The organism is Pseudomonas sp. GD04058 (assembly GCF_029836855.1).
In the GTDB taxonomy this organism is placed as follows: Bacteria; Pseudomonadota; Gammaproteobacteria; order Pseudomonadales; family Pseudomonadaceae; genus Aquipseudomonas; species Aquipseudomonas bharatica.
Genome location: NZ_JAOECN010000039.1, coordinates 1 through 42,757, shown reverse-complemented (window position 1 = coordinate 42,757; position 42,757 = coordinate 1). Strand labels below are relative to the sequence as shown.

Below are 42,757 nucleotides of genomic sequence, written 5' to 3'. Positions count from 1 at the left end.
GTTGTGTTCAACGACAGATGCAGAGTAGGTTGGGATTTCCAAGAGCGCAACGGCTTTACAGGGCAGAAAAGCATGCTTGGGAAATTGCCTACAATGGTGTCGGAAATGTACGAGGTTTCAGCGCCGAATGCGACATTTTGGGTAGGAAGGATAGGAGAGTTTCGGTCCAGCTCGGATTAGTTCAAAATCCCGCAAATACAAACGCTGAGGCCCTTTTCATATTGCTACCGTCCAAGGCGAAGCCGCCACCTAAAGCGCCAACGCCTTGGAACTCATCATACTCATCAACGAATCACTGAGCGTTTCCCTATGTCTCGTATTAGGTGGGTCGGGCAAGTAGACGCTCCTGAGTATCGCTCCATTGGGATGTTCCGCCGCACTCTTATTGGCTTCTTCGTGAGACAGCCCAGGACCGACGCAGAGCGTAGTCGGTGGAACGGGAGCGAGCTTTTAAATGGTGAATTTCCATGTTGGTGGATGGATACGCCACTGATCGCTGCTAAACGAAGGGTGGCGACTGTGCGTGGGTTAGCAGACCGGAACATGGAAACCGGCGCACCTGAAGGTGCCCACACGCACAGCCGCCATGGCAGGAGTGCTGCTGCGCCCACATTACGGACTGCTATCCGTGTCGTCGATGAGCGAAGACCGACGCAGACTGACCGAAATGAGGACGGCGTAAAGTGATTGTTTTGTTGTGCAAGAAGGCCGCGAAGCTTGGCTCCGGGGCCTTTTTCATACCGCTACCGTCAGTGGCGACGCGGCCACTGCAAGCGCCAGCAACGCCTTGGAAATCCTCATGTTCAGCAACGCATCACTGAGCATTTCCCGATGCCGTACATCGGGCGGGTCGGGCAGATAGGCAGCCCTGAGTATCGCTCTGTTGAGATGTTCTGTAGCCCGCTTGATGGCTTCTTCATGAGAGAGCCCAGGACCTACGCAAAGAGTGGGTGGTGGATCGGGAACAAGCTTTTTCATCGTATTTCCTCAAGTAGTGAAGCGATTGAAAACCTGCTGTCAAACAGGAGGGTGGCAACTGTGCGCGGGTTGACAGACCAGGACTTGAGGACAACCTGGCGCGCACGAAGGCGCCCACACGCACAGCCGCCATAACGACTAGCGATCCTCAAGAAACCCGGCCTGTCACAACCGGTCGTTGTGTTCAACGACCGAAGCAGACTAGGTGCGGATTTCCAGGAGCGCAACGACTGATAGGGCGGAAAAGTATGCTTGGGAAATTGCCTACAAGAAAGTCGGAAATCGAGGAAGTTTTGCCGCTAAATGCGACATTTTTTACCGATGCAAATCAGCCCGGGATGTGAGCGATTCAAAAAGCCCTCCGCCAGTTTCCCGAAGAACAACATTTCCACCGGGCCAGTCAGCACCACGGCGCCAGCCCCATCCCACTGAACCGTGACACTCCCGCCATCACATTCGACTTGGACCACGTCATCCAGCAACCCACGGCGAATGCCATTCACCGCAGCGCCACATGAGCAGGAACCTGAACCCTGGGGCACACCTCCGCCTCGCTCCCAGATACGCAGGCGGATGTGCTGTCGGTTGATGACCTGGACGAAGTGCACATTCGTCCTGGCGGGAAACAGCAGGTTCTTTTCCAGCGCTGGCCCAACGGCGGCAACGTCCACCGCCGCCAGGTCATCCACGAAGTAGGTGCAGTGCGGGTTGCCCATGCTTACGGCGGCGGGATTGCCGGCAATGGGCAGAGAGGCGGTGTCCAGTTCTCGCGCCAAAGGGATTTCGGCCCAGTCGAGCATCGGTTGCCCCATGCTGACCGAGATTTCGCCGGTGGCGGTTCGCACGCAGGTGAGGCGGCCCCGGTTGGTTCGCAAGATTACGGATGAGGTGTCGCTTTCGCGCATGAGGATATCGGCGGCACCGCGGGTTGCGCTTCCGCAGGTGTCCAGGGGGGAGCCGTCGGCATTCCAGAACAGCACCTGCGCATCGGCATCATCACAGGCACGCAGTAGCGCCAGCTGATTGAAGCCGACACCCCGGTTGCGGTCCCCCATTTTGCGGGCGAGGTGTTCGGTGATCGGGACTTGGGCGGTTCTGGCGTCGACGATTACAAAGTCGTCGCCGTTGGCGTGCATCTTGTAAAAACTCAGCGGCATGCGCTGAACCTGCATCAAGAGGGAGGAAAACTCGGAAAAAGCATCGTTGATGTCAGTTAGTCGGTGCAAGTCGCTTTGCTTGGCGGGCAACGTACCGCTGCCGTCCTCGCTTGAAATAACAAAGGGGTAGATCCATTTGCCGGCAGGACTGCGCAGCGGTAATGGATCTGCCCCTTTTCGTGCTTGTAAAGATGAAGCGCCCTCAAGATCAGATTTGCGCCTGGCCACCATCGACGAACAGTTCTGCCCCATTCACAAAGCTGGCATCGCTGGACGCCAGGAACAGTGCGGCCTTGGCGATTTCTTCCGGTTCGCCGACGCGACCCAGCGGGATCTGCGAAGCCAGGTAGTCCAGCAGGCCTTGCTGTTGCGCAGCATCGGGGCCGGCGAGTTCCACCAGGCCCGGGGTACGGGTGGCACCCGGGCTGATGGTATTGACCCGAACATTCCGGTCTTTCAGATCCAGAATCCAGTTGCGGGCAAAGGCTCGTACGGCGGCCTTGGACGCCGCGTACACGCTGAACGCCGGGGTGCCGGAACTGCCTGCGGTGGAACCGGTGAGGATCACCGAGGCATTTTGTGCCAATAGCGGCAGCGCCTGCTGCACGGTGAACAGCGTGCCCTTGACGTTGCGGTCGAAGGTGTCGTGGTAGTGCGCCTCGGTGATCTCGCCCAGCGGCAGCATCGAGCCGCCACCGGCATTGGCGAACAGCACGTCGATGCGGCCGTGTTGCGCTTTTATCCTCTGGTAGAACGCGTCCAGTTGCTCCACCTTCGAGGAGTCGACCTGCACGCCGGTCGCGTTGCCGATCAGCGCCACGGCGGCGTCCAGTTCCGCCTGGCGACGGCCCGTGATGTAGACGGTTGCGCCTTCGCTGGCGAAGAGCCTTGCGGTGGCCAGGCCGATGCCGCTGGTGCCACCGGTGACGATTGCGATTTTGCCTTCAAGCTTGCCGTTCATGATGCTTCTCCAAGAGGGTGTTTGTTTCGGTGGGAGAAGCGTATCGACGATCAGATAAAACCAAAATAGAATCGTTTGAAACTCATCGTTGCAGAATTGAAATGAGCAAACTTCCGGATTTTGAAGGCCTGGCCATGTTCGCCAAGGTGGCGGAAGAAGGGTCGTTCGCGGCGGCGGCGCGGGTCATGGGCGTCTCGGTGCCGACGGTGTCACGTGCGGTTGCCCGCCTCGAAGAGCGCTTGGGCGGGCGGCTGTTCAACCGCACGTCACGGCAACTGTCGTTGACCGAGTTCGGGCATGGCATGGTCGGCAAGGCGAGCGAGATCTATCGACAGGCCGAGGAGGTCGAAGGGCAGGCCATGGAGCTGTCGGTGCAACCCCGTGGGCAGGTGCGGCTGGCGGTGCCGATGTCGTTCGGGTTGCGTTGGGTGGCGCCATTGCTGCCGAAATTGATCCGCCAGTACCCCGGGCTGTCCATCGACCTGCATCTCTCCGATGCCTCGGTGGACCTGGTTGCAGAAGGTTTCGACGCGGCACTGCGGATTGCCGCGTTGTCCGATTCCTCCTTGGTAGCCAGGCGCCTCTGCGCCGTCACGCAGGTGCTGGTGGCGGCGCCGGCCTATCTGCAGCGGCACGGTCGTCCGCAACATCCAACGGATCTGGCTGATGCCCCCTGTCTTAGCTATGCCTACCGCGCCCGGAGCCAGGTGTGGCGCTTTACTGACGCCTCGGGGACGGAAGAAGACGTGTTGCCCACAGGGCCGCTGCGGGTCACCAACTCCGATGCGCTGTTGCCGGTCTTGCTCGAAGGGCTCGCCATCGCGGAACTGCCCGAGTTCATCGCCAGCGAGTACCTGGCCGATGGGCGTCTGGAGCGAATCCTTCCGCAGTGGAGCATGACGCGGGGAGGGTTGTACTTCGTCACGCCGTCTGCACGGACGCGGCCAGCGAAGATCAGGGCGCTGTCCGACTTTTTCCATGAGCATCTTTCCGCGCCTGCCTGGCGTTGCGCGGAGTAAAACGAGGGGGCCGGTTTTCAGTTGAGCAGCACGGCAAGCCGGACCGTTTCCCTTTTCAGAGCGGAGAGGCAGGTAGAAGCTTGCCGAATTGCAGAATTCGCTCCGCAGTAAGCACGCCCATCATGATCAGGGTGAGAAACGTCAGGCTGCACAGCACCAGTGGCAACTTGGTAAGCGCAAACCGAATGCCTCCGAGAACACCGGGATACTGCTTCAGGTACGCCTTGGCGATTCGGCGATAAGCGCCGCCCGAGAGAAACGCCCAAAGGAAGAACAAGGCCGTGATGATCATGGCGAAAGGTCGTGGGTCCTGGAATTGCAGGCAGGTCAGGCCGGCACTGATCGCGAACAGCGAGCCGATGTCCTGGGAGGAGCGGAAATAGCGTTCGGCGATGGCTTCGTCATCGGACTTGAAGATCATGCGGGGTCCTTTTCAAGCGTCTTTGGTGGACGGTGTTCAATGGCTGACGAAGCGTATTTAGCCTTTGCACCAGGTGCAACCGGCTGCCGGCGGCGAAGCTTCGCTCAGCGCCTGAGCAACGACACCTTCATCAACCGCCGAAACGTCGGACACGCCAGGTGATCCTTCTCCGGACACTGCGCCGCATGCCGCAGCCCCTTGCTCATCGCCTGCAAGCGCTTGACCTGCGCATCGATCTCGTCGGCCCTGGCCACCAGCATGTGCCGGTCCACCTGCAGGTCCACCAGCATCGCGCCCACCTCATCCAGGGAAAAACCCGCCGCCTGGCCCAGGGCGATCAGGGCCAGGCGGTCTTCCACGTCCGCCGCGAACTGGCGCCGCTGGCCGTGGCCGGCGAGGGACTGGAGCAGGCCGATCTTCTGGTAGTAACGCAGCGTCGAGGCCGGTACTCCGGTGCGTTTGGCGACGTCGGCAATGTCCATTGGCGAACCCTTGACTTGAAGTTGACTTCAACTTCTATCCTGCGCGGCATGTTTCGATTTCGTCAACGTGCCGAGGGGATTTGCCATGTTTTCCATTGTGTTGATCGGGGTGGGTGCCACGCTGGTCATGGACCTGTGGACGCTGTTGCTCAAGCGGCTTGGGGTCGCCACCCTGAATTACGCCATGCTCGGGCGCTGGGCCGGGCATCTGTTGAAGGGGTGCGTGCATCATCAGGGGATTGCCAGGAGTGAACCTGTGGCCCACGAGCTGGCCTGGGGCTGGGTGCTGCATTATGCGATAGGGTTGCTGTTCGCGGCCGGGTTGGTGGGGCTGGTGGGAGAAGGCTGGTTGCGCCAGCCGACACTGGCTCCGGCCTTGCTCTTCGGGATTGCGACGGTGCTGGCGCCGTGGTGCGTGATGCAGCCGGCGATGGGGGCGGGGTTCTTTGCCAGTAAAACGCCGACGCCGTGGCGGAACCGGGGGCGGAGTTTGATGACGCATGTGGTGTTTGGCTGTGGGCTGTTCCTGGCAGCATGCCTTCTCTAAAGCACACCGCGAACCCTGTGGGAGCTGGCTTGCCAGCGATTGCAGTAGTGAATTCACCATCGCAATCGCTGGCAAGCCAGCTCCCACAGGGTACGCGTCGTGCTTTGGAAACTGTTCTCTGCGCGACAGCCCAGCCTGAAAGGCCGGGCGGACTCCCACAGGGTTCGTGGCGCGAATGAATGGCAGGATGCAATTTTGCCCCCGCTCCGCTAGCATTAGCGGTCTCTCCCCGCTCGTTCAGGTTGCGACGTTTTTCATGAGTTATCAGGTCCTTGCACGTAAATGGCGTCCGCGCTCGTTCCGCGAAATGGTCGGCCAGACCCACGTGCTCAAGGCCTTGATCAACGCACTCGATAACCAGCGCCTGCACCATGCCTATCTGTTCACCGGCACCCGCGGGGTCGGCAAGACCACCATCGCGCGGATCATCGCCAAGTGCGTGAACTGCGAAACCGGCATCACCTCGACCCCCTGCGGTACCTGCTCGGTGTGCCGGGAGATCGACGAGGGCCGTTTCGTCGACCTGATCGAGATCGACGCCGCGAGCCGGACCAAGGTCGAGGACACCCGCGAACTGCTGGATAACGTGCAGTACGCGCCGAGCCGCGGGCGCTTCAAGGTCTACCTGATCGACGAAGTGCACATGCTTTCCAGCCATTCCTTCAACGCCCTGCTGAAGACCCTGGAAGAGCCGCCGCCCTACGTCAAGTTCATCCTGGCCACCACCGACCCGCAGAAACTGCCGGCGACCATCCTGTCCCGCTGCCTGCAGTTCTCCCTGAAGAACATGACCCCCGAACGGGTGGTCGAGCACCTGAGCCATGTGCTCGGTGTGGAGAACGTGCCGTTCGAGGACGATGCCCTGTGGTTGCTCGGCCGCGCTGCCGACGGGTCGATGCGCGACGCCATGAGCCTGACCGACCAGGCCATCGCCTTTGGCGAGGGCAAGGTCCTGGCCGCCGATGTGCGGGCGATGCTCGGGACCCTCGATCATGGCCAGGTCTATGGCGTGCTCCAGGCCTTGTTGGAAGGCGATGCCCGGGCGCTGCTGGAGGCCGTGCGCCATCTGGCCGAGCAGGGGCCGGACTGGAACGGCGTGTTGTCGGAAATGCTCAACGTGCTGCACCGCGTGGCCATCGCCCAGGCGCTGCCGGAGGCGGTGGACAACGGCCAGGGCGACCGCGACAAGGTACTGGCGCTGGCCCAGGCCCTGCCGGCCGAGGATGTGCAGTTCTACTACCAGATGGGCCTGATCGGCCGGCGTGACCTGCCCCTGGCGCCGGATCCGCGTGGCGGCTTCGAGATGGTGTTGCTGCGCATGCTGGCGTTCCGTCCGGCCGACAGCGGCGATGCCCCGGGCACGACGCTAAAGCCAGTGGGGATCAGCCAGGCCACGACTGATTCCCCGGCACCGGTGGCCCCGGTTGCGATCGCCGCACCCGCCCCGGAGCCTGTCAGTGCTCCCGCTCCAGTCGTCGAGGCGGTGCCCGAGCCTGAGCCCGAGCCAGCGCCGCAACCCGAGCCGGAAGCCGAGCCCGTGGTCGCAGCCGAGCCCGAGCCGGAAATCGAGGAAGTTACCGACCTGCCCTGGGAAGACCCGATTCCCGAGTCTGTCGCTGCACCTGAACCCGAGCCAGCCCCGGCCCCTGTCGCCGCCGCGACGCCTGCCGCCCCGCGCGAAGAACCGCCCCACGACGACCAGGCCTACGCCCCCGCCGGCATGGATCGCGACGACGAGCCGCCGCCGGACGACGATTACTACATGGGCGAAGTGGACCCGGCCGGCTACAGCTACCTGGACGAACTGGCCACCGAGCACGCCGCCGAACTCAGCGCCGAGCCGGCCCCGGAGCCGGAACCCGAGCCCGCCGCGCAACCGGCCACGGGCCTGGCCTTGCAATGGCTGGAGCTGTTCCCGCACTTGCCGATTTCCGGCATGACCGGGAGCATCGCTGCCAACTGCACCCTGGTCAGCGCCGAAGGCGACAACTGGCTGCTGCACCTGGACCCGAACCACAGTGCCCTGTTCAACGCCACCCAGCAGCGCCGCCTGAACGAGGCGCTGAACCAGCACCTGGGCCGCACCCTGAACCTGAGCATCGAGCTGATCCGCCCCGAGCAGGAAACCCCGGCCCAGGCCGCGGCACGCAAGCGCGCCAACCGCCAGCGCGAGGCCGAGCAGTCGATCGAGAACGACCCGTTCATCCAGCAGATGATCCAGAAGTTCGGTGCCAGCGTGCGCCACGATACTATTGAACCTGTCGACGCCGTGGTGACCCAAGGCGAATAACCCCTATCCAGCGCCGCGCCCGGTGCGCGGTGAGTCATACAACTACCGAGGTGATTTCTCATGATGAAAGGTGGCATGGCCGGCCTGATGAAGCAGGCGCAGCAGATGCAGGAAAAGATGGCCAAGATGCAGGAAGAACTGGCCAACGCCGAAGTGACCGGTCAATCCGGCGCCGGCCTGGTCAGCGTGGTCATGACCGGTCGTCATGACGTCAAGCGCATCAGCCTGGACGACAGCCTGATGCAGGAAGACAAGGAAGTGCTGGAAGACCTGATCGCCGCCGCCGTGAACGACGCTGTGCGCAAGGTCGAGCAGAACAGCCAGGACAAGATGAGCGGCATGACCGCAGGCATGCAGTTGCCGCCTGGTTTCAAGATGCCGTTCTAAGACGGCATCCGCTTTACCCACGGTGGGAGCACGGCCCTAAGGTCGTCGCTCCCACTGTCGTTTCTCCCATTCGATGATTTGCCGGGCCTTTTACCATGAGCTTCAGTCCCCTGATTCGCCAGTTGATCGACGCCTTGCGCACCCTGCCGGGCGTGGGCCAGAAAACCGCCCAGCGCATGGCCTTGCAACTGCTGGAGCGCGACCGCAGCGGCGGTACGCGCCTGGCCGAGGCGTTGACCAAGGCCATGGAAGGGGTCGGCCATTGCCGCCAGTGCCGCACCCTGACCGAGCAGGAGTTGTGCCCGCAATGCGCTGATCCGCGCCGTGACGACACGCTGCTGTGCGTGGTGGAAGGGCCGATGGACGTCTACGCGGTGGAGCAGACCGGCTATCGCGGGCGTTATTTCGTGCTCAAGGGGCATCTGTCGCCGCTGGACGGCCTGGGGCCGGAGGCGATCGGGATTCCGCAGTTGATGGCGCGGATCGAGGAGCAGGGCACCTTTACCGAGGTGATCCTGGCGACCAACCCGACGGTGGAAGGCGAGGCGACGGCGCATTACATCGCCCAGTTGCTGGCGGACAAGGGCCTGGTGGCTTCGCGGATCGCCCATGGGGTACCGCTGGGCGGGGAACTGGAGCTGGTGGATGGCGGGACGCTGGCTCACTCGTTTGCCGGGCGTAAACCAATTTCCCTCTGAATCTTGTGTTGTTTTTCAGGGCCTCATCGCTGGCAAGCCAGCTCCCACAGGGGCCGCGTTGCCGCAGAACCTGTGGGAGCTGGCTTGCCAGCGATGAGGCCCTGAAGCCGATCAGTATTCGCTGAGCGAAAACTCGGTCAGGCAGAACGTCTCCACCTGCGCTTCGCGCAGCTTCTGCGAGCCGCCCAGCTCCGGCAGGTCGATGATCGCCGCCGCTTCATACACCGCAGCGCCCATTCGCCGCACCAGGCTTGCCGCCGCCAGCAAGGTCCCGCCAGTGGCGATCAGGTCGTCGAAGATCAGTACCTTGTCGCCTTCGCACAGGCTGTCGGCATGCACTTCCAGGAAGGCTTCGCCGTATTCGGTCTGGTAGCCCTGGCTGATCACATCGGCCGGCAGCTTGCCCTGCTTGCGGAACAGGATCAGCGGCTTGTTCAGTTCATGGGCGATGATCGAGCCGATCAGGAAACCACGAGCATCCATGGCGCCGATATGGCTGAAGTCGGCCTCGACATAACGCTCGATGAATTGGTCCATGACATGGCGCAGCCCGCGGGGCGACTGGAACAGCGGGGTGATGTCACGGAAGATCACGCCGGGCTTGGGGAAGTCCACGACCGGGCGGATGAGGGATTTGAGGTCAAAGCTGTCGCTGGGCATGGAACGGGTATCCTGGTGGGCAAAACGCTCGCCAGTATACCCGTTCGCGCGAGGAATCAGGCTTCCAGTGCGCCACCGGCCAGCGCGCAGAGCTGGATCGGGTCGAGGATGCGCACTTCCTTGCCTTCGGCCTCGATCAGGCCGTTCTGCTGGAAGCGGGTGAACACGCGGGATACGGTTTCCACCGCCAGGCCCAGGTAATTGCCGATTTCGTTGCGCGACATGCTCAGGCGGAACTGGTTGGCCGAATAACCCCGGGCGCGGAAGCGTGCGGAGAGGTTGACCAGGAAGGTGGCGATGCGTTCATCGGCGGTTTTCTTCGAGAGCAGCAGCATCATCTGCTGGTCGTCGCGAATCTCCCGGCTCATCACCCGCATCAACTGGCGACGCAATTGCGGCAGTTGCACCGAAAGCTCGTCCAGGCGCTCGAACGGAATCTCGCACACCGAGGTGGTTTCCTGGGCCTGGGCCGAGACCGGATAGGCCTCGGTGTCCATGCCGGACAGCCCGACCAGTTCGCTGGGCAGATGGAAGCCGGTGATCTGCTCTTCGCCGCCATCGCTGAGGCTGAAGGTTTTCAGGGCGCCGGAGCGCACCGCGTAGACAGAGCCGAAGTTGTCACCCTGCCGGAACAGAAACTCGCCTTTCTTCAGGGGTCGCCCGCGTTTGACGATTTCATCCAGTGCGTCCATGTCTTCCAGGTTCAGCGACAACGGCAGGCACAGGGGCGCCAGGCTGCAATCCTTGCAATGAGCCTGGTTGTGAGGGCGCAGTTTAACTGGCTCAGACATTTCATCGATCCTTGTGGGAAAGCACACATAGAATGCAAGGGTAACCCAGCCGGGCTACTGTAGGCCAGCTTGCTCTGTTTTGGTGCGCCTTCCGCTCAAGTTCGCGGCTTTGCCGCCGATAAAACGTCATGGATCTTTACCTCAGGCAGGCCACGCCATGCTGACCGTCGATATCAAGAGTTCTCGCCAGGCGATCCCCGCCAATCAGGCGCAAACCTCCGCCAAACAGGCTGAAGAGGCGCGCCAGAGCGGTTCCGCGCCGTCCGAGGGGATCAAGGTCGACCTGTCCCTCAAGGGCCTGGAAGTCGCCAGCAAACAGCAGGGCGACGCCGATATCGACGAAAGCGGGCTGCCCGAGTCCGTTCGTCAGTTGCTCAAGATGATCCGCAAACTGCAAAGGGAACTGGCCGAGGCCAACCGCCAGCTCCAGGCGTTGATGCGCGATCGTTCCCTCGATCCGGTTGAAATGCAGAAAAAGACTGCCGCCTTGCAGGCCCGGGTCAGCGCCTTGTCCGCATCCTTGAACACCGTCAATTTCGGGCTGGTCCGGGCCATGAGCCAGGCCGATCTGACACCGGACCAGGTCGGCAAGGCCATGAAGCTGCTGGTCTAGATCACCCGCGAGAAGCGCTGGCGGTTGGTCAGGTCCAGATACGCGTCGAACACCATGCACACCGAGCGCACCAGCAGGCGGCCGGCCGGCAGCACGCTGATGCCGTCGCTGCGCAGTTCGATCAGACCGTCCTTGGCCATCACTTTCAATGCCGGCCATAGCTCCTTGAAGTAGCCGTGGAAGTCGATGGTGAACGCCTGTTCGATACGCTCGAAATCCAGCTCGAAATGGCAGATCAGGTCCTGGATCACGGCCCGGCGCACGCGGTCGTCCTGGTTGCAGATCAGCCCGCGACGGGTCGCCAGTTGCGCGGCGTCGAGGGCGTTCTGGTAGTCGGCCAGGTCGCTGCTGTTCTGGCAGTACAGGTCGCCGATCTGGCTGATGGACGACACGCCCAGGCCGATCAGGTCGCAGTGGCCGTGGGTGGTGTAGCCCTGGAAATTGCGTTGCAGGGTGCCTTCTTCCTGGGCGATGGCCAGTTCGTCGTCGGGCAGGGCGAAATGGTCCATGCCGATGTAGCGGTAGCCGGCGCCGGTCAGTTGCTCGATGGTGCGATGGAGCATTTCCAGCTTGGCCGCCGGTGCCGGCAGGTCGCTGCTGTCGATGCGCCGCTGGGGCATGAAGCGCTCCGGCAGGTGGGCATAGTTGAACACCGAGAGGCGGTCGGGCTGCAGCTTGATCACTTCCTCGACGGTGCGGGCGAAGCCTTCCGGGGTCTGCTTGGGCAGGCCGTAGATCAGGTCGAGGTTGATCGAGCGGAATTGCAGGGTGCGCGCCGCTTCGATGATGGTGCGGGTCTGCTCCAGGCTCTGCAGGCGGTTGATCGCCCGCTGCACCGCCGGGTCGAGGTCCTGTACGCCGAGGCTGACGCGGTTGAAGCCCAGTTCGCGGAGCAGGCCCATGGTCGACCAGTCGGCCTCGCGCGGGTCGATCTCGATGCCGTAGTCGCCGGAATCATCGTCCAGCAGGTTGAAGTGCTGGCGCAGGTGGGCCATCAGTTCGCGCAGTTCAACATGGCTGAGGAAGGTCGGGGTGCCGCCGCCGAAGTGCAGCTGCTCCACGGTCTGTCCCGGGTCGAGGTGGCAGGCGATCAGCTGGATTTCCTGCTCCAGGCGTTGCAGGTAGGGCTGGGCGCGGGCGCGGTCCTTGGTGATGACCTTGTTGCAGGCGCAGTAGTAGCAGATGTTGGCGCAGAACGGCACATGAACGTACAGGGACAGCGGACGCGCCGCGCGACGGCTGTCGCGCAGGGCATGGAGCAGGTCGAAGGAGCCGATCTCGCTGTGCAGTTGCACTGCGGTCGGGTAGGAGGTGTAGCGCGGGCCGGCCAGATCGTAGCGGCGGATCAGGTCAGAGTCCCATTGGAGGGCGTCGTACATGGTGGCAGTCCCAGGAATTACGGCAGTGTCCGGAGTCTAGGGAGCGCCACGTACATCGGTGTTGATTTGCATCAAGCCCGCTTCAGTGGCCCATGAGCCAGTGCTGGTGCGGGCCGGGCAGGGTCCACAGGCCGAACAGGATCACCAGCAGGCCACCGGCGATGCGCACCCCGCGCTGGCGCAACAGGGCGTTGCTACGCTCGGCGACCAGGCCGGTGGCGAGCAGGACCGGCCAGGTGCCGACGCCGAACGCCAGCATCAGCAGGGCGCTGTTGATGGCGCTGCCCTGGCTGGCGGCCCAGAGCAGGGTGCTGTAGACCAGGCCGCAGGGCAGCCAGCCCCACAGGGCGCCCAGCAGCAGGGCGCGGGGCAGGCTGGAAACCGGCAGCAGGCGCGTCGCCACTGGCTGGATATGCCGCCACAGGCCACGCCCCAGGGCTTCCACCCGGGTCAGGCCGCTCCACCAGCCGGCCAGGTACAGGCCCATGGCGATCAACAACAGCGCGGCAAGCACGCGCATCGCCGTGGCCAGCGGGCTGCCGGCCAGGGCCCAGCCGGCCAGGCCCAGCAGCAGGCCGGCGCTGGCGTAGCTGAGCACGCGGCCCAGGTTGTAGGCGATCAGCAGGCGCAGGCGGCGGCCGCGCTGTTCGGGCGGGATGGCCAGGGTCAGTGCGCCCATCAGGCCGCCGCACATGCCCAGGCAATGGCCGCCGCCGAGCAGGCCGAGGATCAAGGCGGAGCCGAGCAGGGGCAGCAGTTCAACCACGGGCAGGCGGCTCCGGCTTGTCGTCCGTGGCGGTTTCCTCGCCTTTTACCGCAGCCTGGTGCTTGGGGTCCTGGTCATCGAACAGGATGCTGTGGGCCGGGCCGTCGAGGTCTTCGTACTGGCCGCTGTCCACCGCCCAGAAGAAGATGTACACGGCGATGCCGACCAGGACCAGGGCGGCGGGAATCATCACGTAGAGTGCGGGCATGGCAGTTCCTCAGGCGGGCGCGGCATGGGGCGCGGCGGGTGCGGGCTGCGCCGCCACGCTGCCGCGCAGCCGGGTCAGGCGCAGGGCATTGAGCACCACGATCAGCGAACTGACCGACATGCCGACCGCCGCCCACACCGGGGTAATCCAGCCGAGGGCGGCAAACGGCAGCATAAGGCCATTGTAGAGCGCGGCCCAGCACAGATTCTCGATGATGATCCGCCGGGTGCGGCGGGCCAGGACGAAGGCCTGCACCAGGCTGTCGAGGCGGTTGGACAGCAGCACCGCGTCGGCGCTGGTCTTGGCCAGGTCGGTGGCCGAGCCCATGGCGATGCTGATATCCGCCGCCGCCAGCACCGGCACGTCGTTGACCCCGTCGCCCAGCATCAGCACCTTGCGCCCTTCGGCCTGCAGGGCCTTGAGGCGCTGCAGCTTGTCGTCCGGGCGCAGGCCGCCGATGGCCTGGTCGATGTTCAGCTCGGCAGCGACGCTGGCGACCATCGGCGAACTGTCGCCGGACAGCAGCAGGGTTCGCCAGCCACGGGCGCGACAGGCGTCGAGCAGGTCGGCGGCGTCGTGGCGCAGGCGGTCGTCGAGGACGAACCAGGCCAGCGGGCCTTGCTGGTCACCGAGCAGCAGCCATTGGCCGGGTTCGTCGGGCATCGGCGGCACTGGCGCGCCGCTTGGCTCGCAACTGAAGGCAGCCTGGCCGATACGCAGCAGGCGGCCTTCGACCTGGCCTTCCAGGCCCAGGCCCGGGGTGCTTTGCACCGCTTCGGCCACTGCGGCGGTGCGGCCGAAAGCGCGGGCGATCGGGTGCTCGGAGCGGTTTTCCAGGGCAGCGGCCAGGCGCAGGCAGTGATCGGCATCGAACCCGGCCAGCGGGCGGATGGCGCGCAGGGTCAGGCGACCTTCGGTGAGGGTGCCGGTCTTGTCGAAGATGACTGTGTCGATCTGGTTCAGGCCTTCCAGCACATGGCCGCGGGTCAGCAGCAGGCCAAGGCGGTGCAGGGTGCCGGTGGCGGCGGTGAGGGCGGTCGGGGTGGCGAGGGACAGGGCGCAAGGGCAGGTCGCCACCAGCATCGCCAGGACGATCCAGAAGGCCCGCTCGGCGTCGATCTGCCACCACAGCAGGCCGATGCCGAGAGCGGCGACCAGGCTGAACAGCAGGAACCATTGCGAGGCGCGGTCGGCGATTTCCGCCAGGCGCGGTTTTTCCGACTGCGCCCGCTCCAGCAAGCGAACGATGGCGGAAAGCCGGGTGTCGTGGCCCAGGGCCTGGACCTCCACGGTCAGTACGCTTTCCACATTGAGGGTACCGGCGGTGACGCTGTCGCCGGTCTGCCGCGGGCGGGGCAGGTATTCGCCGGTAAGCAGGGATTCGTCGATGCTCGACTGGCCGTCGACGATGCGCCCGTCGGCCGGTATCACCGCGCCGGGCCGGACCTGCACGCGGTCGCCGATCTGCAGCTCGCGCAGCAGGATGCGCTCGCTGTTGCCGGCGGCATCCAGGCGCAGGCACGAGGCCGGCAGCAGGTTGACCAGTTGCGCGGTGGCCGCGGCGGTACGCTCGCGGGCGCGGCGCTCCAGGTAGCGACCAGCGAGCAGGAACAGGGCGAACATGCCCACCGCATCGAAATACAGCTCGCCGCTGCCGGTGATGGCGGTCCAGATCCCGGCGGCATAGGCCAGGCCGATGGCCAGCGACACCGAGACGTCCATGGTCAGGTGGCGGGTGCGCAGGTCGCGGGCGGCGCCACGGAAGAACGGCGCGCAACTGTAGAAAACGATGGGCGTGGTCAGGAACATCGCTACCCAGCGCAGGATGGTGTGCATTTCGGGGCTGAGGTCGATGTTGAATTCGGGCCAGGTGGCCATGGTGGCCATCATCGCCTGGAACCACAGCAGGCCGGCCACGCCGAGCTGGCGCAGGGCGGTACGATTTTCCCCGGCCAGTTGCTCGGCGGCGCGGTCGGGCTGGTAGGGGTGGGCGGCGTAGCCGATCCGGCGCAGTTCGGCGAGCAGGCTGGACAGTGGTAACTGACTGTCGGCCCAGCTCACCAGCAAGCGGTGATTGGACAGGTTCAGGCGTGCTTCGGCGACCCCGGGCAGGCTGCGCAGGCGTTTCTCGATCAGCCAGCCACAGGCGGCGCAGCTGATGCCTTCGACCAGCAGGGTGGCTTCGGCCAGCTCGCCTTCATGGCGGACGAAGGGTTGCTGGACATCGGCGCGGTCGTACAGGGCCAGTTCATCGGCCAACTGGCGGGGCAGGGCATCTGGATTGGCGCTGGCTTCGCTGCGGTGCTGGTAATAGCTCTCCAGCTTGCCGGCAACGATGGCCTCGGCCACCGCCTGGCAGCCGGGGCAGCAGAATGGCCGGGGTTCGCCGAGCACGATGGCGGTGAAGTGGCTGTCGGCGGGGACGGGCAGGGCGCAGTGATAGCAAGGCGTGGGGGTGGTCATGACTGTCTTATCGCAGGTCTTTCGGTGGTGAGCCCAATCGCTGGCAAGCCAGCTCCCACAGGGTTCTGTGGGAGCTGGCTTGCCAGCGATGAGGCCATTAGCAACAGCACAACTTCACTTGTCCAGGTGCTCGGCTCCCTTCAGCTCTTCATCGCCCAGCACCAGGGTCGCTCCATGGGCCACATCCTCTTCCTCGAACAACCGCCAGGTCTGCCCCTTTTCCGTCCCCAGCAGTTCAACGAAGCGCCGGCCTTCCACCTTGTCTTCCAGTTGCCCCAGGTACCGTCCCGGTTCGCTGCTCAGGGCCAGGGCGATCTTGCGGTCCTTCTCCGGCTGGGTGGGTGAGATCAGGTTCAGTTCCAGGGCCTGTGGCTGGCTGTCGCCGGTCAGGCGCAGTTCCACTTCACCGGTAACTTCGTCCAGGTGCACATTGGCCTTGAGCTTCAGGGTCTGCCCCAGCAACTCGCGGTCCAGCGAGCGGTTGATGCCCTTGCCGGCCTCGTAGTAGTTGTCGTTGACCAGGTTGTCCGGGTTGTTCACCGCGATGCTGACCATGGTCAGGCTCAGGGTCACCGAGGTGGCGAGGATGCCGATGATGATCCAAGGCCAGAGGTTCTTGTACCAGACGCTGTGAACGGTGTTCGTTGCAGGCATTGGCGTGCTCTCTTAACGGATTTGCGGGCCGATGAACCGGCTCTTGGCTTCGACTTCCGAAGCGCTGTCGTCGGCGTCCCGGAGAATGAAGGTGACTTCGTTGGTGGTCGACGGCAACTGCTCGGGCGAGACCGACAGCTGCACCGGCAGGCTGACGATGTCGCCGGCCGCGACGCGGATTTCCCTGGCCCCTTCGAGCCGCAGGTTCGGCAGGCCCTGGGCTTCGAGGACGTAGACGTGGTCGCGCTGGTCCTTGTTCATGACCTTCAGGCTGTACACGTTCTCGATCCAGCCCTGGGCGTTCTCGCGGTACAGCACGCGGTCCTTGCTGACGTCGAAGCCGACCAGCGGGCGCATGAGGAAGGCCGTGGCCAGCAGGCCGATCATCGCCAGCAGGACCACGAAGTAACCGATCAGCCGCGGGCGCAGCAGGTGGGTCTTCTGCCCGGACAGGTTGTGCTCGGTGGTGTAGCTGATCAGCCCGCGCGGGTAGTTCATCTTGTCCATGATGCTGTCGCAGGCGTCGATGCAGGCGGCACAACCGATGCACTCGATCTGCAGGCCGTCGCGGATGTCGATGCCGGTGGGGCAGACCTGGACGCACATGGTGCAGTCGATGCAGTCGCCGAGGCCCTTGGCCTTGTAGTCCACGTCCTTTTTACGCGGGCCACGGTTCTCGCCGCGACGCGGGTCGTAGGAAACGATCAGGGTGTCCTTGTCGAACATCACGCTCTGGAAGCGCGCGTAGGGGCACATGTACACGCACACCTGTTCGCGCAGCCAGCCGGCGTTGCCGTAGGTGGCCAGGGTGAAGAAACCGACCCAGAAATAGGACCAGCCGTCGGCCTGGCCGGTGAAGAAGTCCACCAGCAGCTCGCGGATCGGTGCGAAGTAGCCGACGAAGGTGATGCCGGTGACGAAGCCGATCAGCAGCCAGAGGCTGTGCTTGGCGAACTTGCGCAGGAACTTGTTGCCGCTCATCGGCGCCTTGTCCAGTTTCATGCGCTGGTTGCGGTCGCCTTCGGTGATCTTCTCGCACCACATGAAGATCCAGGTCCACACGCTTTGCGGGCAGGTGTAGCCGCACCAGACACGGCCGGCGAACACGGTGATGAAGAACAGGCCGAAGGCGGCGACGATGAGGATGCCGGAAAGGAGGATGAAGTCCTGGGGCCAGATGGTCGCGCCGAAGATGTAGAACTTGCGCTCCGGCAGGTCCCACCAGACGGCCTGGCGTCCGCCCCAGTCGAGCCATACGGTGCCGAAGTAGAGCAGGAACAGCAGGGCCCCGCCCGCCATGCGCAGGTTGCGGAAGATACCGGTGAAGGCCCGGGTGTAGATCTTCTCCCGGGCAGCGTAGAGGTCGACGCCAGTGTCTTTCTTGTTCTTGGCGGGCGGGGTGATGTCTTGTACAGGAATCTGCTTGCTCATCGTCTACAGTCCCACGGCAGTGGAAAAATGCCGCGGCCAGTGCATGCCGACCGCAGTCAGAAGTGTTGCTGCTCTGGCCCGCATCATACGCCTGTGCAGGGGCCCCGGGGCGCGGGTGCGACCTTAGGTCGCGTTGGTTTGCAGCTGGCAATGGTGTAATGGCGATGTCAATTGATGCAGGTCAACTGAGGGTGGTCTTTCGGGCCCTATCGCTGGCAAGCCAGCTCCCACAGGGGTCTGTGGTGCGACGCGGTCACTGTGGGAGCTGGCTTGCCAGCGATGAGGCCCGGAAGAACACCACTGCATCCATCTGCCAAGAAAAAAGGCCCCACCAGCCTGCACTGACGGGGCCTTGTCTACCGCCGGGCCTTACTGCGCCTCGGCCGGCTTTTCATCCTTGTGCGACAGGCTGTAGACATAGGCCGCCAGCAGGTGGACCTTGTCGTTGCCCTGGATTTCCTGCTGCGCCGGCATCTGGCCCTGGCGGCCATAACGGATGGTCTGCTGCAGCTGGGCGAAGCTCGAACCGTAGATGAACGCCTGCGGGTGGGTCAGGTTGGGTGCGCCCATCGCCGGGGTGCCTTTACCTTCCGGACCATGGCAGGCCACGCAGTTGGCGGCGAAGATCTTCTGCCCGTTGGCCGGGTCGGCCTTGGTGCCTTCCGGCAGGGTGCGGCCATCGAGCTTGGTCAGCACGTACGCGGCGACGTCCGCCACGCCCTGCTCGCCGATGACTTCGGCCCAGGCCGGCATCACGCCATGGCGACCGGCCATGATGGTCTGCTTGATGGTTTCCGGTTCGCCGCCCCAGCGCCAGTCGTTGTCGGTGAGGTTGGGGAAGCCGTAGGAACCCTTGGCGTCGGAGCCGTGGCAGACCGAGCAGTTCGAGGCGAACAGACGGCCGCCCATCTTCAGCGCTTGCGGATCCTTGGCCACTTCTTCGATTGGCATGGCGGCGAATTTGGCGAAGATCGGCCCGAACTTCGCATCGGCCCGGGCCATTTCCTTCTCCCACTCGTGCACGCCGGTCCAGCCGGCCTGGCCGTTGGCGAACTGCACTTGCTTCTCGGTATCCAGGTACTGGTAGCCCGGCAGGATGCCCTTCCAGTTGCCCAGGCCCGGGTACAGCGCCAGGTAGCCGAGGGCGAAGATGATGGTGCCGACGAACAGCATGAACCACCATTTCGGCAGCGGGTTGTCGTATTCCTCGATGCCGTCGAAGGAATGGCCGACGGTTTCTTCGGTGGTTTCGCTGCGCTGGCCCTTGCGGGTGGAGAGCAGCAGCCAGGTCAGGGCGAAGATGGTGCCCAGACTCAGAACGGTGACGTACAGACTCCAGAAGGTAGTCATTCGTTGTTACTCCTAGACGCTTTCTCTTGCGCTTGCTCGACGTGCTTGCTGGCCTCGGGATCATCCGCGAAGGGCAGCATGGTCGCTTCGTCGAACTCGGATTTGCGCCGAGAACTGAACACCCATAACGCCAGGCCCACGAAGGCCACCATCACCACGACGGTGCCCAGGCCACGAATCATCCCGATATCCATCGCAGTCACCGTTTGCTTTTGATGATGGTGCCGAGGCCCTGGAGGTACGCGACCAGCGCGTCCATTTCGGTCTTGCCCTTGACCGCGTCGCGGGCACCGGCGATATCCGCGTCGGTGTACGGCACGCCCAGGGTGCGCAGGACTTCCATCTTCTTCGCGGTGTCCTTGCCATCGAGCTTGTTTTCCACCAGCCACGGGTAGGCCGGCATTTTCGACTCGGGCACGACGTTGCGCGGGTTGTACAGGTGCGCGCGGTGCCAGTCATCGGAGTAACGACCGCCAACCCGTGCCAGGTCAGGACCGGTGCGCTTGGAACCCCAGAGGAACGGGTGGTCCCAGACGCTTTCGCCGGCCACCGAGTAGTGGCCGTAGCGCTCGGTCTCGGCGCGGAACGGACGGATCATCTGCGAGTGGCAGCCGACGCAGCCTTCGCGGATGTACACGTCGCGGCCTTCCAGTTCCAGCGCGGTGCGCGGCTTCATGCCTTCGACCGGCTTGTTGGTGACGTCCTGGAAGAACAGCGGAACGATCTGGGTCAGGCCGCCGATGCTCACGGCGATGACCATGAAGAAGGCCAGCAGGCCGATATTCTTCTCGACTACTTCGTGCTTCATCAGTGCGCTCCCACGACGACGATCTGTTCGGCGGCCGCAGCCTCGGCCGGTTTCGACGCGCGTACGGTGCGCAGGACGTTCCAGGCCATCAGCAGCATGCCCGAGGCGAAGAACGCACCGCCCAGGGCGCGGACGATGTAGCCCGGATGGCTGGCTTGCAGGGCTTCGACGAAGGAGTAGGTGAGGGTGCCGTCATCGTTGATCGCACGCCACATCAGGCCCTGGGTGATGCCGTTGACCCACATCGAGGCGATGTAGAGCACGGTGCCGATGGTGGCGAGCCAGAAGTGCGCGTTGATCAGGCCGATGCTGTGCATCTGCGCGCGACCGTAGAGTTTCGGGATCATGTGGTACACGGCGCCGATGGAGATCATCGCCACCCAGCCGAGGGCACCGGCGTGTACGTGGCCGATGGTCCAGTCGGTGTAGTGGGAGAGCGAGTTGACGGTCTTGATCGCCATCATCGGGCCTTCGAAGGTCGACATGCCGTAGAAGGCCAGGGACACCACCAGGAAGCGCAGGATCGGGTCGGTGCGCAGCTTATGCCAGGCGCCCGAGAGGGTCATCATGCCGTTGATCATGCCGCCCCAGCTGGGTGCCAGGAGGATGATCGACATCACCATGCCCAGGGATTGGGCCCAGTCGGGCAGGGCGGTGTAGTGCAGGTGGTGGGGACCTGCCCAGATGTACAGGGTGATCAGCGCCCAGAAGTGCACGATGGACAGGCGGTACGAGTAGATCGGACGCTCGGCCTGCTTGGGCACGAAGTAGTACATCATGCCGAGGAAGCCGGTGGTCAGGAAGAAGCCCACGGCGTTGTGCCCGTACCACCACTGGATCATCGCGTCGGTGGCGCCGGCGTAGGCCGAGTACGACTTGAAGAAGCTCACCGGCAGCGAGATGTGGTTGACGATGTGCAGCATCGCGGTGACCAGGATGAAGGCACCGTAGAACCAGTTGCCGACATAGATGTGCTTGGTCTTGCGCTTGACGATGGTGCCGAAGAACACCACCGCGTAGGTTACCCAGACGATGGCCAGCAAAATGGCGATCGGCCATTCCAGCTCGGCGTATTCCTTGGTGGTGGTGTAGCCCATGGGCAGGGTGATCAGTGCACTGACGATCACCGCTTGCCAACCCCAGAAGGTGAAGGCCGCGAGGCTGTCGGAGATCAGTCGGGTCTGGCAGGTTCGCTGCACGACATAGTAGGAAGTGGCGAACAGCGCACACCCGCCGAAGGCGAAGATCACCAGGTTGGTGTGCAAGGGGCGCAGGCGTCCAAAGCTCGTCCATGGCAGGTCAAGGTTCAGCTGCGGCCAGACCAGTTGCGAGGCGATGAAGACACCGAGGCCCATGCCAAGGATCCCCCAGACCACCGTCATGATGGCGAACTGGCGGACGACCTTATAGTTATAAGCAGTCGGACTGATTGCTGTGCTCATTCTAAGGTTCCACGGTTTTTAGGTGTTTTTGTAGGTAGAGAAATCGGCGCAAGTATCTACAGGGAGTGTGGGTATTGCAACGCAAGGGGTACCGTCCCACGGCTCTCCAGGGCCTTTGCTGCGGCCCTTCCGACCCAACTACCGCGCAAATTGTACACAATAATCAATTATTTATGTGCACCATTTTTATTGTGGATTGCACGCCCAACAAGGCACCGATTCCCGTCGAGACGCCACGCTTTCTCCCTGCGAAAACTAGGGGAAAGCAAAGGGCCATCGGCGTTTGCGCGGCTGTGGCGAAGTGAGGTCACCCGACAGGGGTGTAGGGTCGACATCACCTGAAGCCCCATGTGGCAACAAGCTTAGTCCCGTTCGGAGGGGGTGCAAGGAGGTACGCGGAAGGGGTGCGACACTCTGCCGCAGGCGCGAAAAAAACCGCCGCACCCGGTTCGGGTGCGGCGGTTTCAGTCAATCCTCAGATGGATCGAAGGCTTACTGTGCAGAAGTCTTGTCGCCTTCCTGCGAAAGGCTGTAGACGTACGCGGCCAGCAAGTGGACCTTGTCGTTGCCCTGGATGTCCTGCTGGGCAGGCATCTGGCCCTGGCGGCCATAACGGATGGTCTGCTGCAACTGGGCGAAGCTCGAACCGTAGATGAACGCCTGCGGGTGAGTCAGGTTGGGCGCACCCATCGCTGGCGTACCCTTGCCTTCCGCACCGTGGCAGGCCACGCAGTTGGCCGCGAAGATCTTCTCGCCGTTGGCCGGGTCGGCCTTGGTGCCTTCCGGCACGCTGCGGCCATCCAGCTTGGTCAGCACGAAGGCGGCCACGTCGGCCACGCCCTGCTCGCCGATCACCTCCGACCAGGCCGGCATCACACCGTGGCGACCCAGCATGATGGTGGTCTTGATGGTTTCCGGCTCGCCGCCCCAGCGCCAGTCCTTGTCGGTCAGGTTGGGGAAGCCGTAGGAACCCTTGGCGTCGGAACCGTGGCACACGGCGCAGTTGGAGGCGAACAGGCGGCCGCCCATCTTCAGCGCTTGCGGGTCCTTGGCCACTTCTTCCACCGGCATGGCGGCGAACTTGGCGAAGATCGGCCCGTACTTGGCATCGGCGCGCTCCATCTCCTTCTGCCACTCGTTGGCGCCGGTCCAGCCATTTTCATAGCCGGGCAGGATGCCTTTCCAGTTGCCCAGGCCAGGGTAGAGCACCAGGTAGCCGGCGGCGAACACCAGGGTGCCGACGAACAGCCAGAACCACCAGCGTGGCAGCGGGTTGTCGTACTCCTCGATGCCATCGAAGGCGTGGCCCATGGTCTGGTCGGTGCTGCCGGGTGTCTCGCCCTTGCGGGTGGACAGCAGCAACCAGGTCAGGCCGATCAGGCTACCGATGGTCAGTACGCTGATATACGTACTCCAGAAGGTGGTCATTGCCGATTACTCCTCGTGGCGTTTTCTTGTTCGGCGTTGGGCAGGCGGTCGTCGGCGAAGGGCAGCAGGCTCGCTTCGGCGAACTCGCGGTCACGCCGGCGGTTGAAGACCCAGAGCGACAGGCCGATGAAGGCGATCGCCACCACCAGGGTGCCGAGGCCGCGCAACTGGCCGATATCCAGACTGAAATCCATGGCGCTTACCTCTTGTTCTTGATCGCGGTGCCGAGCACCTGCAGGTAGGCGACCAGGGCGTCCATTTCGGTCTTGCCCTTGACCGAGGCGACGGCACCGCTGATGTCGTCGTCGCTGTACGGCACGCCGAGGGTGCGCATGGCCTTGATCTTGGCTTCGGTATGGCTGGTATCCACTTGCTGGGCGACCAGCCAGGGGTACGCCGGCATCTTCGACTCCGGTACCACGTTGCGCGGGTTGTACAGGTGCGCGCGGTGCCAATCGTCGGAGTAGCGGCCACCCACGCGGGCCAGGTCAGGGCCGGTACGCTTGGAGCCCCAGAGGAACGGGTGGTCCCAGACGCTTTCACCGGCCACCGAGTAGTGGCCATAGCGCTCGGTTTCGGCGCGGAACGGACGGATCATCTGCGAGTGACAGCCGACGCAGCCTTCGCGGATGTAGATATCGCGGCCTTCCAGTTGCAGCGCGGTGTAGGGCTTCATGCCTTCGACCGGCTTGTTGGTGACGTCCTGGAAGAACAGCGGAACGATCTGGGTCAGGCCGCCGATGCTCACGGCGAACACCATCAGCAAAACCAGCAGGAAGACGTTCTTTTCAATGGCTTCGTGTTTCATCTCGTACTCCTCAGGCCAGCTGCGCGGAAGCGTCTGCGGTGGCCGCAACCGGGGCACGCACGGTGCGCCAGGTGTTCCAGGCCATCAGCAGCATGCCGGTCAGGAAGATCGCACCGCCGACGAAGCGCACGATGAAGCCCGGGTGGCTGGCCACCAGGGTTTCCACGAACGAGTAGGTCAGCGTGCCGTCGGCGTTGACCGCACGCCACATCAGGCCCTGGGCGATACCGTTGACCCACATCGAGGCGATGTAGAGCACGGTGCCGATGGTGGCGAGCCAGAAGTGCGCGTTGATCAGGCCGATGCTGTGCATCTGGGTACGGCCGAAGACTTTCGGGATCATGTGGTACAGGGCGCCGATGGAGATCATCGCGACCCAGCCGAGGGCACCGGCGTGTACGTGGCCGATGGTCCAGTCGGTGTAGTGGGACAGGGCGTTGACGGTCTTGATGGCCATCATCGGGCCTTCGAAGGTCGACATGCCGTAGAACGCCAGGGACACCACCAGGAAGCGCAGGATCGGGTCGGAGCGCAGCTTATGCCAGGCGCCCGAGAGGGTCATCATGCCGTTGATCATGCCGCCCCAGCTTGGCGCCAGCAGCACCAGGGACATGATCATGCCGAGGGACTGGGCCCAGTCGGGCAGGGCGGTGTAGTGCAGGTGGTGCGGACCTGCCCAGATGTACAGGGTGATCAGCGCCCAGAAGTGCACGATGGACAGGCGATAGGAATACACCGGACGCTCGGCCTGTTTCGGCACGAAGTAGTACATCATCCCCAGGAAGCCGGCGGTCAGGAAGAAGCCCACGGCGTTGTGGCCGTACCACCACTGGACCATGGCGTCGGTGGCGCCGCTGTACAGCGAGTAGGACTTGGTCAGGCTGACCGGCAGTTCCAGGTTGTTGACGATGTGCAGCATCGCCACGGTGAGGATGAAGGCGCCGAAGAACCAGTTGCCGACGTAGATGTGCTTGGTGTTGCGCTTGATCAGCGTACCGAAGAACACCACGGCATAGGCCACCCAGACGATGGTGATGAGGATGTCGATCGGCCATTCCAGCTCGGCGTATTCCTTGGAGCTGGTGTAGCCCAGCGGCAAGGTGATGGCGGCGAGCAGGATCACCAGTTGCCAGCCCCAGAACGTGAACGCGGCGAGCGCGGGCGCGAACAGGGTGGTCTGGCAGGTTCGCTGGACCGAGTAGTACGAGCTGGCGAACAGCGCGCACCCACCGAAGGCGAAGATCACCGCGTTGGTATGCAGCGGGCGCAGGCGCCCGAAGCTGGTCCAGGGAAGGTCGAAGTTGAGGGCGGGCCAGACGAGTTGCGCGGCGATGAAAACGCCGAGCCCCATCCCGACGATTCCCCATATCACCGTCATAATGGCGAATTGGCGGACCACCTTGTAGTTGTAGGCGGTACTGCTGGTTGTGTTCATGTATGGGTTCCCATCCACGGTTATAGGCAGGCTAGAAAGCGAGGCAAGCATGATTAATGGGCAGGTCGCCGGTATTGACGGGGATCAATTGGCGAACAGGGCGAACGTGCGCGGGTGGTTGTGGAATGCCCCGCAAAATCAGGCAGATGGCGGGGTTCGCGGCTGCCTGGTGCTTGCCCACGGGGCGGGTGCGCCGATGGACAGCGGGTTCATGGACGACATCGCGCAAAGGCTCGCCGGGCAAGGGGTTGGCGTGCTGCGCTTCGAGTTCCCGTACATGGCGCAGCGCCGCGCCACTGGTGGCAAAAGGCCGCCGAATCCCCAGGCGGTTTTGCTGGAGAGCTGGCGCGAGGTGTGGCGCGAGGTGCGACCATTGGTCGCTGGGCCGCTGGCGGTTGGCGGCAAGTCCATGGGCGGGCGCATGGCCAGTCTGCTGGTGGACGAGCTGGGAGCGGACGCTCTGGTGTGCCTGGGCTATCCCTTCTATGCACCGGGCAAGCCGGAGAAGCCGCGGGTGGCGCATCTGGCCGGGCTGAAGACGCCGACGCTGATCGTGCAGGGCACGCGGGATGCGCTGGGGAACAGGGAGGCGGTGGAAGACTATGAACTGTCGCCGGCGATCGAGCTGTGCTGGCTGGAGGCGGGGGATCATGACCTCAAGCCGTTGAAGGCTTCAGGCTTCACTCATGCCGATCACATGCAGACGGCGGCGGAGCGGGTTGCACAATTCCTGAAGTGAGCCGAGAACCCTGTGGGAGCTGGCTTGCCAGCGATGAGGCCAGATCAGGCTACGTCATTGCCCTTGCCGGCCCTATCGCTGGCAAGCCAGCTCCCACAGGGGTTTGTGCAAGCCGCTGATCAGTCGCGGTACTCGCACAGGTAGGCGGTATCCACCGCTACCTTCAGTTGGAACTTGGCATTGGCCGGCACATTGAACTGGCTGCCGGCGGAGAAGGTTTCCCAGTTGTCGCTGTCTGGCAGCTTGACGGTCAGGGCGCCGGAGACCACGTGCATGATTTCACGCTGGGCAGTGCCAAACTCGTATTCGCCCGGGGCCATGACGCCGATAGTGGCCGGACCTTCAGCGCCGGTGAAGGCGATGGATTTGACCGTGCCATCGAAGTACTCGTTGACTTTGAACATGGGCGACTCCTGAAAAGAAAGGGACCAAAAAGGCCGGCCAGTATGCCCAAGCCGGCTGGTCTCGTCATCCGCTTTCAGGTGCCCTGCAACGGCAGGGTCAACGGCAGCAAACGCGCGGTGTTGCGGGCATCTTCCAGGGCCCGATGCTGTTGCCCTTGAAACTGCAATCCGGCCAGTTGCAACGCGCCGTTGAGCCCCGGCGGCCGGCTCAGGTGGCGGGCCTTGGCGAAGCGCTGCTTGAGGTTGAGGTGGGGAACCCGGGCCAGCAGGCTGTCGATGCCATTGGCCTGCCATTCCTGAAGCAGTTGCTTGCGATCGTAGTCGCCCCAGCTGGTCCAGCCCTCCAGGCGTGGCTGGTAGTTGCCCAGCCAGCGCTCGAACTGTTCCCAGACGTCGGCAAAGGGCGCCGCGCCATCCACGTTGGCCTGGGTGATATGGGTCAACTGGCGGCAGAACGCCGTCAGTTGCGGACGCCGCCGCGGTTTGACGAAGCGCTGGAAGTGATCCACCTCGCGGCCTTCGCGATTGACCAGGCTCGCGCCGATTTCGATGATTTCCATTTCCGTGATCGGCCAGCCGCCGTCATCGGTGGTGGCTTCCAGGTCGATCACCAACCAATGGCCCATAACTGTTTCCCTGACAAGATAAGGCTCAAGCGTAGCCAAACCCGGCGGCTGCCGGTATCCCGTGGCATTTTGCCCTCAGTGCGCGAAAATGGCGCATGCAGCGGGTTGTGTTACCTCGGGAAAACCCCTAGCTTAGTTGGATTCAGGCCGGAAATCCTTGAGAGTGTTGCCCTTGATCCCAGCGCCAATACCACGGGTATTGCTTTCGTTATCGTGTCTCTTCCTGACCTGGCAGGCAGAGGCGGTTTTCGCCGGGGAAAGCGTCGATATCAAGATCGGCGCGGCGCATTTTCCGCCTTACACCGTGCGCCCCGAGCAGGGCGCGGATACCGGTTTGCTGCCGCAACTGGCCGAAGCGCTGAACAAGGCGCAGCAACGCTTCCACTTTGTCCTGGTGCCCACTTCGATTCCGCGGCGCTTCCGTGATTTCGAACAGGGGCGGGTGGACATGGCGATCTTCGAAAACCCGGACTGGGGCTGGCAGAACATCGCCCACGTCAGCGTGGACATGGGCCTGGAGGATGCCGAAGTCTTCGTCACCCACCGTACCGAAGGACGCGACCAGCGTTACTTCGACGACCTCAAGGGCAAGCGCCTGGCCCTGTTCAGCGGTTACCAGTACGCCTTCGCCAATTTCAATCCCGACCCGCGCTACCTGGCCACTACCTACAACGCCACGCTCACTTATTCCCACGACAGCAACCTGCTGATGGTGCAGCGCGGCCGTGCCGACATCGCCCTGGTCACCCGCTCGTACCTGAGCGACTACATGGTGCGCAACCCGGGCAGCGCCGATGAGTTGCTCGCCTCGCAGCGCATCGACCAGGTCTATCACCATTACGCGCTGCTGCGTCCGCAGGCGAAGATCAGCGGCGAGGAATTCGCCGCGTTGCTCGAGCAGTTACGGGTCAGCGGCGAGCTGACGAGGATCTTCCAGCCCTACCAGATCCAGGTGACCGCCACGCCCGCCCGGTGATTCAGTGGGTCGAGCCGGCACTGCGGGCGCTGGACACCTTGCGGCAGTGCACCAGGGCATCGCGGATCATGAAGTTGACCAGGGTCGGGGACACGCCGAGTTCCTTGGCAATGTCCTTTTGCGCAACGCCGTGCAGGCGGTACATCTCGAAGGCGTAGCGGGTGCGCGGCGGCAGTTCGGTCAACGCATCGGCAATATGTTCGAGGGTGGCGAAGTTGATATGCGCGGCCTCGGGCGAGGCGCCCTGGACCACCACGTTCAAGCCTTCCTCTTCGCTTCCCGAGTACTTCATTTCCATTGCCTGCTTGCGGTAATGGTCGATGGCCAGGTTGCGCACGATCTGGAACAGATAGCTCAGCTGCGCCTTGAACGACGAGGTGATCTGCGGCGCGGAATTGAGACGGAAGAAAGCGTCCTGGACGACATCCTCGGCCCGAGAGCGGCAGCCGGTGATGCGGGCCGCGATCTTGACGAGGATGTTGCGATTGTCGACGAACGCTTGGAGTAACGGTGAATCGCACTTACCTGTGGATAGTTGTTCCGCCATGGAAATCACCTTTTCTCTAAGTGGATAGCGAACGGCCTTACGGGGCCGTTCACTGCGACGTGCGACAAACTAGTATTAATGATAATTATTGTCAAATGCGAAAGTTGGTAATAGATCCTGCGATTTAGATCTAAGCCCGACGCAGAGCCTGGCTAGCCGGCGTTCGAGTGCGTCATGGGCAAAAAAAGACCGCCTGCATGGGGCGGTCAAACGAACCGGAGCGCGGGCTGAATTCGCTCCGGACGGGAGGAGGGCTCAGCGCTTGCCGAGGATCTTGCCCAGCAAATCCGGGCGCGGCGCGCCTTGCTGCTGTTGCAGGCGCTGCTGCTCATCGAGGTAGAAGATCGCCGGGGTGGCGGACAGGCCGAGCTCGTCCATCAGGGCCTGGTTGGCGTCGAGTCTGGCCTGGACCTCGGCGGGAATCTGCTCCAGGGCCTTGAGCGTGCTCGCCTTGCCGGCCCGTTCATGTTCCAGCAGGGCTTTCTGCGGGTCCTTGGCGGCGAGCAGGGCCGCCGATTTGCCCGGGCTGTCGGCGCGGATGATGCCGACCATGATGTGCCGCAACTGCACCTTGCCGGATTCGACCCACGGCCGCGCCTGCTCCCAGAACATGTTGCAGTACGGGCAATTCGGGTCGCTGAACAGGTAGACGATGCGCGGAGCATCGGCCTTGCCGTCGGCGATCCAGGCGGCTTTCTCCATCTTCGCCCAGACCTCCTTGGCCATTGGCGCATACACCAGCTTTTCCAGTTGCGGCTCGCTGAGGTCCCGGCCCTGGGCATCGAACAGGCTGCCCACCAGTACGTGCTTGCCATCCGGGGTCAGGTACAGGGCCACACCTCTGTTCTGGAAGCGTGCGGCATAGCCCTTGAGGCCATCGGGTGCATCGAAGCTGCCGACCACCTCGGCACCCTTGGCTTCGATTTGGCGCACGGCCGGCGGCAGCTCTTCGGCCACCAGCAGGGGGCTGGCAATCAGGCTCGCGGCCAGGCTCAGGTAAAGCGGGATTCTCATGGTGCATTCCTTGTTGCGGGAACGGGAGCGCGGCGCAAGTCTTCATCGAGGGATTGCAGCGCGTGATGCAGGCTGGCACGGGACAGTTCGCCCAGGTGGCTGCCTACCAGGCGCCCTTCGGCGTCGTAGAACAGCGTGGTGGGCAGGGCCATCGAGCCGACTGCGGTGGCCAGGTGGCCGCCGGCGTCGAACAGCACGTGGGACAGGTTGAGCCCGGTGGTGGCGAGGAAGTTGGTGACGATCTGCGGCGTCTCGCCCTGGTTGACGAACAGGAAGGTGACCTGCGGGTACTCGTGCTGGGCCTGTTGCAGCACCGGCATTTCACGCCGGCACGGCGGGCACCAGGTCGCCCAGATATTGATCACCAGCGGCTTGCCGCGCAGGCTGTCCAGCGCCACTTCCTGGCCCTGGGCGTTCTTCAGGCTCAGGTGCGGCAGTTGCGTGCCTTGTTCGTAAAGATGGCTGGCCCAGCTGGCCAGCAGCCAGAACAGCGCTCCGCTGGCCAGGCCCCAGCCCAGCGGACGGCGCCGGCCCGGCTTGCGCCAGGCGATCCACAGTGCACCGATCAGCACGGCGAGGGCGCCGGTCCAGGGCAGGAAGCCGCCGTCGCGGATATCGACGATCTGCAGCAGGTCGTCACGGTACAGCGGCCAGTAGGCAGCGACGAAACCGATCCGCGCGCAGAGCAGCCCGGCGATGAACAGGTTGAACAGCGACGACTCGGGGTTGTCGCCGTCGCGCCTGGCCACGCGCCAGCCGACCAGGGTCGCCAGGCCCAGGGCCAGAAGCAGCAGCAGGTGGTCGAGGGCCAGGGCGACCGGGCCGATATTCACCGTCAACATCAGCCGTCGCTCCGGGTGCTGTTCCAGTGTTGCAGGAAGGTGGTGGCGTCCACTTCGCCGACGATGCGCCGGGCACGGCGTTCCTCGCCATCGGGGCCGATCCACAGCATGCTCGGCGGGCCCGGGACCTGGTAGCGCTTGAGCAGCTCGCGGGCGGGGGCGGCGTCGGCGGTGACATCCAGGCGCACCAGGCGGACCCCGGCCAGTGCCGCGAGGACGTCAGGACGGGCGAACACCTGCTTTTCCATGACTTTGCAGGACACGCACCAGTCCGCATAGTAGTCGAGGAATACCCACTGGCCCTGGCTGCGCGCGGCGTCCAGTTCGGCCTGCAAGGCTTGCGGGGTGCTCACCGTGGTGAAAGCATCTTCGTCGGCCACGACCTTGGCGCCTGCGCCGTTGAACGGCGCGAGCGGGCGCCACGGATCGCTACCGCCACCCGCTGCACCGAGCAGCGCCAGCACGCCCCACAAGCCGGCGACCAGCATCACCGGCTGCAGCGCACGCAAGTGCTTCAGGGCTGGCCAGGCACTCCACGCCAGGGTCAGCAGCCAGGCGCCGGCCAGCGCCAGCCACAGGCTCGGCGCCAGGACCACGCGCAGGGTGTACAGGGCCATGCCGAGGAATACGAAGCCGAACAGGCCCTTGACCAGGTTCATCCAGGCGCCGGGGCGCGGCAGGTAGCGATTGCCCACGGTGACCAGCAACAGCAGCGGCAGGCCCATGCCCAGGCCGAGGCTGAACAGCACCAGGCCGCCATGCACGGCGTTGCCGCTCTGGGCGATGTACAGCAGGGCGCCGGCCAGTGGCGCGGTCATGCACGGGCCCATCAACAGGCCGGACAGCGCGCCGAGCACGGCGGCGCCGACCAGGTTGCCGCCGCGTGTCTTGCTGCCGGCACGTTCCAGGCGATCACGCAGGGCCATCGGCAATTGCAGTTCGAAAGCGCCGAACATCGGCAGCGCCAGCAAGACGAACAGCGCGGCCAGGCTGCCGAGCAGCCATGGCTGTTGCAGCCAGGCCTGGAGATTGGCACCGAGCAGTGCGGCGATCACCCCGAGGGCGGCATACACCAGCGCCATGCTCAGCACATAGGTGCCGGCCAGAACCCAGCCACGGCGACTGCTGACATTGCTGCCCATCACCAGCCCGGCGAGGATCGGCAACATCGGCAGCGAACAAGGGGTGAACGCCAGCAGCAGGCCCAGGCCGAAGAACACCAGCAGGCCCCAGGCCAGTCGGCCCTGTTGCAGGGTGCCGGCCAGGGCCTGGTCGTCGGCCTGCGCCGCGCTCGCGGCCGCGCCACCCAGGTCGACCACGGAGGTTTGCGGCGGGTAGCACAGCCCGGCATCGGCACAGCCTTGCCAGCCCATGCGCAACGTACCCTTGGCCGAGGCAGGCAGGATCAGTTCCAGGGCACCGCGATACACCGGCTGGTTGCCGAAGAATTCGTCGTGATGATCGACGGCAGGAGGCAGCGGCGGCGTCTGTTCCGGCGTCAGGCCATCGAATTTCAGGCGTTTCTGATAAAGGTAGTAACCCTCGGTGATTGCCCAGTGCAGGCGGATTTCTCCCGAAGGCAGGCGCTGGCTGGTAAAGACGAAAGCCTTTTCCACCGGGAGGAAGTCGCCCTGGGCGAAGGGATTGGCGAAGTCCTGCGCCTGGCTCAGGGAGCCGAACAGGCAGAGAAACGCCAGGATCAATGCACGCATGTCGAAGCCTTGGATGTCATGAGCGGCCAAGGCTGACCCGGGCGGATTAAAGCAAGGTTAAGCCGTCGGCCGGCAGGCGACGGGGCCCGTGGGGCAGGGCATAATCCCCGGTTAATCCTGCCGTGGCCCAATACGGGCTTCCCCGCCCATGACCGAATCGCACCCATGCATGTACTGCTCTGTGAAGACGACGACCTGATCGCCAGCGGCATCATTGCCGGGCTTAGCGCCCAGGGCCTGAACGTGGACCGGGTGGCCAACGCCAGCGCGGCGCGGGCCATGCTCCAGGCCGCGCATTTCGACGTGATGGTGCTCGACCTCGGCCTGCCCGACGAAGACGGCCTCAAGCTCCTTCAGCGCCTGCGCCAGCAGGGCCACAGCCTGCCGGTGCTGATCCTGACCGCCCGCGATGCGGTGACCGACCGGGTCGATGGCCTGCAGGCGGGGGCCGACGATTACCTGCTCAAGCCCTTCGACCTGCGCGAACTGGCCGCACGCCTGCACACCCTGGTGCGGCGTACTGCCGGGCGTTGCGTGAACATCATCGAGCACGGGCCGCTGAGTTTCGATCCGAGCAACTGCGAGGTCAGCCTTGGCGGGCAGCCGGTCGATCTTTCCCGTCGCGAACAGGCGCTGCTGCAGGCACTGCTCAACAATCCGGGGCGGGTGCTGTCCAGCGAACAGCTCAAGGACAGCGTCTACGGTTTCAGCGACGAGGTGGAGAGCAACGCGCTCAACGTGCATATCCACCACCTGCGGCGCAAGCTGGGCAACGGCATCGTCGAGACCGTGCGCGGCCTGGGCTACCGTCTTGGCCCGGCGCGCCTGCCCGGGGAGGCCGGGCAATGAGCCTGCGCCTGCGCCTGAGCCTGATCCTGGGCACCGCCTTCGTCCTGATCTGGGCGCTGGCCGCCGCCTGGATGCTGCGCGACCTGCGCCAGCAGATGATGTTCTCCCTCGACCAGCGTCTGGTGGCTTCGGCCCGCATGGTTGCCGGCCTGATCGACCAGTTGCCGCAACCCCTGACCAGCAAGGGCGAGGGCACCCACCTCAGCGCCGACCAGCTCAGCGTACCGGACGGCATGGCCTGCCAGGTCACTTCCCTGCGTGGCGAGATCCTTGCGCGCAGCCATCAGAATGCCGACCAGCACCTGGATGACGGTCGTGGCGGCTTCCACGACCAGATGATCGACGGTGCGCGCTGGCGCAGCTTCACCTTCGCCCATGGCGACATCCGCATCACCACCGCGGACCGCCACCTGGAACGCGAGGCGCTCAACCGCTCGATCCTGCTGGCGGCCTCGGCGCCGGTGCTGGTGGCGCTGCTCGGCAGTCTCGGGCTGCTGTGGATCGGTATCGGCAAGGGCCTGGCGCCGCTGAACTGGATGCGCGAAGCCTTGCGCAGACGCAGCCCTGACTCGGTCGAGCCGCTGCAGATCAAGGCGGTGCCCAGCGAGCTGCAGCCCTTGCTGGATACCCAGAACCAGCTGTTGCAGCGCATCGGCCAGACCATCGAGCGCGAGCGCCGCCTGACCGGCGACGCCGCCCACGAACTGCGCAGCCCGCTGACGGCGATCAAGACCCATCTGCAGGTGGCGCGGATGACCGATGGCCTGGTGCGCGAGCAAGCCCTGGCCCACGCCGAGGAAGGCGCCGACCGCCTGCACCGGACCCTGGAGCAGTTGCTGCTGCTGGCGCGGGTCGAGGGTAGCCTGTCGTTCGACGATGGCGTGCAGTGCAGTGCCGACCAGGTGGCGCGCCAGGCGATCCAGGACACCGGTGATGATCGTCGGATCGTGCTCAATGCTCCGTTGCAGGCGGCCAAGGCACAGTTGGACATGCCCGGTGCACTGGCGGTGGCGGCGTTGCGCAACCTGCTGGACAACGCCCTGCGCCATAGCAGCGGCGAAGCGCCGGTGGAGCTTGAAGTGCGGGTGGAAGAAGCGGGCGTCGGCTTCCTTGTCCGCGATCACGGCCCGGGCATTCCCGAGCAGGACCTGCAACATCTTACCCAGCGTTTCTGGCGCAACGGGCACAGCGAGGGCAGCGGACTGGGGCTGGCGATCGTCCAGGCCATCGTGCAGCGCTGCGCCTGTTCGCTCGACTTCTACAGCCGCAGCGACGGGCTACGGGTGTTGCTGAGGATGCCGCTTAAAGCATCCACCTGAGCCGGATCTCCCTGTGAGACTGGCCCCTGTGGGAGCTGGCTTGCCAGCGATGAGGCCAGACCAGGCAACATCATTGCCCGTGCCGGCCCTATCGCTGGCAAGCCAGCTCCCACAGGTTTTGTGGTGTTGCGGCTATTGTGTTCTCCCGCCTAAATTTTTCCTCCAACCCAACGTTCTAGCTTGGACATAAGCAGTTTCCATGGCTGACACGGGTGGGGAATGACGATATCGCGCAGGGGGTTCCTGGCAGGTCTGGCGGTGACGGGCGCGGCGGTGCCGGCGGTGTATTACGCCCACAAGAAGCTGACCCACGACCCCGAGGACGATATCGTCACCCCCGGCGAAGCTAGCGTCGAGCTGGCCGACAGTGCCGGCCAGCAACTGGCCAACCAACTGCGCGGCGTCTGGGATATTCGTTTCACCGGTGCCGACGGCGGTTTGCCGGGTTTGCCCCGCGAGGGCATCCCGCTCTACCTCGACATCTCCGCCAAGGGCCGAGGCCTGCGTGGCGTGCTGGGCACTCGGGAAAACCTCGAGCAGCCCGGCCCCGCCATGTATCGCGTACTCGGTGACCTGGTCGGTGCCTCCAGCGCCCAGGTGCGCTGGCGCCTGTTGAGCAACCAGGGCGGTCCCGGCTTCGAGTGCATTGCCACCCTGGACGAAGTCTGGGGCGAGTACGGCAATGCCGGCAGCGGCACCCTCTCCGGGCGCATGCAGCCCCTCGACCGCTCCATGGCGCTGCCCGTCCAGGACAGCCATTTCGTCGCGGTCAAGCGGATGTTCCCCGAAGCCCGCGAGCGCATCGTCTATACCCCGGAGCTGCGCGCCTGGCTGATCAGCCCCGAACACCGGCTGTTCCACCAGCTCTGGCATGCGACCCGGGACAAATGGCATCGCCTTTCCGAAGAGCGCCACGGCGCGCTGCGCGGCCTTGGCTGGCAACCTGGCCCGCGTGGCCAGGAGCGCGATGCCCGGGGGCCGAAAAAGCACCGCAACGGTTCGGGCGTGGACTTCCTGTTCATGCACCGGCACATGCTCGATGCCGCCCGGGCCATCCAGCCATTGCCGTCCTGGCCGCATTTCCCCTTGCCGCAGCCGAACGTGGAATACGACCGCCACGGCTTCGCCCGCTACTTCGACAACCATGACGGCTACAGCGTCCCGCCGACCTGGCGCGCGCCGGGGGACAGCGACTACACCCAATGGGTCGCGGCGATCAAGGCGCAGGAAACCTTCTGCTCCAACTTCCAGGTCTGGGAGTCGCAATACCAGGACCCGCTGTACCTGTCGAAAATGACCCTGGGCGAGCTGGGTTCGGAACTTGAGATGAACCTGCATGACTGGCTGCACATGTGCTGGGCATCGGTGCCGCGTGATCCCTCCAACGGCGCGCCGGTGCCGTTCGCCCGCGATCCTTCGGACTTCGCCGCACGCTGGTACGGGCCGGAAAACGATTTCCTCGGCGACCCGTTTTCCTCCCATGTGAACCCGGTGTTCTGGGGCTTCCACGGCTGGATCGACGACCGTATCGAAGACTGGTACCGCGCCCATGAGCGGCACAATCCCGGGCAGGTGCGACGCTTGCAGGTCAACGGCGTGGAGTGGTTCGCCAAGGGCCGCTGGAACGAAGTGGAAGACCCTTGGCTGGGGCCCGACACCCATGGCTGCAGCACCACGCCGGGGATGTTCCCGGGCAAGTCCGTGGAAATGGATGTCGAGACCATGAAACTGGCGCTGCGCATCGTGTTTGCCAAGGATGATGGGCTGGAGCCGCTGTTCAAGCGGGTACCGCAGCGGCCCTGGTATGCGCGGCACCTGTCGATGAAAGGGATTGCCTGATGGCCTCATCGCTGCGGCGCTGCCGAACCCTGTGGGAGCTGGCTTGCCAGCGATGAGGCCCTGAAGCCTAGCGAGAAGCTACCTGCCAACCACCCCCTAGAGCCTTGTACAGCGCCACGCTCCCCTGCACCCGCGCCAACCGCAACTGCACCTGCTGATCCTGCGCCTGGTACAAAGTCCGCTGCGTCTCCAGCACGGTCAGCAGCGTCTCTGCTCCGGCCCGGTAGCGACTCTGCGCCAGCTCGAACGCCGTGCGTGCCTGACGCACCTCCTCATCCTGCCATTCACGCTGGCGATCCACCCCGTCAATTCCGTTCAGGGCCTTTTCCACATCGGCGAAGGCCGAAACGATGCTGCCGCGATAGGTCGCCAGCAGTTCTTCGCGCTGGGCCACGGCCCTGTCGCGCTCGGCACCCAGTCGTCCATTGTCGAAGATCGGCGCTGCCAGCCCGGCGGTGAGGCTGTAATAGGGGCTGCGCAGCAGTTGATCGAACACCTGCGCCCCCGAGCCGAGATTGGCGCCCAGGGTCAGGCTCGGCAGCATCGCCGCCCGGGCCACCTGCACGTTGGCCTGCGCCGCTGCCAGCCTGGCCTCGGCTGCTGCGATGTCGGGCCGTCGGCCGAGCAGGTCGCTGGGCACGCCGGCGCCGATGTCCGGCCAGCGAATGGCTTCGAAGCGTTCGCCAGTGGCCGGCAATCGTTGCACCGGCTCGCCAAGCAGGGTCGCCAGGGTGATGCGGGTTTCCTGCAATTGCTGCTCCAGCAACGGCACCTGCCGTTCCTGGGCCGCCACCAGGCTGCGCTGCTGGGCCAGTTCCAGGGCCGTGGCCGAACCTGCGGCATGACGGGTCTGCACCACCTTGAGCACGTCCTTGGCGTTGGCCAGGTTGAGCCGGGCGATCTGCAGTTGTTCGACCAGGGCCAGGCTTTGCAGGTAACTGCCGGCGACCCCGCTGAACAGGGTCAGCTCCACGGTCTGCCGGTCGAAGCGGCTGGCATCGAGACTGTAGCGGGCACTGTCCCGGGCCGCTGCCTTGCCGCCCCAGAAGTCCACTTCATAGCTGGCGCTCAATGCCGTGCCATACGAGCTGTAGGTGCGATCGCCGTCGTTGGCGTCGATGCCGTTGTAGCCCTTGCCGTGCAGCAGGCGCTGGCGGCTGGCATCGAGACCGTACTTCACCTGCGGCAGCAGCGGAGCACCGGCGATCACCGCACTGGCCTGGGCCTGGCGGACCCGGGCCATGGCGGCGGCAAGATCGAAGCTGTTGACCTTCGCCTGTTCGATCAGGGCATCCAGTTGTGGGCTGGCGAAGGCGTGCCACCAAGGGCCATCGGCGATCGCCGGGCTGGCCTGCACCGGGCCTTGCCAGTGGGCCGGCACCACAGGCAGTGCGTTGTCCGGCCGGGGGCTGGAGCACGCGGCGAGGAGCAAACCAAGGGTGAGAAGACTGAGGCGGCTGGCGTTCATCGTTTATTCGCTTGTCAGGGCTTTGACCGGATCGAGCCGGGCCGCCTTGCGGGCCGGCATGAAGCCGAATACCACGCCGGTCATCACGGCGCAGGTAAAGGCGCCGAGCACGGCGCCGAGGGAGAAGGCCACGGCGATGTCCGCCAGCATCAGGCCACCGCCGATCAGTGCGGCAAGCACGATGCCGGTGACCCCGCCGACCATCGACAGCAGCACCGCCTCGGTGAGGAACTGGCGCAGGATGTCGCGTTGCCGTGCCCCGGTGGCCATGCGTATGCCGATTTCACGGGTGCGTTCGCGCACGGTCATGAGCATGATGTTCATCACCCCGATGCCGCCGACCAGCAGGGAGATCGCGGCGATCGCCCCGAGCATCAGCGACAGGGTGTTCTGCGTGCGCGCTTCGGCCTGGATCAGTGCGGCGAAGTTGGTCAGTTCGTAGTCCTGCTTGCCGTGGTGCAGCTTGCGCATCAGGTGGTCGATGGCCGCTTCGGTTTCCTTGACCCGGGCCGAATCGACTGCGGCGATGGTCACGTATTCCGGATCGCGGCTGCCGAACAGGCGGATCGAGGCGGCGGAGTAGGGCACCACGATGCGCCCGTCGCTGTCGGTGTCGCCGGAACTGGCGCCCTTGGCGGCAAGGATGCCGAGCACCTGGAACGGCACCTTGCCGATCAGGATGTACTGGCCGATGGGGTTGCGCTCGGCGAACAGCTTTTCCCGGACCTTCTGCCCGATCACCGCCACGGCGGCAGCGCTGCGTTCGTCGGCGTCGGTGAAGAAGCTGCCTTCCACCACCGGCCAGTTGAAGATCCCCGGGAAATAGGTGTTGTTGCCGCCGACATAGAAGCTGTGGCTGGCATTGCCATAGCGCACGGTCAGCTCGCTGCCGATCACCGGCATGATCTTCTTCACCTGCGGCAGCCCGGACAGCGCCTCGACATCGTCGAGGGTGACGATGCCTGCCGGTTCGTGAAGGCTCGCGGACTTGGCACTGAGGTAAAGGATGTTCGAGCCGAAGGCGGCCATCTGCGCGACGACCTGGCGCTTGCTGCCCTCGCCGACGGCGAGCATGACCACCACCGAGGCAACGCCGATGACGATGCCGAGCAGGGTCAGGGCGGTGCGGAAGCGGTTGATCCACATGACTCGCCAGGCCGCCTGCAAGGCTTCCAGCAACTCGCCCTTCCAGGCGCCGGTCTGGGTGGCGCCGCGGTCCAGGTGCTGGCGCAACTCCTCGGCCTGGGCGCCGGCCCTGGCGGGTTCGCGCTCGCCTTGCGGGTTGATCGAGTCGCTGATCACCAGGCCGTCGCGGATCTCGATCACGCGCCGGGCGCGGGCGGCCACCTGGCGGTCGTGGGTGATGAGGATGATCACGTGGCCCTGGCTGGCCAGTTCGTCGAGCAAGGCCATGACCTCGGCACCGCTCTGGCTGTCGAGGGCACCGGTGGGTTCGTCGGCGAGGATGATATGGCCGCCGTTCATCAGCGCGCGGGCGATGGACACCCGTTGCTGCTGGCCGCCCGAGAGCTGGTGCGGGCGGTTGCCGGTGCGCTCGCCGAGGCCCAGGCGCTCCAGCAGGGCGGTGGCACGGGCATGGCGCTCCTCGGCCGGAAGGCCGGCGTAGATTGCCGGCATTTCGACGTTCTCCCGGGCCGAGCCGGAGGCGATCAGGTGGTAGCCCTGGAACACGAAACCGAAGGCCTCGCGGCGCAGCCAGGCCAGTTCGTCGCTGTCCAGCCCGGCGACATCCCGGCCGGCGAACAGGTACTGGCCGCTGGTGGGACGGTCGAGGCAGCCGAGGATGTTCATCAGCGTCGATTTACCGGAACCGGAGGCGCCGACGATAGCGACGAATTCACCCGGGTGGATGGCCAGGTCGATGCCGCGCACCACCTCGACCTTGGGGGTGTCGACGCCGCCGTAGGATTTGCGGATGTCGCGCAGTTCGATCAGCGGGATGCTCATTCAACCCCCGCTGGCGACAGGCGCGCCGATCAGCAGGCGCTCGCCTTCGGCCAGGCCGTCGAGGATCTGCACCCGCAGGCGGTCGCTGATGCCGGTACGCACATGGCGCTGCTGCACCTGGCCGTCGCGCCCCAGCACCTGGGCCAGGCGCTGGTCGGGCTGGTCGCCGTCTTCTTCAAGTGCCGCCAGGGGCGCGGTCAGAACATTGCTGGCCTGGCCGGCCACGAAGAACACCTGGGCGGTCATTTCCGCCATCAGGCTGTTGTCCGGGTTGTCCACGTCGAGCAGCACGGTATAGAGCACCACCTTGCCACCACTGCTGCCGCTGCTGCCTGTAACGCTGCCGCCGCTGCTCTGCATCGACGGGTCGAGGGGCTTGGGCGGGATTGGCAGGATTTGCCGTACCGTGCTGACCCAGCGTCGCTTGCCGCCGGCGAGGGTGGTGAACCAGGCCTGCATACCCGGTTTGACATGGCCTATGTCGGCTTCCGATACCTGGGCCCAGACGGTCATCGGCGACAACCTGGCGATGCGCAGGATCAGCGGCGTCTGCTGCTGGGCATTGAGGGTCTGGCCTTCGCGGGCGTCCACCGCGACCACGGTGCCGGACATCGGCGCATAGATCCGCGTATAGCCCAGCTCCGCTTCATCGCTGCGCAGGCTGGCCTGGGCCTGGAGGATCTGCGCGCGGTACATGTCGATGCGTGCCTGGGTCACCTTGAGCCGCGCTTGCGCGGTCTGCACGTCTTCCTCGCGGGTAGCGCCGCCTGTGGCGAGGCTTTGCTGGCGCTTGAGCTGCTGTTCGGCGAGCCGGTACTCGGCCTGCTGCTCGGCCAGTTGGGCCTTGAGGTTGTCGATGGAGTAACGCCCGGCGTCGAGCTTGGCCTGCTGGGTAGAGGGATCGATTTCCACCAGCAGCTGGCCTTCCTCGACCTGGTCCCCGGGTTCGACGTGCAGCTTGCGGATCTGTCCCGAGGCCTGGGCGCCGACATCCACGTAGCGGCGCGGTTGCAGGGTACCGAGGGCGGTAACGCTGCTTTCGATAGTGTTGCGGGTGACCGTGACGGTGTTCAGCGTGTCCTGGCCGGGCAGGGTCTTCCAGGCGGCCAGAGCGCCGAGGCTGGCCAGGCCAAGGGCGCAGAGCAGCAGGCGGTATTTGAATGCGGGACGTCTCATGGCGGGTTCCAGCCGAAGGGTTCGGCCCGCGCACAGGGGCGACAGCGCGGGGAGGGGCTCCCAGGTAGACGAAGCACTTGTGCGCTTATTTACCCCGTGCACGCGAGTACGCAGGTCGAAACGCGGACGCCGTTTAAACAATATATTGACGCTTCCTTGATTTCCGACGGTTTCCCGTCAACTATCAAGGAAAGCTGCCAGGGAAAGCCGCTTCCTGCGGCGAATCGACCAAGGATCGTTCACCCTCAACCACTGCCCTTGGTCACCGACGATGCCCGACAAGTCCTTGCGAATCCTCCTCGCCGACGCGCATCCGATGCAACTTCTGCAACTGGAGAAGATGCTCAATGGCATGGGCTATTTCCGCATCGCCCCGGTGCAGTCCTTCGACGACCTGCAGCATCTGGTGCACAACGCGCTGCTGCCCTTCAACCTGCTGATCGGCAACATCGATCTTGCCAGCCATGCCGGGGTGGACCTGGAACGCTTCTGCCGGGTCAATGTGCAGATCCAGCATGCGCTGCTCTACGAGTCCCAGCACCTGAAGATACCGGCAGTGCCGCCGGGCCAGCGCCAGGCCCTGAACATCAGCCTGCCCAGGGTGCCCGATGACGAGACCCTGCAGGCCTTCATGGCGCTGGTGGACACACCGCGGGTGATCGGCCAGTTGCGACCGCCGGGCAAGCCAGGCCTGCGCGGGCCGGCCAAACGCTTGCAGAACCTTGGGCAGACGGTGTTTTCCCGATCCTCCTGAGACGCCAGCACGCCTGCGCATTTTTGATATGCTCTGCCGCTCGTTCGCGCGACCCTGTCCATTGCTGCGGAAATCCCTATGACTGCCAACGACTCCACGCGGCTATCCCGTGGCGATCACAAGACCCTTGGCCTGGCGGCCCTGGGCGGTGCGCTGGAAATCTACGATTTCATCATCTTCGTATTCTTCGCCCTGACCCTGAGCCAGCTGTTCTTCCCGCCGGAAATGCCCGAGTGGCTGCGCCTGCTGCAAAGCTTCGGGATCTTCGTCACCGGTTACCTGGCGCGTCCGCTGGGTGGCATCCTTATGGCGCACTTCGCCGACCACCTGGGGCGCAAGAAGGTGTTCAGCCTGAGCATCCTGATGATGGCACTGCCTTGCCTGCTGATCGGGGTAATGCCGACCTATGCGGACATCGGCTATGCCGCGCCGCTGATCCTGCTGGCGCTGCGCATCCTGCAGGGGGCGGCGGTCGGCGGCGAGGTACCGAGTGCCTGGACCTTCGTTGCCGAACATGCGCCGGTCGGCCGGCGCGGCTACGCCCTGGGCTTCCTCCAGGCCGGGCTGACCTTCGGCTACCTGCTCGGCGCGCTGACCGCGACCCTGCTGGCAAAAGTCTTCACCCCGCAGGAGATCCTCGATTTCGCCTGGCGCTATCCGTTCCTGCTCGGCGGGGTGTTCGGCGTGATCGGCGTGTGGTTGCGCCGCTGGTTGAGCGAGACGCCGATCTTCCTGGCCCTGGAACGCCAGCGCAGCGACAGGCCGGTGGAGTTTCCCCTGCGCGCGGTGCTGCGCGAGCATCGCCGCGCGCTGGTGCCCGCCGCCTTGCTGACCTGCGTGCTGACCTCGGCGGTGGTGGTGCTGGTGGTGATCACCCCGACCGTGATGCAGCAACGTTTCGGCATGAGCGCGGGGCATACCTTCGCCCTGAGCAGCATTGGCATCGTCTTCCTCAATATCGGCTGCGTGCTGGCCGGGATGCTGGTGGATCGCATCGGTGCCTGGCGGGCACTGATCCTCTATTCGCTGTTGCTGCCGTTGGGGATCGGTGCCTTGTATGGCAGCCTGGTGGCGGGCTGGGACAGCGTCGGTATCGCTTATGCCCTGGCCGGCCTGGCCTGTGGTGTGGTCGGCGTGGTGCCCTCGGTGATGGTCGGGTTGTTCCCGGCGCGGATCCGCGTGTCGGGGATTTCCTTTACCTACAACGTCGCCTACGCGCTGTGGGCGAGTACCACGCCGCTGATGCTGATTGCGCTGATGCCATGGAGCCCGTGGGTATGCGTGGCGTTCTGCGCGGCGATGGGCCTGGTCGGGGTGCTGACGGCGATGTACTTCGGGGCGCGGGAAC

44 protein-coding genes are annotated in these 42,757 nt (G+C 64.6%); 14 read left to right on the top strand and 30 right to left on the bottom strand.

What is annotated here, in order from left to right; all coding sequences use genetic code 11:
- Positions 1-180: hypothetical protein (locus N7650_RS23540; protein WP_279900237.1), on the top strand; the 180-nt coding region annotated here is incomplete at its 5' end.
- Positions 181-735: 555 nt separating this feature from the next.
- On the opposite strand, the gene N7650_RS23535 is transcribed toward N7650_RS23540, so the two are convergent.
- The 3 genes from N7650_RS23535 to N7650_RS23525 all read right to left on the bottom strand — a co-directional run bounded on the left by N7650_RS23535 (position 736) and on the right by N7650_RS23525 (position 3,096).
- Complete coding sequence (locus tag N7650_RS23535) at positions 736-978, bottom strand: hypothetical protein (protein WP_279900236.1); 243 nt, start codon at positions 976-978, stop codon at positions 736-738.
- Between the two features lie 299 nt (positions 979-1,277).
- Positions 1,278-2,135: a diaminopimelate epimerase gene (gene dapF, locus N7650_RS23530; RefSeq protein ID WP_279900239.1), complete on the bottom strand. Its 858-nt coding sequence runs from the start codon at positions 2,133-2,135 to the stop codon at positions 1,278-1,280.
- Between the two features lie 208 nt (positions 2,136-2,343).
- The gene (locus N7650_RS23525; protein ID WP_279900235.1) at positions 2,344-3,096 is read right to left on the bottom strand and encodes an SDR family oxidoreductase; all 753 of its coding nucleotides are present in this window, start codon (positions 3,094-3,096) and stop codon (positions 2,344-2,346) included.
- A 101-nt stretch (positions 3,097-3,197) separates the two neighbouring features.
- Here N7650_RS23525 and N7650_RS23520 point away from each other — a divergent pair, with 101 nt between their 5' ends.
- Complete coding sequence (locus N7650_RS23520; RefSeq protein WP_279900234.1) at positions 3,198-4,115, top strand: LysR family transcriptional regulator; 918 nt, start codon at positions 3,198-3,200, stop codon at positions 4,113-4,115.
- A 55-nt stretch (positions 4,116-4,170) separates the two neighbouring features.
- Here the strand turns inward: N7650_RS23520 and N7650_RS23515 are convergent, their stop codons facing one another.
- On the bottom strand, positions 4,171-4,536 hold the full coding sequence (locus tag N7650_RS23515) for a hypothetical protein (protein ID WP_279900233.1): 366 nt from the start codon (positions 4,534-4,536) through the stop codon (positions 4,171-4,173).
- 104 nt (positions 4,537-4,640) lie between these two features.
- Positions 4,641-5,018, bottom strand: a complete 378-nt coding sequence (locus tag N7650_RS23510; protein WP_009396192.1) for a helix-turn-helix domain-containing protein — start codon at positions 5,016-5,018, stop codon at positions 4,641-4,643.
- A gap of 85 nt (positions 5,019-5,103) precedes the next feature.
- Between N7650_RS23510 and N7650_RS23505 the strand changes: the two genes are divergently transcribed.
- The 4 genes from N7650_RS23505 (at position 5,104) to recR (ending at position 8,940) form a co-directional block, all read left to right on the top strand.
- Complete coding sequence (locus tag N7650_RS23505) at positions 5,104-5,565, top strand: DUF2938 domain-containing protein (protein WP_279900232.1); 462 nt, start codon at positions 5,104-5,106, stop codon at positions 5,563-5,565.
- A gap of 256 nt (positions 5,566-5,821) precedes the next feature.
- A complete protein-coding gene (dnaX, locus tag N7650_RS23500) occupies positions 5,822-7,855 on the top strand; it encodes a DNA polymerase III subunit gamma/tau (protein ID WP_279900231.1) in 2,034 nt (677 codons plus the stop codon).
- 60 nt (positions 7,856-7,915) lie between these two features.
- Positions 7,916-8,242, top strand: a complete 327-nt coding sequence (locus N7650_RS23495) for a YbaB/EbfC family nucleoid-associated protein (protein ID WP_009396198.1) — start codon at positions 7,916-7,918, stop codon at positions 8,240-8,242.
- Between the two features lie 95 nt (positions 8,243-8,337).
- A complete protein-coding gene (recR, locus tag N7650_RS23490) occupies positions 8,338-8,940 on the top strand; it encodes a recombination mediator RecR (RefSeq protein ID WP_009396200.1) in 603 nt (200 codons plus the stop codon).
- 111 nt (positions 8,941-9,051) lie between these two features.
- Here recR and N7650_RS23485 read toward each other — a convergent pair whose 3' ends face one another.
- Complete coding sequence (locus N7650_RS23485) at positions 9,052-9,600, bottom strand: adenine phosphoribosyltransferase (RefSeq protein ID WP_009396202.1); 549 nt, start codon at positions 9,598-9,600, stop codon at positions 9,052-9,054.
- Positions 9,601-9,656: 56 nt separating this feature from the next.
- Positions 9,657-10,391, bottom strand: coding sequence for a Crp/Fnr family transcriptional regulator FnrA (gene fnrA, locus N7650_RS23480; RefSeq protein WP_009396203.1), 735 nt, complete (start codon positions 10,389-10,391; stop codon positions 9,657-9,659).
- 157 nt (positions 10,392-10,548) lie between these two features.
- Between fnrA and N7650_RS23475 the strand changes: the two genes are divergently transcribed.
- Complete coding sequence (locus tag N7650_RS23475; protein ID WP_279900230.1) at positions 10,549-11,004, top strand: hypothetical protein; 456 nt, start codon at positions 10,549-10,551, stop codon at positions 11,002-11,004.
- Here N7650_RS23475 and hemN read toward each other — a convergent pair.
- The 14 genes from hemN to ccoN (N7650_RS23405) form a co-directional block, all read right to left on the bottom strand.
- Positions 11,001-12,383, bottom strand: coding sequence for an oxygen-independent coproporphyrinogen III oxidase (hemN, locus tag N7650_RS23470; RefSeq protein WP_279900229.1), 1,383 nt, complete (start codon positions 12,381-12,383; stop codon positions 11,001-11,003). The two genes, N7650_RS23475 and hemN, sit on opposite strands and share 4 nt — an antisense overlap.
- A gap of 82 nt (positions 12,384-12,465) precedes the next feature.
- Positions 12,466-13,149, bottom strand: a complete 684-nt coding sequence (locus tag N7650_RS23465; protein ID WP_009396206.1) for a sulfite exporter TauE/SafE family protein — start codon at positions 13,147-13,149, stop codon at positions 12,466-12,468.
- Complete coding sequence (gene ccoS, locus N7650_RS23460) at positions 13,142-13,357, bottom strand: cbb3-type cytochrome oxidase assembly protein CcoS (protein WP_009396207.1); 216 nt, start codon at positions 13,355-13,357, stop codon at positions 13,142-13,144. The genes N7650_RS23465 and ccoS overlap by 8 nt, the downstream gene beginning before the upstream one ends.
- A gap of 9 nt (positions 13,358-13,366) precedes the next feature.
- On the bottom strand, positions 13,367-15,820 hold the full coding sequence (locus tag N7650_RS23455; RefSeq protein ID WP_279900228.1) for a heavy metal translocating P-type ATPase: 2,454 nt from the start codon (positions 15,818-15,820) through the stop codon (positions 13,367-13,369).
- Between the two features lie 114 nt (positions 15,821-15,934).
- Positions 15,935-16,474: a FixH family protein gene (locus N7650_RS23450; protein WP_009396215.1), complete on the bottom strand. Its 540-nt coding sequence runs from the start codon at positions 16,472-16,474 to the stop codon at positions 15,935-15,937.
- Between the two features lie 12 nt (positions 16,475-16,486).
- Positions 16,487-17,905, bottom strand: a complete 1,419-nt coding sequence (gene ccoG / locus N7650_RS23445; RefSeq protein WP_064301845.1) for a cytochrome c oxidase accessory protein CcoG — start codon at positions 17,903-17,905, stop codon at positions 16,487-16,489.
- A 369-nt stretch (positions 17,906-18,274) separates the two neighbouring features.
- Positions 18,275-19,255, bottom strand: a complete 981-nt coding sequence (ccoP, locus tag N7650_RS23440) for a cytochrome-c oxidase, cbb3-type subunit III (RefSeq protein WP_009396217.1) — start codon at positions 19,253-19,255, stop codon at positions 18,275-18,277.
- Positions 19,252-19,449: a CcoQ/FixQ family Cbb3-type cytochrome c oxidase assembly chaperone gene (locus tag N7650_RS23435; protein ID WP_009396218.1), complete on the bottom strand. Its 198-nt coding sequence runs from the start codon at positions 19,447-19,449 to the stop codon at positions 19,252-19,254. The genes ccoP (N7650_RS23440) and N7650_RS23435 overlap by 4 nt, the downstream gene beginning before the upstream one ends.
- A gap of 5 nt (positions 19,450-19,454) precedes the next feature.
- Entirely contained in the window at positions 19,455-20,063 is a 609-nt protein-coding gene (ccoO, locus tag N7650_RS23430) for a cytochrome-c oxidase, cbb3-type subunit II (protein ID WP_009396219.1), read from the bottom strand.
- Positions 20,063-21,505 carry a cytochrome-c oxidase, cbb3-type subunit I gene (gene ccoN / locus N7650_RS23425; protein WP_009396220.1) on the bottom strand — a complete coding sequence of 481 codons (1,443 nt, stop codon included), beginning with the start codon at positions 21,503-21,505 and terminating at the stop codon, positions 20,063-20,065. The genes ccoO (N7650_RS23430) and ccoN (N7650_RS23425) overlap by 1 nt, the downstream gene beginning before the upstream one ends.
- A 492-nt stretch (positions 21,506-21,997) precedes the next feature.
- A complete protein-coding gene (gene ccoP / locus N7650_RS23420) occupies positions 21,998-22,933 on the bottom strand; it encodes a cytochrome-c oxidase, cbb3-type subunit III (RefSeq protein WP_279900227.1) in 936 nt (311 codons plus the stop codon).
- Positions 22,930-23,127, bottom strand: coding sequence for a cbb3-type cytochrome c oxidase subunit 3 (locus N7650_RS23415; RefSeq protein WP_009396225.1), 198 nt, complete (start codon positions 23,125-23,127; stop codon positions 22,930-22,932). Before N7650_RS23415 ends, ccoP (N7650_RS23420) begins: the two co-directional genes overlap by 4 nt.
- A 5-nt stretch (positions 23,128-23,132) precedes the next feature.
- Positions 23,133-23,741 (bottom strand): cytochrome-c oxidase, cbb3-type subunit II, encoded by a 609-nt coding sequence (ccoO, locus tag N7650_RS23410; protein ID WP_009396226.1) that lies wholly within the window; start codon positions 23,739-23,741, stop codon positions 23,133-23,135.
- Between the two features lie 10 nt (positions 23,742-23,751).
- Entirely contained in the window at positions 23,752-25,176 is a 1,425-nt protein-coding gene (gene ccoN / locus N7650_RS23405; RefSeq protein ID WP_009396227.1) for a cytochrome-c oxidase, cbb3-type subunit I, read from the bottom strand.
- Positions 25,177-25,225: 49 nt separating this feature from the next.
- Between ccoN (N7650_RS23405) and N7650_RS23400 the strand changes: the two genes are divergently transcribed.
- Positions 25,226-25,915: an alpha/beta family hydrolase gene (locus N7650_RS23400; RefSeq protein ID WP_279900226.1), complete on the top strand. Its 690-nt coding sequence runs from the start codon at positions 25,226-25,228 to the stop codon at positions 25,913-25,915.
- 119 nt (positions 25,916-26,034) lie between these two features.
- On the opposite strand, the gene N7650_RS23395 is transcribed toward N7650_RS23400, so the two are convergent.
- Both N7650_RS23395 and N7650_RS23390 read right to left on the bottom strand, forming a co-directional pair.
- Positions 26,035-26,319, bottom strand: a complete 285-nt coding sequence (locus N7650_RS23395; RefSeq protein WP_009396232.1) for a pyrimidine/purine nucleoside phosphorylase — start codon at positions 26,317-26,319, stop codon at positions 26,035-26,037.
- Positions 26,320-26,393: 74 nt separating this feature from the next.
- On the bottom strand, positions 26,394-26,945 hold the full coding sequence (locus tag N7650_RS23390) for an exonuclease domain-containing protein (RefSeq protein ID WP_009396234.1): 552 nt from the start codon (positions 26,943-26,945) through the stop codon (positions 26,394-26,396).
- A gap of 172 nt (positions 26,946-27,117) precedes the next feature.
- Here N7650_RS23390 and N7650_RS23385 point away from each other — a divergent pair, with 172 nt between their 5' ends.
- Positions 27,118-27,921, top strand: coding sequence for a transporter substrate-binding domain-containing protein (locus tag N7650_RS23385; RefSeq protein ID WP_279900238.1), 804 nt, complete (start codon positions 27,118-27,120; stop codon positions 27,919-27,921).
- A gap of 1 nt (position 27,922) precedes the next feature.
- Here N7650_RS23385 and N7650_RS23380 read toward each other — a convergent pair whose 3' ends face one another.
- From N7650_RS23380 to dsbD, 4 genes are all read right to left on the bottom strand, one after another.
- Positions 27,923-28,468: an RNA polymerase factor sigma-70 gene (locus tag N7650_RS23380; RefSeq protein WP_009396246.1), complete on the bottom strand. Its 546-nt coding sequence runs from the start codon at positions 28,466-28,468 to the stop codon at positions 27,923-27,925.
- A 255-nt stretch (positions 28,469-28,723) separates the two neighbouring features.
- Positions 28,724-29,482, bottom strand: coding sequence for a thiol:disulfide interchange protein DsbG (dsbG, locus tag N7650_RS23375; RefSeq protein WP_279900225.1), 759 nt, complete (start codon positions 29,480-29,482; stop codon positions 28,724-28,726).
- Positions 29,479-30,324, bottom strand: coding sequence for a TlpA family protein disulfide reductase (locus N7650_RS23370; RefSeq protein WP_279900224.1), 846 nt, complete (start codon positions 30,322-30,324; stop codon positions 29,479-29,481). Before N7650_RS23370 ends, dsbG begins: the two co-directional genes overlap by 4 nt.
- Positions 30,324-32,036 (bottom strand): protein-disulfide reductase DsbD, encoded by a 1,713-nt coding sequence (dsbD, locus tag N7650_RS23365; RefSeq protein ID WP_279900223.1) that lies wholly within the window; start codon positions 32,034-32,036, stop codon positions 30,324-30,326. Before dsbD ends, N7650_RS23370 begins: the two co-directional genes overlap by 1 nt.
- Before the next feature lie 165 nt (positions 32,037-32,201).
- Between dsbD and N7650_RS23360 the strand changes: the two genes are divergently transcribed.
- The 3 genes from N7650_RS23360 (at position 32,202) to N7650_RS23350 (ending at position 36,043) form a co-directional block, all read left to right on the top strand.
- Entirely contained in the window at positions 32,202-32,885 is a 684-nt protein-coding gene (locus N7650_RS23360) for a response regulator (RefSeq protein ID WP_279900221.1), read from the top strand.
- Positions 32,882-34,204: an ATP-binding protein gene (locus N7650_RS23355; RefSeq protein ID WP_279900219.1), complete on the top strand. Its 1,323-nt coding sequence runs from the start codon at positions 32,882-32,884 to the stop codon at positions 34,202-34,204. Before N7650_RS23360 ends, N7650_RS23355 begins: the two co-directional genes overlap by 4 nt.
- Before the next feature lie 219 nt (positions 34,205-34,423).
- Positions 34,424-36,043, top strand: coding sequence for a twin-arginine translocation signal domain-containing protein (locus N7650_RS23350; RefSeq protein ID WP_279900218.1), 1,620 nt, complete (start codon positions 34,424-34,426; stop codon positions 36,041-36,043).
- Positions 36,044-36,110: 67 nt separating this feature from the next.
- On the opposite strand, the gene N7650_RS23345 is transcribed toward N7650_RS23350, so the two are convergent.
- Genes N7650_RS23345 through N7650_RS23335 form a run of 3 tightly spaced genes read right to left on the bottom strand, consistent with a single transcriptional unit; the run spans position 36,111 to position 40,655 of the window.
- On the bottom strand, positions 36,111-37,511 hold the full coding sequence (locus N7650_RS23345; RefSeq protein ID WP_279900217.1) for an efflux transporter outer membrane subunit: 1,401 nt from the start codon (positions 37,509-37,511) through the stop codon (positions 36,111-36,113).
- Between the two features lie 3 nt (positions 37,512-37,514).
- Positions 37,515-39,479, bottom strand: a complete 1,965-nt coding sequence (locus N7650_RS23340) for a MacB family efflux pump subunit (protein ID WP_009396262.1) — start codon at positions 39,477-39,479, stop codon at positions 37,515-37,517.
- Positions 39,480-40,655: an efflux RND transporter periplasmic adaptor subunit gene (locus tag N7650_RS23335; RefSeq protein WP_279900216.1), complete on the bottom strand. Its 1,176-nt coding sequence runs from the start codon at positions 40,653-40,655 to the stop codon at positions 39,480-39,482.
- 271 nt (positions 40,656-40,926) lie between these two features.
- On the opposite strand from N7650_RS23335, the gene N7650_RS23330 reads away from it, so the two are divergent.
- Positions 40,927-41,409 carry a hypothetical protein gene (locus N7650_RS23330; protein WP_064301834.1) on the top strand — a complete coding sequence of 161 codons (483 nt, stop codon included), beginning with the start codon at positions 40,927-40,929 and terminating at the stop codon, positions 41,407-41,409.
- Between the two features lie 78 nt (positions 41,410-41,487).
- Positions 41,488-42,757: MFS transporter (locus N7650_RS23325; protein WP_279900215.1), on the top strand; the 1,270-nt coding region annotated here is incomplete at its 3' end.

What these genes read in the sequence shown, in the direction of transcription:
- N7650_RS23535 (WP_279900236.1), bottom strand. Translation starts at nt 978, where the DNA reads ATGAAAAAGCTTGTTCCCGATCCACCACCCACTCTTTGCGTAGGTCCT.
- dapF (WP_279900239.1), bottom strand. Translation starts at nt 2,135, where the DNA reads ATGCCGCTGAGTTTTTACAAGATGCACGCCAACGGCGACGACTTTGTA.
- N7650_RS23525 (WP_279900235.1), bottom strand. Translation starts at nt 3,096, where the DNA reads ATGAACGGCAAGCTTGAAGGCAAAATCGCAATCGTCACCGGTGGCACC.
- N7650_RS23520 (WP_279900234.1), top strand. Translation starts at nt 3,198, where the DNA reads ATGAGCAAACTTCCGGATTTTGAAGGCCTGGCCATGTTCGCCAAGGTG.
- N7650_RS23515 (WP_279900233.1), bottom strand. Translation starts at nt 4,536, where the DNA reads ATGATCTTCAAGTCCGATGACGAAGCCATCGCCGAACGCTATTTCCGC.
- N7650_RS23510 (WP_009396192.1), bottom strand. Translation starts at nt 5,018, where the DNA reads ATGGACATTGCCGACGTCGCCAAACGCACCGGAGTACCGGCCTCGACG.
- N7650_RS23505 (WP_279900232.1), top strand. Translation starts at nt 5,104, where the DNA reads ATGTTTTCCATTGTGTTGATCGGGGTGGGTGCCACGCTGGTCATGGAC.
- dnaX (WP_279900231.1), top strand. Translation starts at nt 5,822, where the DNA reads ATGAGTTATCAGGTCCTTGCACGTAAATGGCGTCCGCGCTCGTTCCGC.
- N7650_RS23495 (WP_009396198.1), top strand. Translation starts at nt 7,916, where the DNA reads ATGATGAAAGGTGGCATGGCCGGCCTGATGAAGCAGGCGCAGCAGATG.
- recR (WP_009396200.1), top strand. Translation starts at nt 8,338, where the DNA reads ATGAGCTTCAGTCCCCTGATTCGCCAGTTGATCGACGCCTTGCGCACC.
- N7650_RS23485 (WP_009396202.1), bottom strand. Translation starts at nt 9,600, where the DNA reads ATGCCCAGCGACAGCTTTGACCTCAAATCCCTCATCCGCCCGGTCGTG.
- fnrA (WP_009396203.1), bottom strand. Translation starts at nt 10,391, where the DNA reads ATGTCTGAGCCAGTTAAACTGCGCCCTCACAACCAGGCTCATTGCAAG.
- N7650_RS23475 (WP_279900230.1), top strand. Translation starts at nt 10,549, where the DNA reads ATGCTGACCGTCGATATCAAGAGTTCTCGCCAGGCGATCCCCGCCAAT.
- hemN (WP_279900229.1), bottom strand. Translation starts at nt 12,383, where the DNA reads ATGTACGACGCCCTCCAATGGGACTCTGACCTGATCCGCCGCTACGAT.
- ccoS (WP_009396207.1), bottom strand. Translation starts at nt 13,357, where the DNA reads ATGCCCGCACTCTACGTGATGATTCCCGCCGCCCTGGTCCTGGTCGGC.
- N7650_RS23455 (WP_279900228.1), bottom strand. Translation starts at nt 15,820, where the DNA reads ATGACCACCCCCACGCCTTGCTATCACTGCGCCCTGCCCGTCCCCGCC.
- N7650_RS23450 (WP_009396215.1), bottom strand. Translation starts at nt 16,474, where the DNA reads ATGCCTGCAACGAACACCGTTCACAGCGTCTGGTACAAGAACCTCTGG.
- ccoG (WP_064301845.1), bottom strand. Translation starts at nt 17,905, where the DNA reads ATGAGCAAGCAGATTCCTGTACAAGACATCACCCCGCCCGCCAAGAAC.
- ccoP (WP_009396217.1), bottom strand. Translation starts at nt 19,255, where the DNA reads ATGACTACCTTCTGGAGTCTGTACGTCACCGTTCTGAGTCTGGGCACC.
- N7650_RS23435 (WP_009396218.1), bottom strand. Translation starts at nt 19,449, where the DNA reads ATGGATATCGGGATGATTCGTGGCCTGGGCACCGTCGTGGTGATGGTG.
- ccoO (WP_009396219.1), bottom strand. Translation starts at nt 20,063, where the DNA reads ATGAAGCACGAAGTAGTCGAGAAGAATATCGGCCTGCTGGCCTTCTTC.
- ccoN (WP_009396220.1), bottom strand. Translation starts at nt 21,505, where the DNA reads ATGAGCACAGCAATCAGTCCGACTGCTTATAACTATAAGGTCGTCCGC.
- ccoP (WP_279900227.1), bottom strand. Translation starts at nt 22,933, where the DNA reads ATGACCACCTTCTGGAGTACGTATATCAGCGTACTGACCATCGGTAGC.
- N7650_RS23415 (WP_009396225.1), bottom strand. Translation starts at nt 23,127, where the DNA reads ATGGATTTCAGTCTGGATATCGGCCAGTTGCGCGGCCTCGGCACCCTG.
- ccoO (WP_009396226.1), bottom strand. Translation starts at nt 23,741, where the DNA reads ATGAAACACGAAGCCATTGAAAAGAACGTCTTCCTGCTGGTTTTGCTG.
- ccoN (WP_009396227.1), bottom strand. Translation starts at nt 25,176, where the DNA reads ATGAACACAACCAGCAGTACCGCCTACAACTACAAGGTGGTCCGCCAA.
- N7650_RS23400 (WP_279900226.1), top strand. Translation starts at nt 25,226, where the DNA reads ATGATTAATGGGCAGGTCGCCGGTATTGACGGGGATCAATTGGCGAAC.
- N7650_RS23395 (WP_009396232.1), bottom strand. Translation starts at nt 26,319, where the DNA reads ATGTTCAAAGTCAACGAGTACTTCGATGGCACGGTCAAATCCATCGCC.
- N7650_RS23390 (WP_009396234.1), bottom strand. Translation starts at nt 26,945, where the DNA reads ATGGGCCATTGGTTGGTGATCGACCTGGAAGCCACCACCGATGACGGC.
- N7650_RS23380 (WP_009396246.1), bottom strand. Translation starts at nt 28,468, where the DNA reads ATGGCGGAACAACTATCCACAGGTAAGTGCGATTCACCGTTACTCCAA.
- dsbG (WP_279900225.1), bottom strand. Translation starts at nt 29,482, where the DNA reads ATGAGAATCCCGCTTTACCTGAGCCTGGCCGCGAGCCTGATTGCCAGC.
- N7650_RS23370 (WP_279900224.1), bottom strand. Translation starts at nt 30,324, where the DNA reads ATGTTGACGGTGAATATCGGCCCGGTCGCCCTGGCCCTCGACCACCTG.
- dsbD (WP_279900223.1), bottom strand. Translation starts at nt 32,036, where the DNA reads ATGCGTGCATTGATCCTGGCGTTTCTCTGCCTGTTCGGCTCCCTGAGC.
- N7650_RS23360 (WP_279900221.1), top strand. Translation starts at nt 32,202, where the DNA reads ATGCATGTACTGCTCTGTGAAGACGACGACCTGATCGCCAGCGGCATC.
- N7650_RS23355 (WP_279900219.1), top strand. Translation starts at nt 32,882, where the DNA reads ATGAGCCTGCGCCTGCGCCTGAGCCTGATCCTGGGCACCGCCTTCGTC.
- N7650_RS23350 (WP_279900218.1), top strand. Translation starts at nt 34,424, where the DNA reads ATGACGATATCGCGCAGGGGGTTCCTGGCAGGTCTGGCGGTGACGGGC.
- N7650_RS23345 (WP_279900217.1), bottom strand. Translation starts at nt 37,511, where the DNA reads ATGAACGCCAGCCGCCTCAGTCTTCTCACCCTTGGTTTGCTCCTCGCC.
- N7650_RS23340 (WP_009396262.1), bottom strand. Translation starts at nt 39,479, where the DNA reads ATGAGCATCCCGCTGATCGAACTGCGCGACATCCGCAAATCCTACGGC.
- N7650_RS23335 (WP_279900216.1), bottom strand. Translation starts at nt 40,655, where the DNA reads ATGAGACGTCCCGCATTCAAATACCGCCTGCTGCTCTGCGCCCTTGGC.
- N7650_RS23330 (WP_064301834.1), top strand. Translation starts at nt 40,927, where the DNA reads ATGCCCGACAAGTCCTTGCGAATCCTCCTCGCCGACGCGCATCCGATG.